Genomic DNA, 57,671 nt, shown 5'->3' with positions numbered 1-57,671 from the left:
GTGCTGAATGCACCCACCATCACCGCAGCGATAATGATCGCGAGGTTGCTGTAGGTCCAGACAAAGGGTGCGCCCCATCCATCGCTAAAAACGGAGATGAGGGCGAATAGGACCAGCACAAAAGCGACGACCAAAAAAGCGCCGCCCACCCGCAGCGCTGCGGGTGGGGTCACTGGGTTTTTAGGAGCGGAACTCGCCATTACTTGGCCTCGTACCAGCCCCAAAGGATTGCCCGGCCCAATGCGTGGAAGTGCAGGTTGAAGCCGAGGACGGTCGGGGAAGAATCCGGATCGATATCAAGGGTTTCTACGTCTACGGCGTGGACCGCGTAGAGGTAGCGGTGCGGCGCGTGGCCGGCCGGTGGGTTGGCACCAAAATGGGTGCGGTTGCCGGAATCATTGCGCAGGCTAACAACACCGTCGATGCCAAGGTCCTCTGCCGCGCCGGCATTGGTGGGCAGCTCGGAGACATCGGTGGGGATATTAAAAGCGGCCCAGTGCCAGAAACCGGAGGCAGTCGGTGCATCTGGGTCAAAGCAGGTCACCGCCAAAGACTTGGTTCCCTCCGGCAGTCCGGACCATGCCAGCTGTGGGGACACGCTTTCCGGCGCGCGGTGCTTTTCTGGGATCTCATCGCCTTCTACCAAGTCGGTAGAAGACAGCCCGAAGCTGGGGAGATCGCGCAGCGGAGCGTAGGGGTCAGGTCCGGGGAATCGAGTGTCATCTGCATAAGAAGTCATGTACCCCTTTGTACCGCAGATCACACGCGCTTGTCGATGCCCCTCCCACTCACCCCACAACCGTGTGGCTGGTGTCAGGCCGTGCTCCTATCTAGGCGCTGCGGCCTACCAAGTTACAAGGATGTATTTCCCCGCCTTGAAATCGTGCGGTTTATGAGGATTTACCTGGCGATTTGTATTCCGGTAGCGGAACACGATAAAGTTTCGGGGTGCCCAACCGAGAGGTTGTAAACACCCTGCCCGGGTGGCGGAATGGCAGACGCGCTAGCTTGAGGTGCTAGTGTCCTATTAACGGACGTGGGGGTTCAAGTCCCCCTCCGGGCACGCTGTGAAGTCTCGAGACATCGTTCCTATGGTGTCTCGAGATTTTTCTTTTTTGCGGTGCCCAAAAATGTTCAAAACTTTAGGATCTTTGTGGCTTAATTTCCCGATTCATGGATCGTCGACGCCCGATGGAATCTGCCCGGGCGAAGTACTGTTCGGTGCGGAATGTAAGCCTTCGATGCAGGTTCTGCGGGCGCCAAAACTTTGCGACGAGGCACTTTTGAGCCTCTCGCGTGCCTGCTATCTTCGGTGGAAGCTGAGCTTAAGGTACGTGTAACTAGCTGCTTGACGTTAACGCACTATGACCTTGTTGGAACGATGTCTCGAGACATTCCTTTTTGCCCAGTTGGGGCATTTTCATCCACGGGTTGTCTGCCGGATCGATGTGGTGAGACATTCTTGCAGGACGAACCGGAACGATCTCATGAGACATGCGGAACGATGTCATGGAACCAGACACCCCTCCGGGCACGCTGTGAAGTCTCGAGACATCGTTCCTATGATGTCTCGAGATTTTTCTATAAGTACAGCTCTTTTCTATCAGCCCGGCCAAGCCGACTACGATACAAACGCATGACCACTTTCCGGGATTGGATACGCAGCTTTGGTAGCTTCTGCGTTCAACTCACCCACTCAGCTTGGGGCTCAATCCGTGCGTGGTCACCGCGACGCTGGATACTCATCATCGCGCTCGCACTTGCTGGAGCAGCGCTTTTTATCTGGCTCGACATTCCCGACCTCTCCCAGATGCGGGCCGCCGCTGCCCGCCTTGGCGCGTGGTTTCCGGTCGCCTTCACGCTAGGTTATGTCATATTTACGCAATTTCCCCTGCCCCGAACCATCTGGACGGTTGCAGCGGGTATCCTTTTCGGTCCTTGGCAGGGCCTTGCTATCTCGCTGCTCGCGCTCACCATCTCGGCCGTATTATCGTTGCTGATTGTGCGCCGCCTGCTCGGAGAATGGATGAGGCCGCATCTTGCCCATCCCGCGGTTTATACCATCAATACCCACCTGGAGCGGCGCGGTTGGCTGGCCATCGCTTCCCTGCGCATGGTGGCGGGAGTGCCCTTCAGCCTTCTCAACTATGTCGCCGCGCTTACCCCCATCAGCGTTTCGCACTTTACGGTCGCTACGTTGGTCGGCTCGATTCCCACCACGGTCATCGGTGTCTTTTTCGGCGATGCGCTTACTGGCACGGCCAGTCCCGGGATCATCGTTGCCTTTATCGTCTTTGCCCTCGCCGGTATCGGCGGGCTTGTGCTCGATTCGCGCCTGCCAACTCCCGTCCAGTCAAGGTTAAGCGGTAGACTGTAACGAACTGCTCGCAATAAAGGAGGATCCTCGTGCTCGCTGTCCATGCCCGCTACCGTGGGCGTTCCGTGCGCCGCGCTGAGCTCGTACAGCGCTCGGCCGCCGCGCTATCCACCCTCGAGGGCGTCGGCGAGTTTCACGTCCTTGGCGTCGAGGATATTTGCGCCGTGGTCGACTCCGCCACCGCAGTGTGTGAGGTCGTCATGGCCTTGCTTGCCGATGGCGACTGGGCCATCGGCATCGGCATCAGCCCTGGCAACCAGGCAGACGAAGAAAGCGCGCGCCACGTGGCTACCGCGGCGCTCAAAAATTCCGCGCGCATGGGGCAGGTCTACACCAAGCTCAATAAGCGCGGCCGTTCTGCGGAGGCGAGTGATATCGCCGCCGCCTTCGCGCTCATTGGATACGTGCTCAATAAGCGCACCATCGAGGGCCGCGAGGCAACCTCCCTTGTAAGGGCGGGGCTCAATCAAAATGAGGCCGCAGAAGAATTGGGAATTTCCAAACAGGCGATGTCCCAAAGGCTGCAAGCCGCGGGCTGGAGCGCCGAGATGGCCGGGTGGCAATTGGCGGTCAACCTCATTGAACGCGCCAATCTAGCCTAGGCCGAGAAAGCGTCGCTTACTGGGGCTTAGACAAGGTCTGATTTGCGCAGTTCAGGCGTGGTCACAAAATCCACCAGGCGCTCGACCGCACCAATCAGGCTCGAGTCTAAGTCCCTGAAGGAATGGACCGCGTTATAAACGTGGCGCCACCCATCGGAGGGATCGGACCACCCCACGCGGCGGCAGATTCCGGTTTTCCAATCTTCACCCCGCGGTACCTCCGGCCATGCTTGCAGGCCTACCCGTTGCGGTTTTACTGCCGCCCAAATATCCACGAAGGGATGGCCGGTGACTAGAACGTGCTCCCCCACAGACTCGGTCATTCGCGTTTCTTTCGACCCTTTGACCAGGTGGTCCGCGAGCACGCCGACCCGGCGGCCGGGGCCAGGCTGAAATTCGGCGAGCCTTTCTTCGAGGTTGTCTAAGCCCTCCAGGTATTCCACGACCACGCCTTCTACGCGTAGATCGTGCCCCCATACCTTTTCCACAATGGCGGCATCGTGGACGCCTTCGACCCAAATGCGTGATGGCGCTGCCACCTTGGCCTCTACGTTTTCTACCCGCCTAGAGCCCGAGTTTGATTTGCGGGGTGCTTGCTTGGGCACGTACCTCGTAAGCGTCACCGGCTGACCTTCTACCAAGAATCCGCCTTTAATGAGGTTAAATACTCGCTCGACGCCGTGGCGGTCTTCTAGCCGTACGACCTCACCAAAGACGGTCTTATCCACGCCTAAAACGGCGCCCACAAAGTCATCACCGCGCACTTCTACCACCATGCCCGGTTCTGCGGGCACTTCTGGGTACTGGGTGGGCTTGCTGCGTCGGTGCCCAGCAAAAATATCTCCGCCATAAGGATCTAAACTCATGGCCCGATAGTCTATCTACTACACTTGCTCGCCATGGATATGCGCGCCGAAGTCTGGTCCCCTCTCCAAAACTCTGCCATCTGGCTAGCTGCGTGGTTGTGGGGACATGAGACAACAGATGAGCTGCTCGATGCCCTGACAGAGCTGGGCGGGCGCCCCGAATGCTTGGATGAATCTCCCTTCATCGATTTGCTCGCCTTGCTGCGCGCCGAAACGAAGGAGCTCACTTCTCAGCCAGGCGCGGGCGGGGAGCCTCTTCTCCGGCTTATTTTATCTGGCCCGGGTGAAGCGCCGGCGCTTCCCGCAGGATCAGAATCTGCCCGTGCGGCCGCGCAAAGTTCAGCGGGCGCCATCGTTGTGCGCACCAACGATCCGGAAGTTTCGCTCGTCCTTGTCCCCCATCCCCATCGAGCTCACACGGCATGGCAGGTGATTCGTGAGGATCAGCCGCCACCTTCACCGGCATGGCTGAGCCCCGGCGAAGCGGATGCCTTGTTAACTAAGGCGACGGATGAATCCGCCGATCTCATTACGGTCACCGGCTACCAGTCCACCGCGCTGACTAATCCCCGGCTCACGGTGGGGACCCTGAGCGATTTTTATGACACGCCCGGCCTGCCACCGGCCACCCCGCCCCGGGCTGCGAAACTCTTTGCTCGCGCGGACCGCGTTGCCGCGATCATCGAAACCGTCACGGATAGGATCAACGATCACAGCCTCGATCCGCAGCTCCCCCGCTTATGGCGCCATATCCGGCAAGCGCGGATGACGGCAGTGGCTTATTCAGCAGCGGAATTCGCTCGCTAGAACAGGCCCGCCCAGAGTACTTTTAGTGGGCGCGAATATCGCAGCAGCCTGCAGCGCAGGGCGCGCCGTTGGTGGTACACCCTTGTACGGTGACATTCCCGCTGGTCTCCCACGGTTTCCCCTGTTCGAGTTCTTCCACCAGATCCACGACCATGTCCGCAAACCGCTGGGAGGGGCCAGCGGTACGGGCGCGCTCGACCTGTACTCCCATCTCATCGGCGGCAGCTTGCAGTTCAGAGTCCAAGTCCCAGATGACCTCCATGTGATCGGAGATAAAACCGATGGGGCACACCACTACGGCGCCTACCCCGTCTTTTTCATGAAGTGCGGTGGTGTGGTCAACGATGTCCGGCTCCAGCCACGGCGTCTTCGGGTTACCGGAGCGCGATTGCCACACCAAGTCGTAATCCGAAATTCCGACGCGCTCGGCCACTAAGCGGGAGGCTTCGGCTACTTGCCGGGAATAAAGGTTCTTGTCCCCGTCTGCACCACCGACATTATCGTGTGCATTCGGCACCGAGTGGGCCGTAAACAGCATGCGCGCGCTGCCCGTTTTCTCGACGGGTATACGCCGCCAGGCCTCGGCGACGGCATCGGCCATCTCCGCGATGAACTTGGGATGATCATAAAATTGTCGAATCTTGGTGAACTCGATTTCTGGCAGACCATTATCCGCAAGGTGTTGCCGCATCGCAGCAATGTCTTCATCGTATTGCCGGCACGCCGAGTAGCCACCCCAAGCGGAGGTGGCGAAGACGGCCACCCTGCGAATCCCTTCTTCCGCCATCTTCTCTGCGGTAGCTGTGGCAAAGGGGTGCCAGTTCCGATTGCCAAAATAAACCGGCAGATTATGTCCGCGTTTTTTCAGCTCGCCTTCGACGTTACTGATAATCTCCCGGTTCAGGCCGTTGATCGGGCTTACCCCGTCAAAGTGGTAATAATGCTCGCCCACTACTTCTAAGCGCTCGCGCGGAATTCCGCGGCCCCGCGTCACGTTCTCTAAAAACGGAACGACCTCCTCATTTCCTTCCGGGCCACCGAAAGAAAGAACGAGGAGGGCGTCGAAATTTTGGGCAGGATGCTGTGCGTCAGTCATGCCCTAAATAGTAGCAACCACAAGGCTGAGAATTAGAGAAGGCGCACGACCTCCGGGGTCGCACCAGCCCAGCGCACAGGGGAGACCTGTACATTCTGGCCAGACTGCGGGGCCTCAATCATTTTGTCATTGCCCAAGTAGATCGCAACGTGCTGGCTGCCGCCGGCGCCGTAGAAGATGAGGTCGCCGCGCTGCAAGTTGTCGCGCGAGACCTTATTGCCCATTTGGTACTGCGCACCGGAGTAGTGCGGAAGGTCCAAACCGGCCGCGGCGAACGCGTACTTAGTCAATCCAGAACAATCAAAACCGCTCCGTCCGTAGTCACCAAAGCTATCGGCGATGCCGCCGTCCCGGAGGCCGCCAGTTGGGCCATTGTTGTCGCCACCGCCCCACACGTATGGGGTTCCGATGACAGATTCTGCGCGAGCGATCACCGCCTCAATCTGGCTGCTATTGCCCGGAGCAGGGTTAGATGGCGCTCCAGGCCCTTGACCGGTGGCGGAAGGATCAGTGCTTGCCGATGGCGCCGTATTCGGGCTGCCAATGCCCAACAGGTCTGCAGATCCGTCCATCAGTGCCCGCATATCGTCTTGATCAACGGCTGCGGCGAGATCGCCTGCGATGTCCATAACATCCGATGCCGAGGAACCGGTACCGTAGTCCACCGTGTTAAAAGACGGCGTTGCTCCTTGATTAAGTGCGGTGCCGAACTCCGCCTTCGGGGTGGCCGCGTCCGCCTGCCCCTCTACGACGGCGTCATCGTGCGTCACCTCAGGAAGCGCAGTTTCATCCGGAACAATCTCGTCGGTAAAGTTTTGAGCCTTGTCCTTATTCAAGCCTTGCGGCTTGACGGTATCGCCGGAAAGCGCATCCGCACCTACCCTAAAGTCAAGGTTTTTATCTTGATTTTGTACCTTTGGAAGGTCGCCCTGCTGGGTCACTTCCACCGCCTGCTGCTGGTGGGCAAAAGAGGCCTCAGCGAAGTTGCGGGTGGCATTCATTTGAGCCTCCCGCTGGGCTAAGTTGCGGCGGTGCTCGACCATTGCCGATTCGGCTGCACGCTTTTCAGCATAAGCTTGGTCAAGCTCTGCCGCGTCGTCCGCAACCGCAGGATCAGCCGAAAGCTGGGCGATGCGCTCCGTCGCGGCCGCCGCTTGCTCCTCCGCCTGGTCGAGCAGCTGGCGCAGCTGATCTACGTCCCGCTGCTGAGCATCAACGTTGGATACGGCGCGGGCAATGGAGTCATCTGCATCGGTGCTTGGAACTTCTTCAACCGCACCGGCCTGGGCGGGATCGAGGAGCTCATCTGCTCCGGCAGGAGCGATGGACGTCAGGGGCGATAGCGCTGCGACACCTATGACTGCAGCGATAGTTGCACGAACATGTCGGATGCGCGGTAGACGAATGGTGGCCACTGGAATTCTCCTTGTTTGGACCACCTCCCTTTTAAAGAATGGGACGCAATGTGCCGCACTTGGGCATAGGAATGCCCGAGACACTGAAGCTTGCGCATTTCGCACAGCAGCAAGCCCAGAGTCTTCTTTGCGATATTCCGAATCCGATAGCTCACACCCAAAGGCTTATGGGCTTATGGGTATGCGTTATCGCCCTGGCAGCCCGCGGCCCCAGGATGTACATGGCACATGAGCCCGAAAATTGTAGAGACTTCACCTAGGGAGTGCGCACGTCAATTAAAGCTCTATGCAACTGATGCTTGAGCTCAGTAGCCTCACGTCACGCTGTCCAACAATCGCTACTATTTCCCCATACCAGCGACAAGGATGGTGCATTTTCTCCACGTGTCCTACGCGGTTCATTGTGAACGTGAGCGCTCTAACGCTACTGGGAGCATTTACAACTCTCCCATCGCAGTGCCAATCTCAGATTGGCGCATCGTCATCGAGCTCCCCTTGTGACGTGCAGTGAATTTAGGTAGCTGGCAGAGTCCAGACCCTTTCGCACGCTGCGCTGCGCACAGTGAGAACTGCCCTATGATCCTTGGCACGACTCGCCGCGGCGCAGTGGAGGTACAGCTTTATGCGTGTACCCATTCGTGCGAGGGCAAGTGGCCACAAACCATGAACAGGCCACACGATGCTGGCCCTAGTGTGATTCCGGTTCCCTCATTCTCTCATTCTGCACGTACCCGACTGCGCTTCTCAGCGAACCTCGTATCTGGATTCCGATTGACCGGGAATCCACTATCGAAGGGCTCGACAAAGAACCACACCCGCATACCCACACGATGGAGCTCTAGCGAACTCGTCTCACCACTTTTAAGGAAGGTGGGTTGATGTTTATTTTTCGAACATTGTCGTCGCTCAAGTGAAAAGTTTTTCTACTCTCCCGTTCGAGAGTTCCCTCGTGGTTCATTGACTTCCAAGAACCGCCAATTCCTCGATTCCCGCGAGGCGTGCTTCCCCACATACCCGTGCGAATCTTCAATTGACCGTCAAGGCTAAGCCCATGAACTCAAGAAGATATTCACGTCTCTTGAGTCGACACTCGAACCATACGTCACGACACGCCCTTTTCGCACACATTCCACTTAATTACGTGGAGTCAAGTTAAACCACATGACGCAACATTCGTACCTAACCTGCAATAATTTTGTTACCACCCCGTTATTGTGATGTTCGCCACTTTGGTTTTTATATTCCGAGGGCCGTGCGTCATGAGTCGCAACCAAATCGGGGTCATTTCACCGCAGTAGAACCACTCCCCCAGTGAAAATCAACCACTAAGCCTTTACTTTTGCCCCTCCCCCGCTCCCCTGACACTTTTAAGCAATGGGAGTTTTCTTCATTCGCAACGATCCGGAGTCGCCCAAGGGCCGCCCATAAAGGACCGATGGATTACGCCAATGCCTGAACATCATTTTCCATAAATCTCAGGGTAGGCACCGCGAGTTCCTTCGGTGCGGTGCGCCACGACGCTCTTGCAGCCGTAAAATTTAGCTCGCTTCGGCGGATGGTTTTGGGGCGCGCCGAGCGCGGAAGACGGAAAATTTTCTTCCACTTTTTCGAACAAACATAGTTAGAAGTTGGATACGCTTGGACGCCTTGATGCGTCCGCTCTCTCCAGATCGCGCCCCCTTAATGGCCGCTACTTATCCCCGAATTTCGCGATGATGGGAGGCACGCCAATAACTTAAGCCGCCGAAAAGGAGGGCGAGTATGGCGACGACGGCGACGACGGCGACCATCGGAAAGCTGCTTTGCTCAAGCCCTGCATAGTACTGCTGCACAAGATCGACTTGGTTCAGTCCTGGCCTTAATTGCGCTTGGGAAGATTCAATATCCGCACGGCTATAGTTCTCGCTAACCGAGGAGACATGGCGCGGGGTCTGCACGATGACGGTGTGCAGATTGGTAGCATCATAAAGCTCTTGTGCAATGTCGCGCGCGTCGGCGGCCTTGAAAACAGAAACATCGACCACGGCAATCCCGTCGCCCTCACGCAGTTGCTCGGCGACGTGTGCATTTAGCTGAGCATCCGATTCCAGCGAGGGTGCAGAATAAGCTACGCCGTCCTGCTTGAGCTGCTGAGCCAACTGCGGGACGTCCACTTCACCCGGAACCATTCAATCCTCTTCCCTCTTCTTAATTATTGCCGGGGCTCGTGCACCCGAGATCGGGGGTTATGCCTTGCGCATATTCCTTGGTCTTTCTTCATTAAAGATAAAGGTTACCGCCGCCGCCTACACAGTAAACGCGCCGAGTACGGCAAAAAGCTTTAAACAGAACGCTTGTCCCGTTACAATTGGAGCAACGGAAGGTTTTTACCTCTACAATAAATAGGTGAACCATCGCGTTCTTTGCCGTCTTTGGCACTGCGGGCCCCATGGCTTCGTCTCGACCACTATGTGGTCGCGCACCTTTTGCTTATCCCGCATCTCCAGCAGGCGGCGAGTACAAAACAGAACAGACTGTTTATTAACAAGGAATGGAGCTCCCTGTGACTGAAAGCTTGAACTCCTTCGATGCCAAGAAGACCCTTGATGTCAACGGCAAGTCTTACGACTACTTTGACATCAACACGGTTCCTGGCATGGAGAAGTTGCCGTACTCCCTCAAGGTGCTGGCAGAAAACCTGCTGCGCAATGAGGACGGCAAGAATGTAAACGAGGACCACATCAAGGCCCTCGCCAATTGGGATCCAAAGTCTGAGCCGGATACTGAAATCCAGTTCACCCCAGCCCGCGTCCTCATGCAGGACTTCACCGGTGTTCCCTGTGTCGTCGACCTCGCAACCATGCGTGAAGCCGTGTCCGCTCTTGGCGGTACGCCAGACCAGGTTAACCCGCTGAACCCGGCCGAGATGGTTATTGACCACTCCGTCATCGTTGAGGCCTTTGGTTCCACCGACGCTCTTGAGAAGAACGTTGAAATCGAGTACCAGCGCAATGAAGAGCGCTACCAGTTCCTGCGTTGGGGTGCTGAGAACTTCTCCAACTTCCGCGTTGTTCCTCCGGGAACCGGTATTGTCCACCAGGTCAACATCGAGTACCTGTCTCGCGTTGTCTTTGACAACGAGGGTCTTGCATACCCGGATACCTGTATCGGTACCGACTCCCACACCACCATGGAAAACGGCCTGGGCATCCTGGGCTGGGGCGTTGGCGGCATCGAGGCAGAGGCTGCCATGCTTGGCCAGCCGGTATCGATGCTCATCCCAAAGGTCGTCGGATTCAAGCTCACCGGCGAAATCCCGACCGGCGTTACCGCAACTGACGTCGTCTTGACCATTACGGAGATGCTGCGTGAACACGGCGTTGTCCAGAAGTTCGTAGAGTTCTACGGCAACGGCGTCAAGTCCGTCCCGCTGGCTAACCGCGCTACCATCGGCAACATGTCGCCAGAGTTCGGTTCCACCGCGGCCATCTTCCCCATCGACGAAGAGACCACCAAGTACCTCGAGCTCACCGGTCGCCCGCAGGAGCAGATCGACCGCGTCGAGCAGTACGCCAAGGCCCAGGGCATGTGGCTGGCAGAGGACACTCCGGAGCCGGAGTACTCCGAGTACATCGAACTCGACCTATCCACCGTTGAGCCATCCATCGCTGGTCCGAAGCGCCCGCAGGACCGTATCCTCCTTTCGGAGGCCAAGGAACAGTTCCGTAAGGCCCTGTCCAACTACACCACCGACGAGGTATGCGTGGATGACTCCTCCGTTGAGGCAAAGCGCATGTCCGCTGAGGGCGGCGCGGCTGGCGAAGAGGACGTCACCGGTGGTTTGAACAAGTCTCGCGAGGGCCACGGCGAATCCGCCGCCGCTGGTGCTAAGGGACGCCACTCCAACCCAATCACCGTTGAACCTGATAACGGCGGTGAGTACACCCTTGACCACGGCATGGTGGCAATTGCCTCCATCACCTCCTGCACCAACACCTCCAACCCATCCGTCATGGTGGGTGCAGGTTTGATTGCACGTAAGGCCGCCGAAAAGGGCCTGCGCTCCAAGCCATGGGTTAAGACCATTTGTGCACCTGGTTCCCAGGTTGTCGATGGCTACTTCCAGCGCGCAGACCTCTGGAAGGACCTCGAGGCTATGGGCTTCTACCTGTCCGGCTTCGGCTGCACCACCTGTATTGGTAACTCCGGCCCACTGCCAGAGGAAGTCTCTGCAGCCATCAATGAGAACGACTTGGCAGCTACCGCAGTTCTGTCCGGTAACCGCAACTTCGAGGGTCGTATCTCCCCGGACGTCAAGATGAACTACTTGGCATCCCCAATCATGGTCATCGCCTACGCTATTGCCGGCACCATGGACTTCGACTTCGACAACCAGCCGCTGGGCCAGGACGAAGACGGCAACGATGTCTTCTTGAAGGACATCTGGCCTACCCCGCAGGAGATTGAGGACACCATCCAGTCCGCTATCTCTCGCGAGATGTACGAGGCTGACTACGCCGACGTCTTCAAGGGCGACGACGCATGGCGCAACCTGGATGTCCCAGAGGGCGAGACCTTCGAGTGGGATGAGGACTCCACCTACATCCGCAAGGCTCCATACTTCGAGGGCATGCCGACCGAGCCGGACCCAGTTGAGGACATCAAGGGCGCTCGCGTTCTTGCGAAGCTTGGCGATTCCGTCACCACCGACCACATCTCCCCTGCTTCTGCCATCAAGCCGGGCACCCCGGCCGCGCAGTACTTGGATGAGAACGGCGTTTCCCGCTCTGACTACAACTCCTTGGGTTCCCGCCGCGGTAACCACGAGGTCATGATGCGCGGTACCTTCGCTAACATCCGCCTGGCCAACCAGCTGGTGGACGAGACCGGTGGATACACCCGCGACTTCACCCAAGAGGGTGCACCGCAGGCATACATCTACGATGCATGCGAGAACTACAAGGAAGCCGGCATCCCACTGGTCGTTATCGCTGGTAAGGAATACGGCACCGGTTCTTCCCGTGACTGGGCTGCAAAGGGCACCAACCTTCTGGGTGTAAAGGCAGTTATCACCGAGTCCTTCGAGCGCATCCACCGCTCGAACCTCATCGGTATGGGCGTTATCCCGCTGCAGTTCCCTGATGGCGAGTCTCACGAGTCCCTGGGTCTGGACGGTACGGAGACCTTCGACATCGAAGGCATCACCGAGTTCAACGACGGTTCCATCCCGAAGACCGTTCACGTCACCGCTACCAAGCAGGACTCTGACGACGCCGTCGAGTTCGACGCTAACGTACGTATCGACACCCCGGGTGAGGCAGAGTACTTCCGCCACGGCGGTATCCTGCAGTACGTGCTGCGCCAGATGGTGAAGAACTAAGCCACTTAATGCGACGGAAAAGTACTAAGCTTTTTGGGCTTAGTGCTCGTCGCTGAGCTTGAAGACGCGGGGTCGCACCGCTCTCTCCCGTAGAGGGCTCTGCGGCCCCGCGTTTCTTTATTGTCGTTCTATGTTCGTTTCAGAACATACTTAACTTGAAGTATTAATCATTCCTAAAAGGAGACGACCTCACTATGCCAATCGTGAGTGAATCTGAGTTAAATCGGCGGCGGCACGAAATTCTCGTTGGGGCTCGCCGGTGCTTTGCCGAACATGGCTATGAGGGCGCGACTGTCCGCCTCTTAGAACAAGCCACCGGGAAATCACGCGGCGCCATTTTTCACCACTTTGGGGACAAGGAATCTCTATTTCTTTCCCTAGCACGCGAAGATGCCGCACGCCAGGCAGAAGTAGTGGCTAATAATGGCCTCGTCGAGGTCATGCGTGAAATGTTGCGTCACCCAGAACGCCACGATTGGCTTGCCACGCGTCTAGAGATCACTTCTCTATTGCGCACTGACCCCTCGTTTGCCGCGCGGTGGAAAGAACACCAGTCCATTCGTGACGAGGCTATCCGCGCCCGACTTGCATCCAACGCAGAGCAAGGCCGGCTGCGAGATGACGTGGATATAGATACCCTGGTGAGCTATTTGGAAACCTTCATGGATGGGTTTATTAATAGGCTCGCCTTAGGGGATACGGATGGCCTGGAGCGTGTCCTCGATCTGGTGGAGCAATCGATCCGGAGTTCTAGCTCGCCACAGCGCTAAATGAGCCCATTACGTTGTTAGCAGTACCGCTTGAGGTCACCCAGGATTCGTAGCTCTGCCCCTGTGCAGGGGCAGGTTATGTTTGTCTGCGTTCTGAAGTGCCCCGAGTTTTGTTCCTAGGCATTTGCCTTGATTTCTATTATTCCCTGTTGCGGGTTCTTTTTCCACAATTCGGTTTCCACCTCGGCTGGGGTTCGGTATCCCAGGCTTTGGTGGAGCCTTACCTCGTTCCACCATGACACCCACTCAAATGTGGCGATTTCTACCTCGATAACGTCATTCCACCTGCGAGTATGGATCAGCTCGCCTCTTGTAGGAGCCGTTAACGTTTTCAGCTAGAGCATTGTCATAGGAGTCGCCAACTGTCCCAGTAGAAGCAGTGATCCCGTGTTGGGAAAGGCGCTCGTTGTAGACAATGCTGACGTACTATAAGCCGTGATCCGAATGGTGAATAAGGCCTGTTGTTTCCCTCGCGCTCACAATCGCTTGGTTGAGTGCTTGCAGCGGTAATGCCTGAAGTGCGCATCGAGTCCGATAATGCCCATCCGACGATCCGCCGGGAGTAAACGTCAGTGACAAATGCGGTGTACACAAAGCCTTTCTTCGTGCGCGCGTAGGTAATGTCGGCCACCCACAGCTTGTTCGGGCCTTGGGCTTTGAATTCACGCTCGACCAAGTCTGGGCGCAGATCCGACACGTTGAGGTGTGCGCGTTGTGATTGGTGATCTGCCTTTGCCTGTGCCAGAAACACCAGCCAGGCGCATCAGCCGGGTGGTTTGCTCACGGCCGATATCTATTCCGTCACGGTCAAGCGCATGCCACATCTTCCGCACACCGTAGACACCGTCATTATCCCGATGAATGGCACCAATGCGTTCAATCAGCACAACCGTCACGAAGGCGACGAGCGCTTAAGCCCTCGGGCTTTGGACTGGCGATAACCACGCGCGGTGATGAACCCACCAGCCCGGTTATTTTTCAACGCCAGTGCAGATGAACTCGACAGAGAAACAATCCCGGTATTTATCGATGAACCGGATCATAACCGGGGCTTGGGGCCTGGTCGTGAGGCGAAAAAAGCTGACGCGGCCTTCAGCAACTCGTTGGTATCTCGAAGCTCTTGATTTTCGCGGCGTAGCCACGCGTTTTCGGCGGCCAAATCTTCAGGCACAGGTTCTGGGGTGTTTCCCACGCGGCGGGCAGGCTTAAGTCCATTGACGAGCCGTGTGCCATGAAACCCCCAACTTTGGAGCTACTGCCTGGCATGCGGCTTGCATCGACATATTTTCCGCCAAGATGCGGTCTTCCACGAGACGGACCACACGGTCCTTTGCATCCTGGTCAAATTTTCTTGGCATGTTCCAGATTTTCCCATCTACTCAAACGGAACAAAACCTGGGACACTTTGAAGCATCCTGGGTTTAGTTCCTACCTCTGCTAAGGAAGGATTGGCACTATGCCCAGAAAGTATTCCGCCGAATTCAAGGAGAAGGCGGTCCATCAAGTCCTAGAGATGGTCCGTCTGGAGTCCTGCTCACGGCAACGCGCGTACGAGGAAGTCGTTGAGCTCCTTGGCGTGTCCCACTACACGTTACGCGCCTGGTACCGCGACAGCCTCGCCCATGAGCAGACGACACCAACAGATGGCGAAACCATGGAAGAAGAGCTCAAGCGTCTGCGCCGGGAAAACCGCGAGTTGAAACGAGCAAACGGGATTCTTAAGACTGCTTCGGCTTTTTCGCAGCGGAACTCGACCGACCCACGACCAGATGATCTCCTACATCGACGAGTACAAGGAGCAATTTGGGGCCCGGGGCCATCTGCCGTGTTCTGAAACAAGCAGATCGTGGATTCATTACCTCCCGCGGCTACCGTAAAGCCACCACCCGCGCCCCAAGCGCCAGGGCCTTAAGCGATAGCCTTATCATCCCAAAGATACAGCGCGTCCATGCGGAAAACTTCTCGGACTACGGTATTCGCAAGATGTGGCACGCCATGAACCGTGAAGGCTTTCATATCGGCCGCGACAAGACCGCACGCCTGATGAAACTTGCAGGTGTGTCCGGTCGACGACGTGGACAAACCCCGGTCACCACGATCAGCCCTAAAGTTCCGGATCATCGTCCGGACCTTGTGCAGCGACACTTCCGGGCAGCAGCACCTGGGCGACTTTGGGTCGCCGACATTACCTATGTTCGCACCCTCTCAGGATTTGCGTACACCGTATTTGTCATTGACGTCTGCAGCAGCAAAATAGTCGGTGTTGCCACCCGCTCTACGATGCGCACCGATGCGCTGCCGATGGGAGGCACTGGAATATGCATTAACGACTGCCGGTCGAATCCATGGAGACCAGCTAGTGCACCACAGTGATCGGGGAAGTCAGTGAGTGTCACTGAAGTACTCCACTGCTTTGGCCGAAGCCGAGATCCGGCCGAGTGTTGGCACAGTCGGAGATTCCTATGACAACGCGCTCGCGGAGACAGTCAACGGTCTCTACAAGGCTGAACTTATCCATTTTCAAGGCCCGTGGACGTCAGTGGGAGAAGTCGAGCTAGCAACCCTGCGGTGGACACACTGGTGGAACACCAAACGTCTTCACGAGGCGTTGGACTACGCCGCCCCACTGGAAGTAGAAACCGAGTACTATCTCACCCAGCCCATCAACACAGGGCCGTAAAAGAAGCGGAACCAAACCCAGGACGCTTCAAATTGAACCAACATCAACCCCGAGCCGGACCCCAACACCGACCCTGACACTGTCCCCGAACCACCGATTCAGAAAGGACAGATACACCACTCCATCGGACTTGACCAGAAAATAAATAGATACAGTTTATTTATTTGTTTTACAATCATTAGTCGGATAGTCTTCAACGCTTTTCTCTAGAAAGGAAATTGGCGTAATAGTAGTATCACCTTTACCATTACCACCTTCAATAAGGGCTACCAATTCCCCCGCAGAATTATAGACAGGAGCACCCGAATCCCCAGGTATTGAAGCTATTTGAGCTTTAAGAGTGCGCGCCTGGAAATTCCTCCCCGCTAGGGAAACACCCTCACAATATAGGTTCTTGTCGTCGATAGTCCCCTGAATTCTCCCTCCAAGAAACGTTTTGGTAAAAATAGTGGAAGGGATTTCGACTTCTTTATCACTGACTTTATCGACTCGGAGAGCGTAATTGGTAGGGGAATCAAGAAGTATTTCTGAAACATCCGATCCTTGGCTACTCAACAAGTAATTTTCGCCAACACTTCCAATGCGCCTACCTTTTGAATATACCTCATCCGCTTTTTCGCCGCAGTGACCTGCAGTTAAGGCCCGTCGTTGGGAAATGATAGTTACAGAACATGTCACCGCCCCTTGAGGAGGGCCCACCTGTATCTCGTCACCACTTTCTATGTATGAAAGAGGATCAGAATTCTGCTGCTGCGCAATAGATGCTGATGAAGCCGGGGCTGCTGTCAATACACTAGCCAAAGAGAAGAGGACTACACGGCTCATTATTGGAGTGATTTCGTTTTTCATAATTAATAATTCATAAAAATAAAGAAGAGGTAGGTGCATCTAAAGTCCTACCTCTTCTCAGGTTTTATTTCTTCCCATAGGGGACAAATATGAGGAGAATGACCAAAATTGCTAGAGCAATCGTCACGACATACGGCCACTTAGCGTAAACGGAAAGCGCCATCAGAAGAACACCCACAGTGGCCTACAGCTTTTTCCACATAATTTCCTCTCCCAACCATCTTGAATCTTCCTAGCCGGAAGATTCTCTTTGAGTATTATCTAAACAATACAGCGACATCCGTATGGCAACATTCCAATCACGCTACCGCCAATCCCTTAGTGCTTAGTTCAGGGATAATTTATTGGAAACCAACCCGTTGTGGAATTGCAGTCTGCATAATAGCGCCAGTCACAATCGAAGCAATACCAAAGTCGGCATAGATACCACCAGGTGCAACGCCACCAAGAACCCCTGCAGTAGCTAGGATTTTGGAAACTACTGGTTCGGGAACCCAAATTCCACCGATTGCAATACCGTTACCCATACGGTTGATCGTCGTTTTGGACATCAGCAGCCTTACAGTAGTGCCATGGAATTCAATTCCATTCCGGCCTTCTTGAAAGTATGGATCAATGTCATCGTTATCAGAGCTCGAGATCTTCGGTCCCTTTTCCCAGAACGTTACCGAGTCTCCCGCTACCTTCATCTCGAGGTTGCTATCAGCCTTGGCCTCATTGATTTTTTCGTTCTGAGCCTTTACCTCATTTTCAATTTCCTGCAGATCTTTTTGGGAGAAAGCGCTTTCCGCCTCGCTATCAACCGAGAATTGATCTCCTCGTAGGGAAACATAGGAATCTGCATTTTCGAGCAATACTGAGGACACAGAAGACGGAGACTCATTATTCTGAGACGATGCATCGGGGCCAGTCACAGTCTCGGCACCAGCATTAGCCGGAACAAAAACTGTTGCTGCGGTAATCAGCATCGCTAAAAGCGCAGATTTCTTGGGACGATACATACTCTTAAACCTTTCGAGAGGAGATGGATGAAAATCCGGACACCTCTAAGATCGCATGCAGTAGACAAATTTGAAAGCGAAAGAGGGAAAACGTAAACGAACGTATATCTTTTCCCAAAATCATTGTCAGAACGCTCAAAAATATATATTATTACGGCTTAATCTCGTAGGCAACAGCTGTCTGAATTCATAACTTATTTGACAGTCTGTTCCTGGGTAAGTGGTCGTGATGGTTGACAGGTCAGTCGCGACATAGTTGACGCTTAGGCTACCTGGCCGTGTTGAGTGATGTTTTACTCATCAGTCGCGACATGTTTGACACTATGAATAGCCCGAACCGCAACATGGCCATCGTCAACGCAGTCCGCAAACAAGGTCGCCGCCCCTCTAGAGTGGCTCAGCGTTTTGGTATCTCACGCCAGCGCGTCTATCAGATCCTCAACGTCTTTGATGCTGGTGGCGCCAACGCCATCGCGCCACGCTCTCGTGCCCCGCATGGGGTTGTCCGCAAATCGTGGACACGTAGTAGAGCTACCTAGTGGTTAGGCAGCGATTTCTTTTCTGCTGGTGGTTAGGCTGGTGTGGTTCTCGAAATCGACAGGGCTTACCATCCCGAGAGCGGAATGCCGACGCCGACGGTTGTAGACCACTACAATCCAGTAAGCCACAACCTGACGCGCAACATCGCGGGTTGGCCAGCGCTTCCGGTCGTAGAACTCGGTCTTAAGTGTCGACCAGAACGACTCAGCCAACGCATTATCGAAACACACCCCGGTACGCCCCACAGACTGAGCAACGCCCAGGTTGCGGCACACCTCCCAGAGCTGCTCACTGGTAAATTGTGTTCCCCGGTCAGCGTGAAACACCAGCCCGTCAGGAACGTCACCACGCAGCGTATGCGCCATCCGCAGTGCTCGTTCGACCAAACGTGTGTCTTGCACGCTATCCATAGCCCAGCCCAGCACCCTGCGGGAATGACCATCGCGGACCACGCACAAATACAACCAGCCCTCGCCGGTGCGCAGGTAGGTAATGTCCGACATCCATACTCGATTGAGCTCACCAGTATCAAACATGCGCTTGACCAGGTCAGAAAGAGCAGATTTACGCTTGGCTTGGATCGTTGTCGCTGGGACGAAGGCACGCGGTGACATCCCTTCAATGCCCATCAGGTGCATCCGCTTGGCCACAGTCTTGCGATTCAAGGTGATCTGGTAGCGCTCGGCGAGTTTGCGGTGATTCGCGGGGTACCATAGACCTCGTTGTGGATTTGGGGTAGTTGGTACCGTGAGTCCGCGTAGTTGGTACCAGGGTTACGCTTACCTGGTACTGCAAGGGTTTTTCTTTCATAGTTGATGTTGGCGACACCACGATTCGTTGGTGTCGCAGCAGCTTCTACTTGGAAGAAGCTCATTGTTGTGGCTAACTTCAAACAGATCCTTGCGATGTGCCTTGGCGGTGCTAGCTATACGCAGATCACACATACATTGGGGTGGGGTCTAACCCCCGACGTGTCCACTTTCCGGGGTCAGACCCTCACTCGTAAACTGCCTTAATAGCGGCCTCCGAATCCGCATAGGAGACTTTGACATGCGCAAAGCCACCTCCCCAATGGAACCGGACGAATAAAGCAATCAGCCGAGCCGACTCCGTCGTCCCGCCCCGGTACCAACTACCCAGAACACGGCAGTACCGAGTCCCCAGAACACCGGTACCAAAAACTCGCATCTGACACTCGTCGGAGTCTTTCCAGATCTGGTGAATCTTGCGATCAACATCATCGTAAAAAGATGTCCGATCATCTTTACCGGATAGGCGTTGCTGCTGCATATGGGCCCATTTGTAGTATCCAGACCGAGACACCTTCAAAAGGCGTGCCATGCGCTTGATGCTGTAGTTAGCCTTGCTCTGGCTGCATTAATTCGAACTTTTCTGTTCGCGTTGCCTTAAAGCGAAGAAAGCTGTCGCTTTAAGGCAAAAACTCGTTATCCATCTTGGCTTCTGCCAGCTCACGACGCAGACGAGCATTCTCAGCACGAAGAGCCGCCTCGCTTAGCCCATCAGAGGATCCTTAGGCGTTGACGCTCATTTTTTACCCACCGGACTAAAAGGCCAGGTGCGACACCAATTTCTTTCGCTACATGAGCAATTGGGCGTTCTGACTCGATTACTAGGTTTGCGGCTTCACGCCGGTACTCCGGCGTGTATTTCTGGCGTTGTTGACTGACAATGAACATCCTCTCTTACGGACACAAAATCCGCACTAATCGGGTGTCCACTAAACGAGTGGTAACCTCAAAATTCTGAATTTAGTTTATTATCACATTATAAGTTTGCTCTCTTCTTATTTTGCCTAACTAGATCTAACATTAAAATTGTTTGTGGACGCCATCTTTAGAAAGGAAAACAATGAGAAAACCCGTGGCGTTTTTGGTTGCCACACTCCTTAGTTTTACTGGCGTAGAGGCTCACGCGGCACCGGCTCCTATGACAGCTCAGTCAAAGCATCAATCTGTGCCCAAAAATTCTGAAGATACTTTATTTTCCGAAGGTACTAAGATTCAAAGGCTTTCCGGAAGTCAATTCCAAATATCGACCCCAGATCATCAATATCAGGTCACGGTTGATAAAGCTACAAGCACAGCGACCGTAATCGATGAAAACAACGATGAACAAACATTTAAGATTCCAAATATGCGAGGAAATTCGGTACAAGGAAAACCGGTTGTTACTCCATATTTTAATTGGTCCTCGGTGCCTTGTGCGATGCTACTTTGGGCAGTAGGAGTAATTCATCATGTCGGTTGGACAGCAGCAGCGGGAATAATCGCAGCCGAGGGGCCTGCAGGGGCAGCACTAGCCGCCGCTATTTGGGCTTATGGAGTCGATGCTTTCTTCGCTCTTGTGAGCAGCCAGTGCTAAAATCAAGTGCTTAATTTTGGAAAAGAGATCATGCACGTCACTCGAATAGAACTCGGCATAATAGTGTCAGCACTAACATGTGTTTTCGCGTTTTTCCACCAACTACCTTTGAGTATTGGATTCGCAGTCATTGGTGCCTTGCTGCTTGGTCTCCTTCCAGAGAGACAAAGATTAGATCGAAAAGCTCAGCAACGGGGAATACGCCGGTTTGGTTTATTCACAATGTGGATTGGACTCTGTTTTAGTATCGCAATCTTTGTACATGATTTTTTACTCACACAGGATGTGTATTTTCCCGCGCTAATAGCTACGCTAGCTGTTGCGGCGGCAGGAGGCTCTCTGGTACGCACGAAGAAGCTTCTGTAATGAAGTAAAGAAAGCCGTTTTTGAGACCATTACCGCGTGGCCCAACGCCGGCATTACAGCCGACACAGGCGGAGTGACCGTCACCAGAACCGCCCCATCAGTTCAGCAGAAACCACCTCACCCCGAGCCCGACTAACCCAATCACAGAGAAGCAGCGCCCTGCGGGCGCTTTCTTTTTATCCGGAAGCACTCTGCGCATATTTATCACACACCAGTTGATTATCCACAGGGTTTTAACTGCGGGTGTATCTATTCTCCCAGGTGGTCTATAGGGCCTGACCCCTGGAAAGTGGACACGTCGGGGGTAAGGACCGCAATTCTATGAACGAAAGCGCAAGGAAGGCAAGCGTCACAACGCCGCGGTCGTAGCACTCGCCCGCAGACGAATCAACGTCCTCTACGCCATGATGCGTAACCACGAGTATTACCGCGACCCCGCTCCAGCAAAGGAAGCCGCAGCAGCCTATCCCCTAACAGCGAAACAAGCCGACTCGGAAAAATCCCAGTCGGCTACCAGTCGCGCGCAAAACAACACACCTAAAAATCCCGAGTTGAGGATCCGCACCAATCAACCTCACCCGCGAGATTGACAAACTATATAGGAACACCCCCGCCTTCGTCACTCCGCTTTTCTCTCTGGGAGGCGAAGGCGCCAGCTGAACGCAGACTGGGTTAGTCGGCGCCCTCTGCCAAGCCGCCGGTATTGGAAAGCTCCACTTCCTGAATACTGACATACTGCGCGATCTCTTCGACGAACCCTGGATCGTGGCATGTAAGCACTATTGCCGCTCCTAATTCCAGCGCGTTGTGAATTAGTTGATGCATCAGTGCTCGGTCCGTTAGCGAAAGCAGGCTATCGGGCTCATCCATGAGCAAGATTCCGTGGCCCATCCCCACCACATGTGCCGTTTGGGCCAGCCTGAGCCGGGAAGCGGATAGATCTAATGGGTGCTCAGCCGCATCAAGCTCTAGTAGCTCCCGTAACGCGCTATCGGAAACAAAGTCACCCAAGGTGGAATATATTACCTGGTCATAAGGAGATTGGAGGACCAATCCCCGGGGCTCAGCTGGGCGCTGTGCACCATCAAGGCCGGCGGCGGCGCGCAGGAGAGACGTTTTTCCAGTACCGTTTGCCCCGCGCAACCAGGTCACGCCTCCGCCGCGAATGGGTATGGTTACCGGTCCGACGCTAAAGGTATTGCCGGAAGGCTTCGCCGATTGCCACCACCGCTTCTTTTCTTGCCCGCGGCGCGCAGTAAGAGGACCAAGAGATCCCCGGAATCCATAAGAAGAAATCACGTCTACGCTTACTGGGGCTGGTTGTGGGATCTCCCCTACGACTTCCCCACCCAATTCGGGCCAGTGCATGGATGACACGGCAAGAACGCAGGTATTGCGCAGCGAATGCAATAGCTGCACCATCATCGCCAACGATGTGGGGTCAAGCCCCGCGCTCGGCTCACAAATAATGAGCACCTCGGGCTCGCGGATCGCTACGCATGCAGCGGCGAGCCTCCGCGTCTGACCACCAGAAAGCTGGGTGGGGTTCTTCTCCGCGTAATCGCTAAGCCCCACCGCCGCGAGCATTTCCTCTCCCCGCACCTGCATGTGGGCTGGGTCCTCACCCTGGTTTTCTAAACCAAGGACCACCTCTTCGATGCAGGTATCGCGCAGGTAGCTCATCTGCGCGGAAGGGTCAGTACCGATGATGGCAGACGTAGAAAATTTTTCGCCCAACTCTTGCGCCACGTTTTCGGCGATGGCATCCGAAGGCACAAATACTTGGATGACGCTGCCTATACCTGGCTGAATATCATCTATATCCATACAAAGACCATGACTCCTATTGTTCCAAGGGGAACGATATACCGCAGCACGCGGGACACTGCTGAATCCGGCACCGGCCGCAAAAGGGTCCTAGTCCCCTCTTCATCAAAGCCCACGGCGGCAAGGGCGTGGCCACGCTCGGTGCCTTGGATCAAAAGGCGCGAAATCACTGGGATGACGATCCGCGAAATAGTATTGCGCCACGTCACTTTGATTCCCGCCAGCTGGTTGGCATCGCGGACGGTCCGCCATGCCTGCGCACCCTGCGGTAAGGACTGCAATGAAGCACCAACGATGTAGGCAATTTTGTGTCCTGCGCGCGAGACCTGGAGCCATTTCGCAATATCGGAAATTCGCAGCACGGACATCGCCACGATAAAGCACACCATTAACGCGAAAAAGCGCAGGGCTAGCGTGGCGGCAACAAGCAGGCCATCGGTTGTGACCAGCGGAATCAGTTGGTTATCGCCATAAGGGGCGTGGATCACCAACATCGATAAGGCCACCGGAACACAGAGCGCACCAGAGGCCAAGACGATCGCGATGGACCTCGTGGCCCACACGCCATAGGCAAGCATTGCGCCTGCGACCAGTGCAGATGTTAGTGGGCTATTGAGAGCGAGGATGAGTAGCCAACCGCACGCAGCAATGGTGAGGACCGTCGACGGGTGAAGGCGATACATTAGCGAGGCTGCAAGGATTCCCGGGTGCGCTTGGGCAAGGATTTCACGGCAGCCCACACGATAAGGAAGACGACGGCCTTATCCAGTGGGTCAGAGATGAGAGACTGCATCGTCACGGATGCAATCAAGGAGTTGCCCAGTTCGCGGAAGAGGGACGTGAGCGCGCCGGTACCGACACCAGCCGTACCACCATAGACGAAGGCGGCAACAGGAGCGGCGAGCATACCGCAGATGATGCCGATAATGGCACCACTGACGATGACCTTCCAGATCTTGGTGAACGCACCCTTTTGAATGGCCCAGCCAGAAAGGAAGCCGGTAGCCGCGGAAACGGCGGCGAAGGGGAGCGCCATCGGGTTAAGCAGGCCCCAGACCACTGATGACAGCGTACCGGTAGCGAGCCCGGCGATGGGGCCTGCGAGGGCGGCTACCAAGATGGTTCCCACGGAGTCGATATACAGCGGAATGCCGCTCGAACCGATGATTTGGCCCACCACGATATTAAGAACCAACGCGATGGGAATAATGGCGATGGTACGGGCTGGGAGGGACGGTACGGTGCCGGCAAGCAGCAGGGCTGCGCCAATGAGGTAGCCGGCCAAGGTGATCAAGGCTTCGGCAGAGCCCGCCACGGACTCCCAATCGGTCGGGCGGAAAAGCACCAAGTAGATCCACGTGGCGACGACGAGCGCAGCACCCGCGATGACCATCCCCCGGCGGGCAGGGGTAAGAGAAAGCTGAGGCATAGAGGTATTCCTAATCCATCAATGTGCAAAAGAGATTGGGGCACACTGCTTTTAGTCCCAGCCTATGTCACCTCAGCGTAGGAAAATGTGGCGTATGCGCTGCGGATTAGGGTAAAAGATTTATTCGCCTAGAGCAACACGCGCGCGCAATGCGCGCAACGCCCTGTCGAACTCGTGGTGGGCAGCTGGAATGTCTGCACTGGTCACCAGAGAGGCATTGGTCGGCCGATCCCAGTGATTGCGGAGGTCCGCGACGCTGGTCCCGCGCATCAGCGCAGAGTCCGCTTCCACGTCAATAGTCGTTTCTACTGCCTCGAACGGTACCTTCTTTAGGGCGATGATGCAGGTCAGAAGGTCATGGATCTGGGCTTGATAGCCTTCTTCTTGCGCTTGATGGAACTCGAAGTAGAACCGCAGTATTTCCGGCAGCTTCTCGGCCATTGGGTGTTCACCAAGGAAACCTTGAATTTCTGCTAACCGATCTGGGGTGATGAGAAATTGCTCGGTGACCTCGAGCGAGCAGAGAGTGCTGGGTGGTGCCGCTGAGGCCGCGAAATGGCTAGCTGCTGCGTGCGGATCTACCCAGAAATTCCATTCCGCGGTCGGCGTCGTATTGCCGCGGTAATTAACGGCACCGCCCATGATGGTAATCGAGCCGCACTGCGCGACGGCATCGCCATGCTCCCGCTCGAAGTCTGCCAAGTTAGTTACCGGGCCGGTGACGATGAGGTGTAGCCCCGAGTTGCGGGCAATGGCGCTCGACCACAACTCCTGCCACTGCATATCGCCGAAATCGTGATCGGGCGCGGAAAGATAACCCAAGCCGGACGCACCGTGGGTTTCAGGTGTCGTGGTCAGCTCTACTTCGAGCGGAGCCGGCCGCCCTGGGGCGACGGGGACCTCCGGTAATCCACAAAGATCCAAAATCCACCGTGCATTGGCGGCTGTCTGCTGGACCGCGACGTTACCAGCAGTGGTACTCACGCCCACCAACTCGATCTCGCCTGCGTGATGCAGCCCCGCTAAGTACATTAGGGCGAGGCAGTCATCAATCCCTGGATCGCAGTCGAGCAATACAGCTGGGCGCGAAACACTCATAGATAGTTTGGCTGACTATTACTTAATGGAGCTTACTGGCTTGTCGCCGTCAACGAATACGACTGGAGACGTTGGAAGCTCTTCGCGGCCCAGTACCTCTACGATGACGTCTGCCACTAGGTCACGAGACGAGGTCTGACCTTCTTGCAGCATCTTGTCCTCGGCGAACTCCAGTCCCTGCGCAGGCTCTTCCGTCAGGCCAGCGGGCTTCAGGATGATGTACGGAATGGAGCTATCTGCCAAGCGGTTGTCTACTTCCTTCTTGGATTCCACGTAGGCGTACCACTTTTCATCGGCTGGATCGGTCGTCGCAACCTGAGAGCCGACATAAGAAATCATGACGAATTGCGGGACATCCTTGCCCAGCTTTTCCAGAGCCTCGATGGCCGCCAAGGCGCCGTCGCGGTCAACCGCCCACGTCAGCTCGGCGCCGCCACGGCCGCCGTTTCCGGCACCCCATACAACTGCGTCATAATCTGCGAATAGCTCCGCCCACTGATCAACGGATTGCCCGGTGATATCTGCAATAACCGGCGTAGCGTTGGCCTGCTCGATATCGGCCTTTTGGTCTGGGTTACGGATAAGCGAGTGAACCTCATGGCCGGCAGCCGCTAATTTTGGAGCCGCCAGCAGTCCTACCTTGCCGTGTCCTCCGATGTACAAAATCTTCTTCTTAGTATCAGTCATAGCGCCCCATCGTAACAGCGCATTTTTTATGCTGCAGCGACACTTCCGCAGCGAAGTCACTTCATGCCGCGACCGCGGTGTAAGCATTGCCCACCGAACCAGATAGAATACTGACTATGTATGCCATTATGACCGTTACAGGTGCCGATAGCACCGGAATCATTGCCGCAGTGACCACGACTCTTGCTGATCTGGACATCAACGTCATTGATGTCTCGCAGACCATTATGGGTGACTATTTCACCATGATCCTCCGCGTTGAATTCGATGCGGATGCCGTATCCATCCAAACCATCAAGGAGCGGATGCGCCCGGTTGCGGAGGAAAAGCAGCAATCCATCCGCATTCAGTCCGAAGACCTCTTTACCGCCATGAACGAGATTTAACATGAGCACGCGTTTTAATACCACCAATATCTTGGACACCATCGAGATGATTGAAAACTATCGTCTCGATATCCGCACCGTGACGATGGGCATTTCCCTGCTGGGATGCACGCGCTCGACCATGGAGGCTACCTGCCAGGCCATCTATGACCGGGTAACGCAGCAAGCGGGCCGCCTGGTTGAGGTATGTGAGGGCATCGAAGGTGAACTCGGCATCCCCATCGTCAACAAGCGCATCTCCGTCACCCCAATCTCCCTCGTTGTCGCAGGCTTAGATGGTAACCCGGTCGATGCCGCACGGGCGCTGGACAAGGCCGCCAAGGAAGTAGGCGTCAACTTCGTCGGCGGCTACTCCGCGCTGGTGGAAAAGGGTGCGACGAGCGCAGAACAAAAACTCATTGCCTCGATCCCAGAAGCTCTGGCTGAAACGGACGTGGTGTGTTCCTCGGTCAATATCGCCAGCTCTCGCGCCGGCATCAATATGGATGCAACGAAGCAGATGGGCGAGGTCATTAAGGAAGCCGCGGAGCTTACCAAGGATAATTCCGCAATCGCCTGCGCCAAGCTCGTCGTCTTTGCCAATTCCGTGGGCGATAATCCGTTTATGGCTGGTGCTTTCCACGGCATCGAGGAGCCCGACTGCGTCGTTTCCGTCGGTGTCTCGGGCCCTGGCGTAGTGGACCGCGCCCTTGGTTCCTTGGAAGGCGCAACCCTGGATCAGGTTGCAGAAGAAGTGAAGAAGGCAGCCTTCAAGATCACCCGTGCCGGCCAGCTCGTGGGCAATATGGCCTCCGAGCGCCTCGGCGTTCCCTTCGGTATCATTGACCTTTCCTTGGCTCCCACGGCGGAACTCGGCGACTCTGTAGCGCACATTCTCGAGCACATGGGCCTCGATCAGGTAGGTACGCATGGCACGACGGCGGCATTGGCGCTGCTTAACGATGCCGTCAAGAAGGGCGGCATGATGGCGTGCTCGCGCGTGGGTGGCTTGTCCGGTTCCTTCATTCCTGTCTCTGAGGACAGGGGCATGATCGATGCCGTGAAGTCCGGCTCCATTTCCATGGACAAGTTGGAGGCCATGACCGCGATCTGCTCGGTGGGCTTTGACATGATTGCACTGCCTGGTGATACCTCCGCGGCCACGATTTCCGGCATGATCGCAGATGAAGCCGCAATCGGCGTGATGAATCATAAGACCACGGCCGTGCGCGTCATTCCGGTACCTGGCGCCAAGGTGGGCGACGAGGTCAGCTTCGGTGGTCTTTTGGGCTATGCCCCTATCATCCCGGTTAATACGGTGGGCAACTCGCAGTTCATTAACCGCGGTGGCTTTATCCCCGCACCGGTGCACGGTTTCCGCAACTAGGTGTGGGGTACTCCACACCTAGGGGGACACGCGCCTAGGACAAGCGCGCAAAGCTCCCCTTAGGACTCGGAGTCTTCATTCTCCTCGCCCGGCTTTTCGGATTCTTCCCACCGGGCGAGGTTTGCTTTGAAGTGCTGAAAAGAATCCTCTAGCTGGCGCAGCTCCACCTCACCGCCGACCTGGCGGCCCGCATCGGAGTAGATAGCCTCCGCCGCCTCATCTAGGACGTCGCGGCGCTCCACGGTGCGCAGCAGTGCCACTACCTTGGCCAGGTTATTGAGCAGGCTGAGATAGATTTCGGCGTTATCGGCTGCATCGCGGCGGATTTGGGTGAACATCGCCTCAATGATCTGTTCATAGCTAAAGGTTTGATAGTCCAGGCGGAACTCGCCATCGATATGCATAATGCCTTGTGGCAGGCGCTTGTCCCCTATGACCACCAAAATTTGCGTGAAGCGATCAATGATATCGATGACCGTATAAGGGTCATTGACGCCGGTACTTAAAGCACGGGCGGCGATTTCCGCAAGGTGCCGGGCCGTAAACCGCGGGTCGTGCGCGGAGGCGTCCTCGCGATGCTGCGTGACCACGATGTGCTTTTCAATGTTTTCCGGCATGTGCGGCACGCCGTGGGCAATGACCTCGCCTTCTAACACGAGATCGCCGGGGGCGACGCCCAGATGAACAGCACAATCTTCTTCGGCCGCGGCTTGGGCAATGGACTTGTAGTCCACGAATTTCAGGTAGCCCGTTTGGGAGCTGCGGGTTGCGTCGGCGGATTCGTAGAAATCCGACCCCGGGGCCTTGGATACCTTCTCTTCCTCACCACGCTCAATAAGGCGCCGCATATGCTCTTCCACATCTTGTGCCACCACGTGCACCACGTGAGACATGCTGATGGACTGCGCGATGTGGACGATGAAGTAAATCAAAAAGACCACGCATATAAGCGCCAAGGCAATGTCGACTGCCACATTGAGCGAGGGAACGTGTTCTTGCTTGCCCTCGCCGCCGGCGCGCACGGCACGTAGAGACAGCAGCGAATAGGTAAAGGTCGCCAGGTAGATCCCCAGCGTGGACTGGATGGAACGGTCCTTTAAAAACTCGTGCAACAGGCGCGGGCCCATCACCGTCACCACGCCGGAAAGCGCGGTCAGGGTGATAAAGAACAGGGTGCCGGCCAGAGACAGCGTGGCGGTGGCAACGGCAGTGAGCAGGCCCTGGGCACTTTCCGCGCTGCCGTCATAAAGTCGAGAGAGCGCCAGATCGAAGTTGCGGTCGATCGCCAACATGCCTTCGGCCGCCACGACGGCTACCGCTACCGCTACGGCGGGAATGACCCAAAACTTATCCCGCCAGGCGGGCATCCTCTCGATCAGCGTCTTCATAAGGCTTAAGCCAGCTCGACGATTTCCATGTACTCATCGGACCACAGATCTTCATCGCCGTCCGGCATGATGATCACGCGCTCGGGGTCGAGTGCCTTGACCGCACCCGGATCGTGGGTTACCAAGACCACCGCGCCCGTGTACGTATTGAGCGCATCGAGCACCTGCTCGCGGGAGATGGGGTCGAGGTTGTTGGTCGGCTCATCGAGGAGCAGCACGTTTGCGCGGCTGGAGACCAAAGTGGCCAGCGACAGGCGGGTTTTCTCACCGCCGGACAGCGTTCCAGCCGGCTGCTGCAGTTTATCGCCGGAAAACATAAACGCGCCCAGCAGTCCGCGCAGCTCTTGCTGGTCCGCATCGGGGCAGGCCTCGATGGTGTTTTCCCACACGCTTTTATCCGGGTGGATATTGTCGTGCTCCTGGGCAAAGTAGCCAATGCGCAAACCGTGGCCACTGACGATTCCGCCTTCGCCGTCGGTGCGCTCCTCCCCCGCCAAAAGCTTCAGCAAGGTGGTCTTACCGGCACCGTTATATCCGAGGACAACGACCCTGGAGCCCTTATCGATGGCCAGGTCCACTCCCGCGAATACCTCCAGCGAGCCATACATCTTGGTCAAGCCCTTAGCGTTCATAGGCGTTTTGCCACACGCGGCCGGCTCGGGGAATTTAATATTGGCTACCTTATCCGCAACGCGCACCTCATCGAGGTCATTCATCATGCGTTCGGCTCGGTTCAGCATCTGCTTAGCCGCTGCGGCCTTGGTGGCCTTGGCACCCAATTTGGCGGCCTGCTTTTGCAACGCGGAGGCCTTCTTTTCCGCATTCGCGCGCTCGCGGCGCCGGCGCGCCTCATCAGTGGCGCGGGCATCGAGGTACTTCTTATACCCCATGTTATAGACATCCGCCTCGCCGCGCACCGCATCGAGGAACCAGACCTTATTACAGACCGCCTCAAGCAACTCGACGTCGTGGGAAATCATGACCAGACCGCCCTCGTGCTTGGACAGGAACTGGCGGAGCCAGACGATGGAGTCCGCATCTAGGTGGTTGGTCGGCTCATCCAGGAGCAACGTGGTCTGGGATTTGCCTGATCCCTCGCTGGCTGCAAAAAGGATCTGCGCCAGCTCTACGCGGCGCCGCTGGCCACCGGATAACGTCTTAAGCTTTTGGTCTAAAACGCGCTGCGGCAGGCCCAAGTTATCGCAGATTTGAGCGCACTCGGAGTCGGCCTCGTAACCGCCCAAGGAATCGAATTGTTCTTCCAGGCGGGAGTATTTACGGATGGCTTTGTCGCGGAATTTCTCATCCGTAGCCGTTTCCATCAGCTCTTGCTGCTTGGCCATGCGCCGCTTAATATCGTCCAGCCCGCGGGCAGAAAGCACGCGCTCGCGCGCGGTTTGTTCGATATTTCCTTCACGCGAATCCTGCGGAAGGTAGCCAATCGGACCCGAGCGAGAAACCGTGCCACCATAAGGCTCGGTCTCGCCGGCCAAAATGCGCATGGTCGTGGTCTTTCCCGCACCATTGCGGCCCACTAGCCCGATGCGGTCGCCGGGTTGGACGCGGAGGTGCTGTCCGGGGGCATCGAGAAGCGTGCGGGCGCCTACGCGTACCTCAAAATCATTGGTCACAATCACGACAAGCCAGTCTAGCAACCAAAGCACAAGGCACTAATTCACGCAGAAAAGCGGCGGTAGTACTACCGCCGCTTTCCCGCTATTCCGTGGTGATTAAACCGCGAAGCCCAGAGCTTGGAGCTGCTCGCGGCCTTCTTCGGAAATCATGTGTGGGCCCCAAGGCGGCATCCACACCCAGTTGATACGCACGCCATCGGCAAGCTTCTTGCCGGTAACGATGTCCTCAACCTGCTCCGCAATGACATCGGTCAAAGGGCAGGCCGGCGAGGTCAGCGTCATGTTAATCATGGCGAGCTCTTTGCCATCTTCTTCTTCCAGCCACAGGTCATAGACCAAGCCCAAGTCAACGACGTTGATGCCGAGCTCGGGGTCGATGACGTCGCGCATGAACTCGGTGATGTCAAAGGCCTTCGACAGCTGTTCTTCCGTCTGCTCCGGCCGCTCACCGCCTGCGCTGAAGGACGAATTCTCGTTCTGGTAAGGATCTACGGGATCGGTCATTTACTTCTCCACTTCATTGAGCGCATCTGCGGTGGCGGCCTGGAAGGCCTTCCACCCTAGCAGCGCGCATTTAACTCGTGCCGGGTATTGGGAAACGCCCGCGAAAGCAACACCATCGCCGATGATGTCCTCATCGCCTTCGTCTTGGCCACGCGAGGTAACCATCTTTTCAAACTCGGCAAGCTTTTTATTGGCTTCCTCCAAGGGCAGGCCGACGATCTCTTCCGCCATGACGGACGTCGATGCTTGGGAGATGGAGCAGCCTTCGGCGTCGTAGGACACATCCTCAACGGTCTTGCCATCTGCGGAAAGGTTGACGCGCAATGTGAGCTCATCACCGCATGAGGGGTTCACGTGGTGGACCTCTGCCTGGAACGGCTCGCGCAAGCCCGCGTGTTGCGGATTTTTATAGTGATCCAAGATCACGTCTTGGTACATAGAATCAAGATTCATTAGGCAACTCCAAAGAAATCGCGGGCGGCCTTAATGGCTTCTACCAGCTTATCTACTTCAGCTTCCGTGTTGTATAGGTAAAAGCTGGCGCGCGCGGTGGACTGTGCACCGCAGGCGCGGTGCAGCGGCCATGCGCAGTGGTGACCTACGCGGATGGATACGCCCTGGTCATCGAGCACCTGCCCCAAATCGTGCGGGTGAACGCCTTCCACGGTAAAGGAGATGGCCGCGCCACGGTTTTCAGCCGTTTCTGGGCCAATTATGCGCAGGCCAGGAATCTCACGAAGCTGCTCCAAGGCATAGGCGGTGAGCTTCTGCTCGTGGGCATGGATATTATCCATCCCCACTTCCTCGAGGAACTTCACCGCTGCACCGAGGCCGACGACCTGGCTGGTCATCTGCGTTCCGGCTTCAAACCGCGTTGGCGGTTCCGCAAAGGTGGTGCCTTCCATCTTCACTACCTCGATCATGGATCCACCCGTGAGGAATGGAGGAAGCTTGCGCAGCAACTCGTCCTTGCCGTAGAGCACGCCCACACCATTGGGGCCACACATCTTGTGGCCTGAGAATGCGGCGAAATCCACATCCAAGGCATGGAAATCTACCGGCATGTGCGGGACGGACTGGCAGGCATCGAGCACCACCATGGCGTTAACCGCGCGGGCGCGGCGCACCATTTCCTCGACATCGGATACAGCGCCAGTCACATTGGACTGATGAGTAAACGCAACAACCTTGACGGACTCGTCGAGCTCGAGCGAATCCAGGTCGATGCGGCCATCGTCAGTCAACGAGTACCACTTCAAGGTGGCACCGGTGCGCTCACAGAGCTCTTGCCAAGGCACGAGGTTAGCGTGATGCTCGAGCTCCGTGATGACGACGGTATCGCCCTCTCCTACGTAGAGCTCGCCCGCGCGCTCATCAGAAAGCGTATAGGCAACCTCATTGAGCGCCTCGGTAGCGTTTTTCGCAAAGGCAATCTCATCGCGATCCGCGCCAACAAAGGCAGCAATGGCCTGCCGGGCCGACTCATAGGCGTTATCCGCCTCCTCAGCCAGCTGGTACGAGCCGCGGTGAACCGGGGCGTTGGTATGGAGAACGAACTCCTCCTCTGCCTTCCATACCGGCAGCGGGCGCTGGGAGGTAGCCCCCGAATCCAGGTACACCAGCGGCTTATCGCCGCGCACGGTGCGCTGCAGGATTGGGAACTGCTCCCTAATTGCGTTTACATCAAATCCAGACATAAAACTTCTTCGATTCATCGAGGATGAACCAGCACTGGGCTGGTCTTTACTGCAGGAACTGGTCGTAGCCGTCAGACTCGAGCTGGTCTGCCAACTCGGCCCCGCCGGTCTTAACAACCTGGCCGTTAGCGAATACGTGCACGAAATCAGGCTGGACGTAGTTCAGGATGCGCTTGTAGTGGGTAATCATCAAGATGCCGCCATTGGTGTCATCCTGGTAGCGGTTGATGCCATCAGAAACAATGCGCAGCGCGTCAACGTCCAAGCCGGAGTCGGTCTCATCCATGACCGCGAACTTGGGCTTTAGGATGTCCAGTTGCATGACCTCGTGGCGCTTCTTCTCGCCACCAGAAAAGCCCTCGTTGACGGAGCGGGAGATGAAGGACTTATCAATCTTCAGGTTCTCGCGAGCCTCAGTAAGTTCCTTATTCCACTCGCGCAGCTTGGGGGCCTCGCCGCGGATGGAGGTCACGGCGGAACGCATGAACTGCGATACCTTCACGCCATGCACCTCGGTTGGGTACTGCATGGCTAGGAACAGGCCGGCGCGAGCGCGCTCGTCGACGGGCATGTCAAGAAGGTTTTCGCCATCGAGAAGCACCTCGCCCTCGGTGACCTCGTACTTCGGGTGACCGGCGATGGTGTAGGACAAGGTGGACTTGCCGGAGCCGTTGGGTCCCATGATGGCGTGGATCTCGCCCGAGTTGATGGTGAGGTTGACGCCCTTGAGGATTTCCTTGGGCTCGCCGTTTTCTTCATTCGGCAGAACCTGGGCGTGGAGATTCTTAATTTCCAGAGTAGACATAGTTTTTGTGGGTTTCCTTCTGTAAGTGCGTTAAGCGGAGATCTTTTCCAGTTCTTCGGAAATGCGGTTTTCCAGTTCCTCGGATAGGGATTGCACCGGAATGCGGTGGATGACCTCATTGAAGAAGCCACGAATGATGAGGCGACGAGCCTCTGCCTCCGGAATGCCGCGGGACATCAAGTAGAACAGCTCGATATCGTCAAAGCGTCCAACCGTGGCGGCGTGGCCGGCGCCGGTGATCTCACCGGTTTCGATTTCCAAGTTCGGGATGGCGTCAGCGCGCGCACCGTCCGTGAGAATAAGGTTATTATTCGTCTCATAGGTATCGGTGCCCTGTGCGTTGGAGCGGATAAGCACGTCTCCCACCCAGCAGGTACGAGCCTCGTTCTTCTTCTCACCCTGCAATGCGCCCTTGTACAGGACATTGGAGCGACAATTCGGAACCGAGTGATCCACGAGCATGCGGTTTTCGAAGTACTGACCAGAATCGGCGAAGTACACGCCCAGCAACTCGGCGTCGCCGCCAGGAGCGGTGAAGTTCACGCGTGGGACGATGCGCACGACCTCGCCGCCGAAGATGGCAGAGTTATGGCGCAGCACTGCATCGCGTCCCACCTGAGCTACCTGGTTGGACAGGTGCACCGCGTCGTTTTCCCAGTCGACATCCACGATGACGGTCAGGTGCGCGCCATCGCCGAGGATGAACTCCACGTTATCCGCATGGGTGCCAGAGCCAGCGTACTTCAGCACAACGGTGGCTTCTGCATGGTGGCCTACCTCAATGGAGGTGGCACCGAAGGAGGTCACGTCCTCGCCCTTACCCGTATAGGTAATGGTGATGGGATCTTCCACCTGCACCTCAGGCTCAACGGTTACCACTTGACCTTCCGGCATGGAGGTCCATGCCTGGGCGGCCACGCGGTCAGAAGGCTTGCCCACGCGGCCAAGACGCTCATCGTCGCGGCTTACAGTCTCCGCAGAAACGCCAGGGTGCTCGCTTACCTTCACGTCCTGGGCAACCGCTTGAGCAAATTCCCCGTTGTGCAGGCCCCGCAGCTTGCGGAGGGAAACAAAGCGCCATACCTCGTCGCGGCCGTGCGGTACCGGGAAATCCTCCACGTTGGTAGAGGTAAAGACGTCACCCTTGGTGATCTTATCCGGATTGAATTCGTTCGAAGCGACCATTTCTTTAGCCGACCGATCCTTCCATTTGCAGTTCGATGAGGCGGTTGAGCTCGAGGGCGTACTCCATCGGCAGCTCCTTAGCAATCGGCTCAACGAAGCCACGCACGATCATTGCCATTGCTTCTTCTTCCGCAATGCCGCGGGACATGAGGTAGAACAGCTGCTCTTCAGAAACCTGCGAAACGGTTGCCTCGTGGCCCAGCGTGACGTACTCGTTGCGGATATCGTTGTACGGGTATGTGTCCGAACGCGAAATATTGTCCACGAGCAAGGCATCGCATTCCACGTTGGACGTGGAGTGGTGCGCATTCTGATTGACCTGCACCAGTCCGCGGTAAGCAGCGCGGCCACCGGCGCGGGCAACGGACTTGGAGACGATATTGGAGGAGGTGTAGGGAGCCATGTGCGTCATCTTCGCACCGGTGTCCTGGAACTGTCCCTCGCCGGCGAAGGCAACGGAGAGCACCTCACCCTTAGCGTGCGGACCGGTCATCCACACGGCCGGGTACTTCATGGTGACCTTGGAGCCGATGTTGCCATCGACCCATTCCATGGTGCCGCCCTCTTCCACCTTGGTGCGCTTGGTCACCAAGTTATAGACGTTGCTGGACCAGTTCTGAATCGTTGTATAGCGGCAGCGGCCGCCCTTCTTCACGATGATCTCAACTACCGCGGAGTGCAGGGAGTCTGACTTGTAGATAGGCGCGGTGCAGCCTTCCACGTAGTGAACGTAGGCATCCTCATCCACGATGATGAGGGTGCGCTCAAACTGGCCCATGTTCTCAGTATTAATACGGAAGTAGGCCTGCAACGGGATGTCAACGTGCACGCCCTTCGGGACATAAATGAAGGAGCCGCCGGACCACACTGCGGAGTTCAACGCGGAGAATTTATTGTCACCGGCAGGGATGACGGTGCCGAAGTATTCTTCAAAAAGCTCCGGGTAATCGCGCAGCGCAGTATCGGTATCAACGAAGATAACGCCCTGGCTTTCCAGGTCCTCGCGAATCTGGTGGTAGACAACCTCAGACTCGTACTGCGCGGCCACACCGGCAACTAAGCGCTGCTTTTCTGCCTCTGGAATGCCCAACTTGTCGTAGGTGGCCTTAATATCATCCGGGAGGTCGTCCCAGGTCTGTGCCTGCTCTTCGGTGGACTTGACGTAGTACTTGATCTGGTCAAAGTCGATGCCGGAGAGATCCGCACCCCAAGAGGGAATAGGCTTCTTGTCAAAGATATTCAGAGCCTTGAGACGCTGGTTCAGCATCCACTCGGGCTCGCCCTTCTTTGCGGAAATATCGCGGACAACGTCCTCGTTCAGGCCACGGGCGGCAGAAGCGCCGGCCGAGTCCGAGTCGTGCCAGCCGTACTCATACGCACCAATAGAATCGATGATCTCATCATCGGTCATCTTATTGTCAGGTGCCGATTGTGCCTGGGTCATGACTCGCTCCTTTCAGTATTAGTTTTGACAGGTGTCAAGGGGATATTCGTGGTACAAATTCCGTGGCCATCTGCGATAGAAGCCAAAGGTTGTACGTGTTTGCCTAAGAGGGCGGAAAAGACTTCCTGCTCTGCCTCGCACAGTTCGGGATGCTCGGCCGCCACATGGGCAACCGGGCAATGGTGCTGACAGATTTGCACTCCCTGTCCAGCACGGTCCACGGTGGCGGCGTACCCGTGCTTATCCAGGGTTTCAGCCAGTTTGCGCGCCACTTCCTCGACCGATTCTTCCGCGTCCACGAAGGGACGCACATCAGCGATGATGCGCTCAAACCGCGCCTTAGCGAAGTTCTTTACAGCCTCTGAACCGCCCGCAGAGCGCAGCGCGGTCAACGCTTCAGAAGCTAATTCATCATAGGCATGGCCAAATTGCGCACGCCCACGATCCGTCAGGCGGAAGTGCTTTGCCGGTCGCCCACGCCCCGTTCCGGAGTGCATCCGCGAACGAGAAACTGGACGGCGCTCGACAACTTCCGTTAGTTCTTCTTCCACCAGAATGTCTAAATGCCGGCGGATCCCGGCGGTCGAAAGACCAAGGCGCTCACCCAGGTAAGAGGCGGTTACAGGGCCATCTTTAAGCAAAAGCAGCAGTACCTGGCGGCGGGTATCACCATCCGTGGATCGTGATTCCTTCACCGCCATATGCGCGGCTGCCGCGCGCTGCGTGTTGCCCATACCCTAAAACCTCCCTTCCTTAGGTCAGCTACCTGCAGTCGCTGTGCTCCGTCGCGCCGAAAATGCCGTCGCCACGGAAGCGCCATAACTGCGCTTTCATCATTAGACAACACTAGTGTTCCTTAATTCATTCCGGAATGCCACCATTGCAGTTACCGGGCGTGGCGGCGGGGGTAAATTTCCCACCCCACGGTCCTCGCGTAAGGTCTAAAGCCATGAAAGGGAAACTACGGGGAGTGCTCGATAGCGTTAAGGCAGAACTGCCGCGCTTGGGTACCGCAGGTTCTCGTTCCGCACAGTTGCACGCTGAAGGCACAGGCGCGCAAGCCGGTGATACTCGCTACGATTTCATCACCCAAGCGCCAGAGGTCCTCCAGCACACCACAGTCTCCCAAAAGCGCACCTTTTTCATCTTGCGGTGGGCGGGAACCGTCGGATCCCTCCTCATTGCCTTTGGTGCTTTGGGCGCGGGTGCCTTGCCGGTAGTGGGCAACCCTTATGACAATGTGCCCTTTGGCTCGCTCATGTCACGCATGCTGCAGACCTCGTCTGCCCTTGTCATGGTGGGCGTGGGACTTTTAGTTACGGCCTGGATTTTCCTCGCCCCATTCGTGGGCACCCCGCTGCGCCAAGCGCGACCTGGCGGACCCGCTAGCGATCGCTCCCGCCGGCTCGTTTCTCCGCGCCAGCTGTGGATCACGTGGGCCGGGTGGATCATTCCCCTCATTTTTACCGCGCCCTTATTTACCCAAGACATTTATTCTTATTTGGCCAATGGGTCCATCGTCGCACAAGGGATGGATCCCTATTCCGCCGGCCCGGTGCAGCTCTTGGGCGCTGGCGACGAGCTCGCGCGCTCCGTACCGTTTATCTGGGCAAATTCACCATCGCCCTATGGGCCAGTTGCCTTGGGATTGGCGGCAGTCGTCAGCATCGTCACCGGAAACTCCATCGTCTTAGGCGTAATCGCCCACCGCCTACTTTCCATCGTGGGCATCATCGTGGCTGGCTGGGCCATCACGCAGCTTGCTCAGCGATGCCGCGTCTCCCCTGCCTCTGCAATATGGCTCGGCATCTTGAACCCACTGACCATTCTTCACCTCGTGGGCGGTATCCATAATGAATCCATCATGCTTGGATTGTCGTTATTGGGCATGGAACTCGGTTTAAGGGGTATCGATAAGCTGGGGCACGATAAAAGAGGAGCCTACTTAGCACTCATAGCCTCGGGAGTTTTCTTATCCTGCGCCGGAATGGTCAAGGTTACTGGCTTTATTGGACTCGGCTTTATCGGCATGGCTTATGCCCGCCACTTGCACATGCAGGCACGCGTGCCACGCTGGCAAGCCTTATTCACGGCCATCGCCGTACAGGCTGCGGTGCTCGTAGTCACCATTGCGCTCATCAGCCTCATCACGGGAATTAACCTCGGATGGATTACCGGGCAAGGCGGCGCCGCCACAATTCGGTCTTGGCTTTCACTGTCCACAACGGTAGGAGTTGGCGCCGGTTTCCTCGGGATGTTTCTAGGGCTTGGGGACCATACAGACGCCATATTGACCATCACCCGCAGTTTCGGTGTCTTGGTCGCAGTCGCCTTTATGGCCCGCATGCTGTACGCCACCCTGCGCGGATATATCCACCCCGTCGGCGGGCTGGGAATCTCTACCCTGGTGCTTGTCATTTTCTTCCCGGTGGTCCACCCCTGGTACATCCTGTGGGCCGTTTTGCCATTGGCAGCGTGGGCGAACCGGCACATCTTCCGGTCTAGCGTCGTTGCCTATACCGGCGCGATGAGCTTTTTCGTCCTACCACGTGGCCTAGGCCTACCTGCGGGAACGGTGCTTTCCATTTATATCGCCGCTGCCTGCGCATTCGCCGTAGTAGCCGGAGTGTGGTGGGGTGCTATGCGCCGAAATGGAATCCGTGTCTTAAACTAGGCACCCGTGAATGTCATTCCAGCCGATAGCCCCGCCTTGTCCTTGGAGGGTGTGGTAAAGAAATTTGGCCCCACGGCAGCCGTCAACGGGCTCAGCCTGAGCGTTGCACACGGCGAAATATTCTGCCTGCTCGGGCCCAATGGTGCTGGCAAGTCCACCACCATCGAAATGTCTGAAGGCTTTATCCACCCCACCGCCGGGTCCATCAAGGTCTTGGGCCTTGACCCGAGCACCGCACCAGATAGGGTGCGCGAAAAAGTGGGGATCATGCTTCAAGGCGGCGGGTCCTACTCAGGTATCCGCGTGCTAGAAATGCTGGAATTGACCGCTCGCTATAACGCCAATCCACTGCCACCGGCATGGTTGCTCGAAACCCTCGGCTTGCAAGGTGTTGCACGCACGTCCTACCGACGGCTATCCGGAGGGCAACAACAGCGGCTATCGCTCGCACTCGCGGTCATCGGCAGGCCCGAGCTGGTTTTCCTCGATGAACCCACCGCGGGCATGGACGCCCAATCCCGCCTCGCCGTGTGGGATCTCATCCGCGCCCTCAAGCGCGACGGGGCCACCGTTATATTGACCACCCACCTGATGGATGAGGCTGAATCGCTGGCAGATCACATCGCCATCATGGATCACGGCGCGCTCGTGGCGCAGGGAACCCCGGCAGAACTGACCTCCCAGGGCGAGGCCGCCGGGTTTAGTTTTAGCGCCAACTCCGCAGTTGACTTGGACGCCTTGCAGCGAATTGGGATCCCCACGACCGCCTCGCGGCCACTGCACTACCGCGTGAGCCAGCCCAGTTCACCGGAATTGATTTCCGCCCTCGCCGCCGAGCTCGCCCGGCAAGGAGTGCTTTTGCGAAGCCTAGAATCCCACCACCGGAACCTCGAGGAGGTATTCCTCGATCTCACAGGCAGGCACTTGCGCAGTTGATGAAGCCCTGTGTCTTGTCTTCATCCTAAAATCACCAGTACCCGCACCCACCACAAGCGAATTTTCAAGGAATAGGCCCCCGTTTATGAGCACAACGTTTCCCCCCGGCACTTTCCGCCCGGCACCCAAGCGGGCGAGCGCAGGCGCCATCATCCTTGCCCAAGGCGGCATGGAAGCCAAGCTCATGCTGCGCCACGGCGAACAACAACTGCTCAGCATCGTTATCCCACTCGCCATCCTGCTTGGGACCGCCCACCTGGAATCAACCACAGGCCATGGTCTGCACGAGGTTTTCCCCATGGTGCTTGCGGTGGCGGCGACATCGGCTGGCTTTACCGGGCAAGCCATCTCCCTGGCCTTTGACCGCCGATACGGGGCTTTAAAGCGCACCGGCGCCTCCGGCGTACCGGCATGGGCGATTATCGGCGGCAAAATCATCGGCGTGTTGACGATGGTGGTATTCCAGATTCTTGTGCTCGGTGCCACTGCCTTTGCCTTGGGCCTGCGCATCAGTGTGCCCGGGATTCTGCTCATGATCGTCTCGCTCATATTTGGCGTCGCTGCCTTTACCGCCATGGGTTTGGTGCTTGGCGGCACCCTCAGCTCTGAGGCCGTACTCGCGCTGGCAAACCTCATTTGGTTCATCCTTCTGGCGATCGTCGGCTGGGCCCTATATTCCCAGGGCTTAGGGGATAATGGCCTGCTCAATATCGTGCCTACGGTGGCGCTTGCGGGCGCGCTTGCCGATGCCTCCAATTCCACCTTTCCCGGCATCGAACTCATTTCCTTGACCGCGTGGCTGGCAGTGGCGTCGTATGCGGCCGTTCGTTGGTTCCGCTTCGACGGCTAAATGTGAGTTATTACCAGATCCCTGCGAAAAAGAGCCAAAGGTTTCGGTTCGCTACACACCCACTAGTAGGATGCACCTTGTGAATTACTGGACCAGAACTAAACGCTTTTTTAAAGAAGCCGTCCCTACCGTGGAGCAACAGCGCCTCATCGCGCTGATCCTGATCTTCTGCCAAGGCGGCATCACCGTATCTGGTTCCATTGTCCGCGTCACCGGCTCCGGCCTTGGTTGCCCCACATGGCCCCAGTGCCAGCCTGGTTCCTTGGTGCCGGTAGAAGGCGCAGCACCGGCAATCCACCAGGTCATCGAGTTTGGCAACCGCCTCCTCACCTTTGTTGATTCCGCCGCAGCCGGCGCGGCAGTAATCGCGATGTACATGGCGTGCCGCCGTCCTGAGCTCAGGGTCTATGCCTGGCTCAACGTGGCCGGCATCGTGCTGCAGGCCGTTATCGGCGGCATCTCCGTGCACCTGGATCTGCGCTGGTGGTCCGTAGCACTTCACTTCCTGCCCTCCATGGTGCTGGTATGGCTTGCCTGCATGTTGTACGCCCGCATTAAGGAACCCGATGATGGCACCGCACAGCCGCGGTTCCCGCAAGCGATTCGTATTCTCGCCGTCATCGCTACCATCGCCCTCTCGATCGTCCTGATTACCGGCACCATGGTGACCGGTTCCGGTGTGCACTCCGGTGACTCCGGAGTGGGAATGGAAGGCCGCTTGGATGTAGATACCGAGTCCATGGCTATCGCCCACGCCATGTGCATGTACGTCTACCTCATCTTTACCGCCATTACCGTCTTTCTGCTGTACAAGCACCGCACGCCGCAGGACACCAAGAAGGCTGGCTGGGTCCTTATCGTCTGCATCCTCATTCAGTGGGCCGTGGGCGTCTTGCAGTTCTATCTGGGCGTGCCGCGGTGGACGGTCCCCTTCCACATTGGTATGTCCGCCGTGGTCACCGGTTTTACCGCCCTGCTCTGGGCACATGGGCGCCACCGCGTCGGTGGCACTCCGAATCTCATCTCAGGCTCGCCCCTCGGGGACGATAAATACGCCGTCCGCCAGCATGCATTAAATGAGGAACGCGCCGCCGTCTAAGATTTAGACAGCACTATTTTTCTGCAGCTTATGGGCTTTGTGGGATAGCATGGCCGTATGTATGCTATCCAGATCACAGAAACGGGCGGGCCGGAAGTCTTGCGCTACGCCGAGGTTCCTGCCCCTACGCCCACTGAGGATGAAGTCTTAGTCGATGTCACCGTAGCGGGCGTGAACTATATCGATACCTACTACCGCGAGGGTATCTATAATGCTCAGACGCCTTTCATCCCTGGCTTTGAGGGAACGGGACGCGTTGTCCACGATCCCAAGGGAGAAATTGCGGAAGGCTCCCTGGTGGCATGGCACCACGCCTTTGGCTCCTATGCCGAGCAGGTTTGCGTCCCTCGAAATGGACTTGTCGCCGTGCCGGATGATTTCCCCACCGAAATCGCGGCCTCGATGCTGCTGCAAGGCATGACCGCACACTTCCTGTCCCACGGCGTCTATGAGCTGGGCGAAGGCGCTACCTGCCTTATTACCGCTGGTGCGGGTGGTGTGGGCCAACTGTTGACCCAAATGGCGTCCTCTTTGGGGGCAACGGTCTATACGGTCGTCTCCACCAATGAGAAGGAAGAGATTTCGTATAAGTGCGGCGCCGACCACGTCTTTCGCTACAGCGATGGCTTGGGCGAGCAGGTTCGCCGGTTTAATGGCGGCTGCGGCGTCGATGTGGTCTATGACGGCGTGGGCCAAGCCACCTTCTTCGAATCGCTCGAAGCCGTTCGCCCGCGCGGCACCGTCGCACTCTTTGGTGCTGCCTCCGGCCCAGTTGAGCCCATCGACCCTCAGCTGCTCAATAAGCATGGCTCGATTTTCTTGACCCGACCTTCACTTGGAGCGTGGACGGCGCAAGAGGGCGAATTCCAGATGCGCGCGCAAGCGGTGGTCCAGGCCGTGATGGATGGAGACCTCAAGTTCAACGTTTCGGCCTCCTACCCCTTAGAAGATGCAGCACAGGCCCACCGCGACCTACAATCGCGCAGCACCACCGGTTCCATTGTCCTGCGGGTAAAACAGGACTAGGGCACACAAATAAGCGCGAGCCCCACGGACTCGCGCTTTAGCGTGCTACTGGGTTCTAGAACAGGGTGGAGGACCAACCGAGCATCCGACCGATCGGTTCCCAGCCTATGACGGCATCGATGGACAGGCCGATAAAGAGTACCGACAGGTAGTTATTTGAATAGATAAACAGGCGCATGGGTTTTACCTTTGCGCCTTTCTTTACGCCTTGGTGCAGGCGAATGGATAGCCACAAAAAGACCGCACCGGAAGTTACGGCGGCAATGAGGTAAATCCACGATGCCGCAGGAACGATAAGCAGCGTGACGATGACCGTGCCAACGGAATACCACACGATTTGGCGGGTTACTTCTTGCTCCGTCGCCACGACCGGCAACATCGGGACGCCGGCCTTGCGGTAATCTTCCTTATACTTCATGGCCAAGGCCCACGTATGTGGCGGAGTCCAGAAAAAGATAATAAGGAATAGGACTATTGCCTGCCACCAGCGGTCGGGCTCGCCTGCTGGCGCGTTATCACGAATCACGGCCCAACCCACCATGGCCGGCATACATCCTGCTAAACCGCCCCACACGATGTTTTGGGCATTGCGCATCTTCAAAAACTTGGTGTAGACGAAGACGTAAAAGAAGTTCGTCAGGATGACGAAGAACGCCGCCAACCAAGAATTTGCGAGGATTCCCAGCCAGAGCACCGAAACCACGAGCATGATCCAAGCAAAGATCGCCGCGTTTCGCTTAGAAATCGTGGCGCGCACTAGTGGCCGCGCTCGGGTGCGTTGCATCTTTTGGTCAATTTCATAATCGACCACATTATTAAAGGTATGGGCAGCAGCAGCGCCCATCCAACCGCCGAAAATGGTGGAAATGATGAGCCAGATATTTTCAGAAACCGCCTCAACGCCCCGTTGTGCTTGGAGCATCGCCGGAATTGCGGCCACGAGGAGGAGTTCAATAATCCTCGGCTTCGTTAGCGCAAAATAGGCCTTGATGGTCTCCAAGGAATTCCTCCACTATCTGAACAGACGTTAATCTACAGCACACACGCTACACAGCGCGGTATGCCCACGGTGTAGTGGTCGCACACCCCGGCACAAAAGTTCCGGAGAATTAATTCACACTATGGCTTACATTTAAAATGCGCTACACATGGATCGTATCAATGCAGCGGAAATGCAGAGAGTAACTAATGCTATGCCGTACACCGCTTAGCCATGCCAGCTTACCGGTTACCCGCAGCTTTCAATAATTCCGCACCACCGTCAAAAAAGTAACTAGACTGTATGGAGTTCAGTAGTTAACGCCTAGAGTTAAGCGAGGCTTTATACCGTGTCGAAAGATAATTTGTCCCCAGACCTGCAAGCTATGGTCGAGCGCCGTTATCCGGACGACTGGACAGAGACCGATACTCGCGCGGTCGACACCGTGCGCGTCCTTGCTGCCGATGCCGTCCAGAATTGCGGCTCCGGGCACCCAGGCACGGCGATGTCCTTGGCTCCCCTCGCCTACACGCTTTACCAGCGCGTTCTCAATCACGACCCCAATGACGTGAATTGGGCGGGCCGCGACCGCTTCGTGCTGTCTGTCGGCCACTCTTCCCTGACCCTGTACATTCAGCTTTTCTTGGGTGGTTTCGGCTTGGAGATGAAAGATCTCCAACAGCTGCGCACCTGGGGCTCCCTTACCCCTGGCCACCCTGAGGTGCACCACACCGATGGCGTGGAGATCACCACCGGCCCCCTCGGCCAGGGCCTGGCATCATCGGTGGGCATGGCCATGGCCGCCCGCAAAGAGCGCGGCCTCTTCGATCCTGAGGCACCAGCTGGTCAATCCCCGTTTGATCACTACGTCTATACCATTGCCTCCGATGGTGACCTGCAGGAAGGCGTTACCGCAGAGGCATCGTCCCTGGCCGGCACCCAGAAGCTGGGCAACCTGATCGTTTTCTGGGACGATAACCGCATTTCCATCGAGGATGACACCAATATCGCCTTCAACGAGGACGTCGCCGCGCGCTATGAGGCATACGGCTGGCACGTCCAGACTGTTGAATCCGGCGAGGACGTCGTCGCCATTGAAGAGGCAGTGCGCAATGCCCAGCAGGAAACGGAGCGCCCCTCCTTCATCCGCGTTAAGACGGTTATTGGTTACCCTGCCCCCACCAAGATGAACACCGGTGGCGTCCACGGCGCCGCGCTTGGCGATGACGAAGTTGCCGCCACCAAGGAAGTGCTCGGCTTCGATCCAGAAAAGACCTTCCACATCGATGATGAGGTCTTGGCTCACACCCGCAAGCTGGGTGAGCGCGGTGCCGAAAAGCACGCGCAGTGGCAAGAAAAGTTCGACGCTTGGGCGGCAGAAAACGCCGAGAATAAGGCGCTCTTTGACCGTGTGACGGCCCGCGAATTGCCAGAAAACTTCGACGCCGAGCTGCCTGTATGGGAGCCAGGTGATGCGATTGCCACCCGTAAAGCCTCCGAAGCGACCATCCAAGCGCTAGCCGCTGCCTTGCCAGAAATGTGGGGCGGCTCGGCCGACTTGGCGGGTTCCAATAACACCGTGATTAAGGGCGCGGATTCCTTCGGTCCTGAAAACATCACCACCAATAAGTGGTCCGCACAGCCATATGGCCGCAACCTCCACTTTGGCATCCGCGAGCACGCGATGTCCGCCATCATGAACGGAATCGCTCTCCACGGAAATACCCGCGTATATGGCGGTACCTTCCTGATCTTCTCCGAGTATCAGTACCCTGCCGTGCGCCTCGGCTCGCTGATGTCTACCGATACCTACTACGTGTGGACGCACGATTCTATTGGCTTGGGCGAGGACGGCCCAACCCACCAGCCAGTAGAAACCCTGTCAGCGTTGCGCGCCATTCCGAACCTGTCTGTAATCCGCCCTGCCGATGCCAATGAAACCGCGCAGGCCTGGGCCGCAGCGATGGAATACAAGGCTGCACCGAAGGGCCTTGCGCTTAGCCGCCAGAATCTTCCCATCTTGGACGGCACCAAGGAAAAGGCTCGCGATGGCGTTCGCCGCGGTGCCTACACCTTGGTCGAAGGCTCCAAGGATGAGCCAGATGTCATCTTGCTGGCCACTGGCTCGGAGGTACAGCTCGCGGTGGAGGCAGCCAACCAGCTCGAAAGCGAAGGCACGTCCGCTCGCGTGGTATCTGCTCCGTGCCTGGAGTGGTTCGACGAGCAGGATGCAGAGTACCGCGAATCGGTCCTGCCCAGCAGCGTGAAGGCTCGCGTTTCCGTTGAGGCTGGCCTCGCCATGTCCTGGCACAAGTACACCGGTACTTTCGGCCGCAACGTCTCCCTAGAGCACTACGGCGCTTCTGCTCCCGGCGATGAGCTCTTCAAAAAGTTTGGCTTCACCTCTGCTGCAGTTGCCGATGCCGCACGCGAGAGCATCGCCGAAACGCAGCGCTAAGCCCACCTCACCGACGCTTAAAGGAATGACTATGAACAACATTTCTGAACTTGCCCAATTGGGTACCTCCACGTGGCTCGATGATCTCTCGCGCCAGCGTTTGGAGTCTGGAAACTTAAAAGAGGTTATTTCCTCCAAGTCCATCGTGGGTGTGACGACCAACCCGGCCATCTTCGCCACCGCTATGACTAGTGGCACAGCCTATGACGCGGACTTGGCTGCATTGAAGGAGAAGGGTGCTTCGGCCGATGAGGCCGTCTATTCCCTGGCCATTACGGACGTGCAAAACGCCTGTGACCTTTTCGCCGATATTTACGCCGAGACCGACGGCCAGGATGGCCGCGTATCCATCGAGGTGGATCCGCGCATCTCTGACGATGCAGCGGCAACCCTCAAGCAGGCCCGCGAACTGTGGGACAAGGTGGACCGCCCCAATGCGATGATCAAGATCCCGGCTACCAAGGGCTCCCTTCCCGCAATCGAGGATGCCCTCGCAGATGGAATCAGCGTCAACGTCACCCTGATCTTCTCGGTCGCCCGCTACCGCGAGGTCATCTCCGCATTCCAGGCCGGGCTCAAGCGCGCGGCCGAGGGTGGCAAGGACGTCACCAAGATTCATTCGGTCGCATCCTTCTTCGTCTCCCGCCTGGATACGGAAGTTGATAAGCGCTTAGAAGCTACCGGTTCCGAAGAAGCCCTGTCCCTGCGCGGCAAGGCCGGTGTCGCTAATGCGCAGCGTGCCTACGCCCTCTTCCAAGAAGAATTGCTCGGTGACAACGGCCTCCCAGAAGGCGCTCCCGTACAGCGACCACTGTGGGCTTCCACCGGCGTGAAAAACCCTGATTACCCAGCAACGCTGTACGTGACCGAGCTGGCTGGGCCGCACACGGTCAATACCATGCCGGAAAAGACCATTGATGCGGTCCTGCAGGAAGGTGGCCTCCACGGCGACACCCTGTCCACGGCCGGCGAAGAAGCCGAGAAGGTCTTCTCCCAGCTCGAATCGGTGGGCATTGACCTAGAAGATGTCTTCGTGGTCCTTGAGCGCGAAGGCGTCGACAAGTTCGTCGCCGCGTGGAATGACCTCCTTGATTCCCTCAAACAGCGACTCGCGTAAACTACGACCGTGGTCTTAGCCCCGCCGGAAAGCCGGCGGGGCATTATGCCGCCACTAGTTGAAAGACTACTCAGCTTTTCCCTCCAGGAAGGATAATCCGTGACGGACTCAGCCGCTTGGGTCAATCCCTTGCGTAATGCCGCCGATAAACGATTGCCACGCATCGCGGGCCCCGCGGGCATGGTCATCTTTGGTGTAACCGGCGATTTAGCTTTCAAAAAGCTCTTGCCGGCCATCTATGACCTTGCCAGCCGCGGTCTCTTGCCCGCGGGTTTCACGCTCGTCGGCTATGGCCGCAGGAACTGGGATAACGCGGACTTCTGCGATTATTTCCGCAGCGCGGTAGAAGCCGGTGCCCGCACTGACTTTAATCACGACGTCTGGGAGCACTTATCCCAAGGAATCGAGTTCGTGCAAGGATCCTTTGATGATGAGGGCTTCGACAGGCTTTCTGCACGGTTGGCCGAGCTGGATAAGGCCAGGGGCACGGGAAGCAACTGGGCATACTACCTTTCGGTGCCGCCAGAGTTCTTCTCCGATATCTGCCACCAATTGGAACGCGTGGGCATGGCCAATTCCATGGAGGATTCGTGGCGCCGCGTGATCATCGAAAAGCCCTTTGGACATGACCAGGAATCCGCGCGCGAACTCAATGAAATCGTCAACGCGGTCTTCCCCGAATCGGCCGTCTTCCGCATCGATCACTACCTGGGCAAAGAGACCGTGCAAAATATTATGGCGCTGCGGTTTGCCAACCAGATCTTTGAGCCGATGTGGAACGCGCACTATATCGATCACGTGCAAATTACCATGGCCGAAGATATCGGCCTCGGCGGCCGCGCTGGCTATTATGACGGAATCGGCGCTGCACGCGACGTTATTCAAAACCACCTCCTGCAGCTGCTCGCCCTCGTCGCAATGGAGGAGCCCTCTTCCTTCGAGCCGGAGGCGCTGCGCGCCGAAAAGGTCAAGGTGCTGCGCGCCACGCAGCCAGTGCATCCGCTGAATAAAACCACCGCTCGTGGCCAGTACACCGCCGGCTGGCAGGGCTCGGAATACGTGAAGGGCTTACGCGAGGAGGAAGGCTTCGATCCCGCCTCCACTACCGAGACGTACGCGGCATGTACGCTGGAGGTCAATTCGCGGCGCTGGGGTGGCGTGCCGTTCTACCTGCGCACGGGAAAGCGGCTGGGGCGCCGCGTTACCGAGATTGCCTTGGTCTTCAAGGCCGCGCCGAACCAGCCCTTTGTCGATGGCGAAACCGATGCCCTTGGCCAAAATGCGGTGGTTATCCGCGTTCAACCAGATGAGGGCGTCACCATGCGCTTTGGCTCAAAGGTGCCAGGCTCCACCATGGAGGTGCGCGATGTGAACATGGACTTTGCCTATGCCGAGGCATTCACCGAGGAATCCCCCGAGGCCTATGAGCGCCTCATCTTGGATGCCCTCCTCGATGAATCATCCCTGTTCCCCACCAATGAAGAAGTCGAACTATCGTGGTCGATTTTGGATCCGATCATCGATTACTGGTCCAAGCATGGTGAGCCCGAAGATTATAAGGCGGGCACATGGGGGCCCACCTCAGCCGATAAGATGCTGCGCCGCCGGGGTCACTCCTGGCGCCGCCCGTAGAAGGGATGTAGTCAATGATTATTCCATTGCCTAATACCACCACTGGTGAAATTGCCAAGAAGCTTGTCGATGCCCAGGAGCACTACACCCGCACCACGGGCCGCGTGCTCACCTTAATCGTGGAGGCACAAGAAGGCGACGATCTGGAACAAATTCTTGCCTCTGTGCGCGATGCCTCTCATGAGCACCCCTCCCGCGTGCTCGTCGTGGTCCCCGGTGACCCGAATTCTGATACCCAGCTCGATGCCCAGCTCCGCGTCGGTGGCGAGGCCGGTGCCTCCGAGACCGTCGTCATGCAATTGCATGGGGCGCTCGCGGATCAAGCCGAGTCCGTGCTCACTCCGCTCTTGCTGCCGGATACCCCACTGGTCGCATGGTGGCCCAACGTATGCCCCCAGGCGCCGTCAAAAAGCCCCGTGGGCAAATTGGCCCAGCGCCGCATCACCAATGTGGCCCATAAAGGCACCGTGGGCGAGCAGGATCTGCGCGCGCTTTCTGATGGCTACTCCCCCGGCGATTCCGATATGTCCTGGGCCTCCATCACGCTGTGGCGCGGGGTCGTCGCATCGGCGCTCGATCACCATCCCCATGAAAAGGTGCTATCGGTAGAGGTCGCCGGCCCTGCCGGGCATCCGGCGCCTAACTTCGCGGCGGGTTGGTTGCTTGACCGCCTCAGCGTCCCAGTACAGCGCACGGCCGAGGAAGCTAATAGTGACTATTTCCCGGTTACCCACCTGCGCTTTAACCGGGAATCGACCCACGTGGATGTGGATGTCGTCGATGAGCGCACTGTGCGAGTGCGCGTACCGGGTACCCCAGACTCGCTAGTCAGTCTGAGCCCGCGCACGCAAACCGAAATCCTCTCTGAGGAATTGCGCCACCTCGATGCCGATAAAACTTACGCCCAGGCGCTACGTGCTCTGGGAGAAGTAGACTACAGTAAGCTTTAACAGCGCACTTGTTTATGCCGATTCTTTGCAAAGGATTCTGATACCGAATGGTAACGCTTCACCGCGTCAGCGATGTAGATGACCTTATTTCCCAAGCCGCACTCAAATTTATTGAGACCATCGCCGGAATTCAGGCCGGTAACGGTGGCATCCATGGTGACGGCGTAGCAAGAATCGTACTAACGGGTGGGGGCGCAGGAATCGGACTGCTGCACGAGCTTGCGCGCCTTGACTTTTCCGCCCAACAGCAAGGTGAAAATTACCCTGCCCTGCGTATCGATTGGTCCCGCGTGCACATCTTCTTTGGCGATGAGCGCAATGTTCCGGTCAGCGACCCAGAATCCAACGAAGGCCAAGCGCGTTCCGCGCTGCTCGATCACGTCGATATTCCAGATCAGAATATCCACGGATTCGACCTCGGCGCGGTCTCCATGGAGGCTGCCGCCAATGCTTACGAGCCGGAGCTGAAAGACTTCGCACCTTTAGGCTTCGATCTACACCTTTTGGGCATGGGCGCAGAAGGCCACATTAACTCCCTGTTCCCCCACTCTCCTGCCATCCGTGAGCAGGAAGAACTCGCGGTACCGGTACACGATTCGCCCAAGCCACCCAGCGAGCGCATTACCCTCACGTTGCCGGCGGTTAATAGGTCCGAGCGCGTCTGGCTCTTGGTTGCCGGGGAGGAAAAGGCCGCTGCTGCGAAGAGCATCGTTGACGGCGTCGACGCTGAGGAGTGCCCAGCGGCCGGTGCGCAAGGGACGAAGGAGACGATCCTCTTCCTTGCTGACGATGCCGCGCAGGAACTTTAAAAACATCGCCGCCCTTCCTGCTTAACGCACAAAGCGCCGGTACCTCAGCCCCACCCTTTCTCTGCGAAAGGACACGGGATGAAGTACCGGCGCTGTTGTTTGGCCGGGTCCTAGGCCGCGAAGGCCTGGATGAGGTTAAGGCCAACGATGCAGGCCAACCAGATAATCACCATGACGATGGTATAGCGGTCCAAATTCTTTTCCACCACGGTCGAACCGGACAGGTTCGATTGCACACCGCCGCCGAAAAGGCTAGACAGGCCGCCGCCTTTGCCCTTGTGTAAAAGCACAAAGATGGACATCAAAATAGCTGAAATTAGCAAAATGATTTCCAGTGCTAAGACCATGAGGTTCTTCCTTTTCTCAACGTGCGCCCAGTGGCACCTTCGATGTACTACCGAAAGTCACGCTTGCCACCGGCGCGAAGTACTTACCTGCTTTGCCTACGCAAAGCAATCACAAGGGCCTACTGTACACCATGCCGCGGGCGGAGCTCACCCCAACCCGCGGCATACCAGTCACCTTGTGATGGTTGTTAACGCATGTTAACTAACGGCATTAGCTGCATTGGCGGCTAGCTTGGCGAAGTCCTCTCCTACCAAGGAAGCACCACCGATGAGGCCGCCGTCTACGTCCGGCTTGCTGACGATATCCGCAACGGAGTCAACCTTTACGGAACCGCCGTACAGGATGCGAATACCTTCGGCAACCTCGTCGCCCGCGAGTTCCTTGACCAAGCCACGGATGGCGGCGCACACTTCCTGCGCGTCATCCGCGGAGGCAACCTTGCCGGTGCCGATGGCCCACACGGGTTCGTAGGCGATAACCGTCTTGGATAGCTGCTCGGCGCTAAGTCCCTGCAGGGAATCGCGGGTTTGGTTCACCACGTAGTCAACGTGGGTGCCGGCCTCGCGCACGTCGAGCGGCTCGCCCACGCAGACGATGGGGCTGATGCCATTTTCCAAGGCCGCTGCGGCCTTTTCAGCGACCAGCTGGTCGGTTTCGCCGTGGTATTCGCGACGCTCGGAGTGGCCAACGACTGCCCAGCTGCATCCCAGTTTGTTCAGCATCTGGCCGGATACCTCGCCGGTGTAGGCACCAGACTCGTGCTTGGAGATGTCCTGCGCACCGTAGGTGATCTTCAGCTTATCGCCCTCAACGAGCGTCTGAATCGTGCGGATATCGGTAAATGGAACCATGTAGGCTACATCTACCTTGTCGTAGTAATCCTCCGGCAGGGAGAATGCGAACTTTTGAACGGAGCCGATGGCCTCAATGTGATCGAGGTTCATCTTCCAGTTGCCAGCAATAAGTGGTGTACGTGCCATAATTAGTCCTTTCTTTATACGCCTGTATTTAGCTGTTTAGGCGGTTTATGCTTCGAGCACGGAAACGCCCGGCAGCTCCTTGCCCTCGAGGTATTCGAGGGACGCGCCGCCGCCGGTGGAGATGTGGCTGAAGCCATCCTCATCGAGGCCCAGGGTGCGCACAGAGGCTGCGGAGTCGCCGCCGCCGACGACGGAGAAGGAACCGTTAGTGGAGGTGGCATCGATAATCGCCTGCGCTACTCCAGCGGTACCCTTGGAGAAGGCTTCCATTTCGAATACGCCCATGGGGCCGTTCCAGAATACGGTCTTGGAGTCTGCCAGTACGTCGGCAAATTTCTCGATGGACTTAGGTCCGATGTCCAGGGACATCCAGCCCTCAGGAATGCCATCGAGCTCAACGACCTTGGTCTCAGCATCGGCGGCGAACTCGCTGGCGGCGGTGAGGTCAACGGGAAGGACGATCTTGTCGCCAAAGCGCTCCAGCAGGCTCTTGCAGTTTTCGATCTGGTCCTCTTGCAGCAAGGACTCCTGAACGTTGTAGCCCTTGGCTGCCAGCAGGGTGTAGCACATGCCGCCGCCGATGATGATCTTATCGGCCTTTCCAGCAAGTGCTTCGATAACGCCAAGCTTGTCAGAGACCTTTGCGCCACCCAGTACAACGACGTATGGGTGCGCCGGATCCTTTGCCACGGTGGACAATACGTCCAATTCCTTTTCCACCAGCTTGCCGGCGTAGGCGGGCAGGCGCTTGGCGACGTCATATACCGAGGTCTGCGCGCGGTGCACAACGCCGAAGCCATCAGAGACGAATGCGCCATTATCAGCAGCCAGGGCGACGAGCTCGTTGGCGAATTCGCCGCGCTCTGCCTCATCCTTAGAGGTCTCGCGAGGATCGAAGCGGACATTTTCTACCAGCATGACATCGCCGCTGTTTAGCCCGTTTGCGCGCTCGTGAGCGTCTTCCCCGGTGACGTCGTTGGCCAAGGCAACGTACTGATCTAGGGCCTCGGACAACGCTTCTGCGACAGGAGCCAGGGAGTACTTGGAATTTACCTCACCCTTGGGGCGGCCGAGGTGGGCGGAAAGGATGACCTTCGCGCCGCCATCAACAAGAGCCTGAATCGTGGGAAGAGATGCGGTGATGCGGCCGGGGTCGGTGATATTTCCGGCATCATCCAGCGGCACGTTGAAGTCAGAACGAACCAGAATGTGGCGGTCCTCTACGCCTTCTTCTAGCAGGTTATCTAGGGTCTTAAAAGCCATGTGTTACTCCTTTTAAAGTGGATTCTGCAGTTAAGGTTGCTACATAAAATGATACCGGCCACAACGTCGTGCCGTCAGGACGTTCGTTGTGGCCGGTATCGCATTAAGGGGTGCTCTGTATTAGAACTTTAGAGCTTTTCTGCAACCAGGTTGGTCATGCGGACGAGCTGGGAGGTGTAGCCCCACTCGTTGTCGTACCAACCCAGAACCTTGACCAAGTTGCCGTTGGAGACCTTGGTCATGCCGGCATCGAAGATGCAGCCGTGCGGGGAGGTTACGATGTCAGTGGAAACTAGGGGATCCTCGGTGTATGCGAGGGTGTCCTTCAGCTCGCCTTCAGCTGCCTCCTTCAGTGCCGCGTTGATTTCCTCAACGGTGACGTCGCGGGAAGCGGTGAAGGTCAGGTCAGTTGCGGAACCGGTAATGACCGGAACGCGCATTGCGTAACCGTCCAGCTTGCCTTCCAGCTCAGGCAGGACCAGGGACACGGCCTTTGCTGCACCGGTGGAGGTAGGCACCAAGTTGACGGCTGCGGCGCGGGCACGACGCAGGTCCTTGTGAGGAGCGTCCTGCAGACGCTGGTCACCGGTATAAGCGTGAACGGTGGTCATCAGGCCCTTTTCCACACCGAACTTTTCATTCAAGACCTTGGCCATAGGGGCCAGGCAGTTGGTGGTGCAGGAAGCTGCGGAAATAACGTTGTGGTTAGCTGGGTCGTAGGTGTCGGAGTTAACACCGTAGACGAAGGTTGCGTCAACTTCCTTACCAGGGGCGGAAATGATGACCTTCTTGGCGCCGGCCTCAATGTGAGCCTTTGCGTCGTTACCGTTGGTGAACAGGCCGGTGGACTCGATAACGAGGTCCACGTCCAGCTCGCCCCACTTCAGGTTCTTCGGGTCCTTCTCGTTGAAGACCTGGATGCGGTTGCCATTGACGGTGATGGAGTCATCGTCGTAGGTAATCTCGCCGTCGAAGCGACCCAGTACGGAGTCGTACTTCAACAGGTTAGAGAGAGTTTGGTTATCGGTCAGGTCGTTGACGGCAACGATCTCAAGGTCGTTGTCGGTCCGGTTAACTGCGTGGAAGAAGTTACGACCAATGCGGCCAAAGCCGTTAATGCCTACGCGGGTAGTCACTGTAAATCTCCTCAAAGAGTCGAGTAATTATTTCTATGGGCCTACCGCGGGTCCTTCGAGTACTTTACTGCTCTGGGTGAGTAAGGTGCCCGAGGCTTTGCCCAACAACCGCAATACTACAGAGCCTTTATAGCGCGTGCAGTGGGCTGCAAGCCTGACAACGCAGGATCTGAAAGTTTTCCGATCTAGGCGTACAATCTTCCCGAGTATTTTTGTTTTTTCCGAATATTCAGGCTGTTCAAGCCCGTTTAAGTTGGTTCTTGTGGACTTTACACCGTTAATGTGTGATATATCACTACACGTGGGCGTTCCCCTACTTCACCGCACACCAGTCCTCCAAAGACACAGTGGTATTAATTAACTTAACCCAAATCACACCTCAGCGTTTATGACGCGATATGCTTGCGCTAACTCACTGTGTTCCAGGTAGCACTCGGGCATTCGCTGGGCGCTAATCTCTCGCCTGAAACGCGTGGGCAATAAATTTACATCCCTCGCAGACCGAATGCGCCTGCGATAGTACCCCCGTTAGAATCGAGGATACTCAATGTTTGAGATAAACACCTCTGTTGTGGGAGACAGTCTTGGGCTCACCGCGCTCGTGGCGATTCTCCCCCTCGTAGCCTTTTTCATTATGTTGATGGGCTTTAAAGCCCGCGCACATACTTCGGGAGCCGTCGCCCTTGCGACCTCCATCATCCTAGCCATAGTTGCCTTTGCGATGCCCGTGGATATGGCACTGTCTTCCGCGGTCCGCGGTGGGCTCTTCGGCCTACTGCCCATCGTCTGGGTCATTATTACAGCGATTTGGTTCTACGAAATTACGGTCGCCTCAGGCCGCTTCGAAGATCTACGTAAGACCTTCGACCTCTTAGGCGATGGCGATATCCGCATTCAGTCGATGCTCATCGCGTTCTGCTTCGGTGGCCTCCTTGAAGCCCTTGCGGGTTTCGGTGCCCCCGTTGCCATTACCGCCACGATGATTATGGCGCTCGGCGTCAAGCCGCTGCGCGCTGCAACGGTGGTCCTTATTGCGAATACCGCTCCAGTCGCATTCGGTGCGGTTGGTATTCCGGTCACCACCGCCGGTGAGGTCGGCGGGCGTACCGCTGAGCAAACCCAAGATATCGCCGGCCTTATTGCCCTGCAGGTCTTGGTCATTGCCGCGATTGTTCCGTTCCTCATCGCATTCATCCTGGACGGCATGCGCGGTGTGAAAGAAACAGCGCCCGCCGCCGCGGTCATCGGTATTTCCTTTGCCGGCGCGCAGTGGCTTACCGCCACCTTCTTCGCCTACCAGCTCACCAATGTTATTGCCTGCATCGTGTCCCTGGGTGCCGCCTTCATCTTCCTCCGCGTATGGAAGCCACGCGGTGTTACCGAGCTGCGCGAGCGCATGGAGCTGCCCGCCGCAGAAACGTCGACCGATCTCAATGGCCGCCGCATCTGGATGGCCCTGCTGCCCTACGCCGTCGTTACCGCAGTATTTGCCATCGCGACCGCAGCACCAGCAATCTTCGGCTTCTGGAAGCTGAAGTTCGCGTGGCCGCTGCTGGATGGCACCGTCATCGGTACTAACGGTGAGGCCATGGACACCAGCTTTAGCTTCAATGTCTTTGGCAACCCCGGTACCTTGCTCTTGCTCTCCGGCATCATTGTGGCCATCGTTTACCACTTCTGGAACGAAAACGGCCGCTACAAGCTCAGCTTCTCCCAACCCGTGCAGGCCTTCGGTGAAGTTGCCAACCGCATGAAATTCTCTGGGCTGACCATCGTTCTGGTCCTCGCTTTGGCCTACACGATGAACTACTCGGGTCAGACCATCGCCATCGGTGAATTCGTCTCCTCCGCAGGCTCCATCTTCGCGCTCTTCGCACCCGTGCTGGGCTGGATTGGTACCGCGGTGACCGGCTCCGATACCTCCGCAAACGCGCTCTTTGGCAACCTGCAGGTTGCGGCCGCCGACCGCATTGGTGTGAACCCTGACCTCATGCTGGCTGCCAATACCGCCGGTGGTGTTGTGGGTAAGATGATTTCGCCACAATCACTGGCCATCGCGGCAACCGCCGTATCCATGGAAGGCAAGGAATCTGTCATCCTGAAAAACGTCGTGGGCTACTCCATCGCGTTCTTGGCCGTTGTCTGTGTCATCGTCTTCTTGATGACCAACGTCCTGGGCTTCTTGGTCCCATAAAACGCAAGCCACCACTGGCTATAAGCGCCTCAGCCGAGGCACAACACAAGGCGGGAAGGAAAGCATTGAGGTGCTTTCCTTCCCGCCTTTCGTGGTTCAAGGATCCAGAGCCAATCGTGCCCCGCGACTAAGAGTCACCAAAAAGATCGTCTGAGATGGACTCATTAGTATCGGGGATGTCCAGTTCTTCGGCCCGCTTATCCGCCATGGATAATAAGCGCCGAATGCGCCCTGCCACCGCATCTTTGGTCATAGGCGGATCCGCCAGCCTGCCGAGCTCCTCCAACGAGGCCTCGCGGTGCTGCACGCGCAAGCGGCCGGCATCGGCTAGGTGCTCAGGAACGTCATCCCCCAAAATTTCCATCGCCCTATCTACGCGCGCGGCGGCGGTGACGGCGGCCCGTGCCGAGCGGCGCAGGTTGGCATCGTCAAAATTATCCAACCGGCGCGATGTATCGTGCGCTTCGCGCTTTACCCGCTTCTTTTCCCAAGACAGGCGGGTCACTTGCGCGCCCATGCGGGTAAGCAACGCGCCAATGGCATCGCCGTCGCGGACGACCACGCGATCTTCGCCGCGGGTCTCTTTAGTCTTTGCGGAAATTCCCAGGCGCCGTGCGCATCCCACGAGTGCCAACGCGGCCTCCTGGCAGGGGCAGCTGA

General features: G+C 57.0%; 51 protein-coding genes, 1 tRNA gene and 5 pseudogenes (2 of these 57 only partly in view). 23 read left to right on the top strand and 34 right to left on the bottom strand.

Features of this window, described 5'->3' with window-relative positions; translation table 11 throughout:
- Together QP891_RS01890 and QP891_RS01885 are read right to left on the bottom strand one after the other, a co-directional pair.
- Positions 1–200, bottom strand: the 5' portion of a protein-coding gene (locus QP891_RS01890) for a hypothetical protein (RefSeq protein ID WP_284770651.1). Its footprint begins 193 nt before the window's first position; 200 of the gene's 393 nt are visible here — the first part of the coding sequence; its start codon is at positions 198–200; its stop codon lies beyond the left edge, outside the window.
- On the bottom strand, positions 200–739 hold the full coding sequence (locus QP891_RS01885; protein WP_284770650.1) for a YbhB/YbcL family Raf kinase inhibitor-like protein: 540 nt from the start codon (positions 737–739) through the stop codon (positions 200–202). The genes QP891_RS01890 and QP891_RS01885 overlap by 1 nt, the downstream gene beginning before the upstream one ends.
- Positions 740–977: 238 nt before the next feature.
- Between QP891_RS01885 and QP891_RS01880 the strand changes: the two genes are divergently transcribed.
- From QP891_RS01880 to QP891_RS01870, 3 genes are all read left to right on the top strand, one after another.
- Positions 978–1,063 (top strand) — tRNA-Leu (locus QP891_RS01880).
- Positions 1,064–1,636: 573 nt separating this feature from the next.
- Complete coding sequence (locus tag QP891_RS01875) at positions 1,637–2,377, top strand: TVP38/TMEM64 family protein (RefSeq protein WP_284770649.1); 741 nt, start codon at positions 1,637–1,639, stop codon at positions 2,375–2,377.
- Positions 2,378–2,406: 29 nt separating this feature from the next.
- Positions 2,407–2,979, top strand: a complete 573-nt coding sequence (locus tag QP891_RS01870) for a hypothetical protein (protein ID WP_023022380.1) — start codon at positions 2,407–2,409, stop codon at positions 2,977–2,979.
- 26 nt (positions 2,980–3,005) lie between these two features.
- On the opposite strand, the gene QP891_RS01865 is transcribed toward QP891_RS01870, so the two are convergent.
- Entirely contained in the window at positions 3,006–3,845 is an 840-nt protein-coding gene (locus tag QP891_RS01865) for a DUF3097 domain-containing protein (RefSeq protein WP_284770648.1), read from the bottom strand.
- 33 nt (positions 3,846–3,878) lie between these two features.
- Between QP891_RS01865 and QP891_RS01860 the strand changes: the two genes are divergently transcribed.
- Positions 3,879–4,652, top strand: a complete 774-nt coding sequence (locus QP891_RS01860) for an Rv1486c family protein (RefSeq protein ID WP_284816856.1) — start codon at positions 3,879–3,881, stop codon at positions 4,650–4,652.
- A gap of 22 nt (positions 4,653–4,674) precedes the next feature.
- Here the strand turns inward: QP891_RS01860 and QP891_RS01855 are convergent, their stop codons facing one another.
- The 3 genes from QP891_RS01855 to QP891_RS01845 form a co-directional block, all read right to left on the bottom strand.
- Complete coding sequence (locus QP891_RS01855) at positions 4,675–5,748, bottom strand: ferrochelatase (RefSeq protein WP_284770646.1); 1,074 nt, start codon at positions 5,746–5,748, stop codon at positions 4,675–4,677.
- A 32-nt stretch (positions 5,749–5,780) separates the two neighbouring features.
- The gene (locus QP891_RS01850) at positions 5,781–7,163 is read right to left on the bottom strand and encodes an NlpC/P60 family protein (RefSeq protein WP_284770645.1); all 1,383 of its coding nucleotides are present in this window, start codon (positions 7,161–7,163) and stop codon (positions 5,781–5,783) included.
- 1,694 nt (positions 7,164–8,857) lie between these two features.
- The gene (locus QP891_RS01845) at positions 8,858–9,331 is read right to left on the bottom strand and encodes an Rv1476 family membrane protein (RefSeq protein ID WP_284770644.1); all 474 of its coding nucleotides are present in this window, start codon (positions 9,329–9,331) and stop codon (positions 8,858–8,860) included.
- 374 nt (positions 9,332–9,705) lie between these two features.
- On the opposite strand from QP891_RS01845, the gene can reads away from it, so the two are divergent.
- Positions 9,706–12,522, top strand: coding sequence for an aconitate hydratase (gene can / locus QP891_RS01840; RefSeq protein ID WP_284805818.1), 2,817 nt, complete (start codon positions 9,706–9,708; stop codon positions 12,520–12,522).
- A gap of 194 nt (positions 12,523–12,716) precedes the next feature.
- Entirely contained in the window at positions 12,717–13,292 is a 576-nt protein-coding gene (locus QP891_RS01835) for a TetR/AcrR family transcriptional regulator (protein WP_284770642.1), read from the top strand.
- Between the two features lie 116 nt (positions 13,293–13,408).
- Here QP891_RS01835 and QP891_RS11835 read toward each other — a convergent pair whose 3' ends face one another.
- From QP891_RS11835 to QP891_RS11820, 4 genes and pseudogenes are all read right to left on the bottom strand, one after another.
- On the bottom strand, positions 13,409–13,591 hold the full coding sequence (locus QP891_RS11835; protein WP_349838796.1) for an integrase core domain-containing protein: 183 nt from the start codon (positions 13,589–13,591) through the stop codon (positions 13,409–13,411).
- 47 nt (positions 13,592–13,638) lie between these two features.
- Positions 13,639–13,884 carry a hypothetical protein gene (locus QP891_RS11830; protein WP_349838795.1) on the bottom strand — a complete coding sequence of 82 codons (246 nt, stop codon included), beginning with the start codon at positions 13,882–13,884 and terminating at the stop codon, positions 13,639–13,641.
- A gap of 70 nt (positions 13,885–13,954) precedes the next feature.
- Positions 13,955–14,116 carry a hypothetical protein gene (locus QP891_RS11825; protein ID WP_284796170.1) on the bottom strand — a complete coding sequence of 54 codons (162 nt, stop codon included), beginning with the start codon at positions 14,114–14,116 and terminating at the stop codon, positions 13,955–13,957.
- Between the two features lie 381 nt (positions 14,117–14,497).
- Positions 14,498–14,696: pseudogene (locus QP891_RS11820) on the bottom strand (hypothetical protein).
- A gap of 52 nt (positions 14,697–14,748) precedes the next feature.
- On the opposite strand from QP891_RS11820, the pseudogene QP891_RS01830 reads away from it, so the two are divergent.
- A pseudogene (locus QP891_RS01830) lies at positions 14,749–15,972 on the top strand (IS3 family transposase).
- A 156-nt stretch (positions 15,973–16,128) separates the two neighbouring features.
- On the opposite strand, the gene QP891_RS01825 reads toward QP891_RS01830, so the two are convergent.
- Together QP891_RS01825 and QP891_RS01820 are read right to left on the bottom strand one after the other, a co-directional pair.
- Positions 16,129–16,860, bottom strand: coding sequence for a trypsin-like serine protease (locus tag QP891_RS01825; RefSeq protein WP_284769792.1), 732 nt, complete (start codon positions 16,858–16,860; stop codon positions 16,129–16,131).
- 302 nt (positions 16,861–17,162) lie between these two features.
- Positions 17,163–17,822 (bottom strand): hypothetical protein, encoded by a 660-nt coding sequence (locus tag QP891_RS01820; protein ID WP_284769791.1) that lies wholly within the window; start codon positions 17,820–17,822, stop codon positions 17,163–17,165.
- 323 nt (positions 17,823–18,145) lie between these two features.
- On the opposite strand from QP891_RS01820, the pseudogene QP891_RS01815 reads away from it, so the two are divergent.
- Positions 18,146–18,319 (top strand): annotated as a pseudogene (locus QP891_RS01815) (helix-turn-helix domain-containing protein); the annotation flags it as partial.
- 90 nt (positions 18,320–18,409) lie between these two features.
- Here the strand turns inward: QP891_RS01815 and QP891_RS01810 are convergent.
- Together QP891_RS01810 and QP891_RS11815 are read right to left on the bottom strand one after the other, a co-directional pair.
- Positions 18,410–19,086 (bottom strand): annotated as a pseudogene (locus tag QP891_RS01810) (IS3 family transposase); the annotation flags it as partial.
- A 796-nt stretch (positions 19,087–19,882) separates the two neighbouring features.
- Positions 19,883–20,059: a transposase gene (locus QP891_RS11815; protein WP_349838703.1), complete on the bottom strand. Its 177-nt coding sequence runs from the start codon at positions 20,057–20,059 to the stop codon at positions 19,883–19,885.
- Positions 20,060–20,231: 172 nt separating this feature from the next.
- On the opposite strand from QP891_RS11815, the gene QP891_RS01805 reads away from it, so the two are divergent.
- Positions 20,232–20,744: a hypothetical protein gene (locus QP891_RS01805; RefSeq protein WP_284769789.1), complete on the top strand. Its 513-nt coding sequence runs from the start codon at positions 20,232–20,234 to the stop codon at positions 20,742–20,744.
- A 680-nt stretch (positions 20,745–21,424) separates the two neighbouring features.
- Positions 21,425–21,574, top strand: a pseudogene (locus QP891_RS01800) (IS110 family transposase); the annotation flags it as partial.
- Positions 21,575–21,782: 208 nt separating this feature from the next.
- Here QP891_RS01800 and QP891_RS01795 read toward each other — a convergent pair.
- From QP891_RS01795 to QP891_RS01775, 5 genes are all read right to left on the bottom strand, one after another.
- Positions 21,783–22,937: an ATP-binding cassette domain-containing protein gene (locus QP891_RS01795; RefSeq protein WP_284769788.1), complete on the bottom strand. Its 1,155-nt coding sequence runs from the start codon at positions 22,935–22,937 to the stop codon at positions 21,783–21,785.
- Entirely contained in the window at positions 22,928–23,620 is a 693-nt protein-coding gene (locus QP891_RS01790) for an energy-coupling factor transporter transmembrane component T family protein (RefSeq protein WP_284769787.1), read from the bottom strand. Before QP891_RS01790 ends, QP891_RS01795 begins: the two co-directional genes overlap by 10 nt.
- The gene (locus tag QP891_RS01785) at positions 23,620–24,366 is read right to left on the bottom strand and encodes an ECF transporter S component (protein ID WP_005283022.1); all 747 of its coding nucleotides are present in this window, start codon (positions 24,364–24,366) and stop codon (positions 23,620–23,622) included. Before QP891_RS01785 ends, QP891_RS01790 begins: the two co-directional genes overlap by 1 nt.
- 120 nt (positions 24,367–24,486) lie before the next feature.
- Positions 24,487–25,464, bottom strand: coding sequence for a nucleoside hydrolase (locus QP891_RS01780; RefSeq protein ID WP_284769786.1), 978 nt, complete (start codon positions 25,462–25,464; stop codon positions 24,487–24,489).
- An 18-nt stretch (positions 25,465–25,482) separates the two neighbouring features.
- Positions 25,483–26,151 carry an NAD(P)H-binding protein gene (locus QP891_RS01775; protein WP_284769785.1) on the bottom strand — a complete coding sequence of 223 codons (669 nt, stop codon included), beginning with the start codon at positions 26,149–26,151 and terminating at the stop codon, positions 25,483–25,485.
- A 116-nt stretch (positions 26,152–26,267) separates the two neighbouring features.
- Here QP891_RS01775 and QP891_RS01770 point away from each other — a divergent pair, with 116 nt between their 5' ends.
- Together QP891_RS01770 and QP891_RS01765 are read left to right on the top strand one after the other, a co-directional pair.
- Positions 26,268–26,537 (top strand): ACT domain-containing protein, encoded by a 270-nt coding sequence (locus QP891_RS01770; protein WP_034654051.1) that lies wholly within the window; start codon positions 26,268–26,270, stop codon positions 26,535–26,537.
- Between the two features lies 1 nt (position 26,538).
- Positions 26,539–27,903, top strand: a complete 1,365-nt coding sequence (locus QP891_RS01765; RefSeq protein ID WP_284769784.1) for a PFL family protein — start codon at positions 26,539–26,541, stop codon at positions 27,901–27,903.
- A 59-nt stretch (positions 27,904–27,962) separates the two neighbouring features.
- Here QP891_RS01765 and QP891_RS01760 read toward each other — a convergent pair whose 3' ends face one another.
- The 9 genes from QP891_RS01760 to QP891_RS01720 form a co-directional block, all read right to left on the bottom strand.
- Positions 27,963–29,291, bottom strand: coding sequence for a DUF2254 domain-containing protein (locus QP891_RS01760; protein ID WP_284769783.1), 1,329 nt, complete (start codon positions 29,289–29,291; stop codon positions 27,963–27,965).
- Positions 29,292–29,296: 5 nt separating this feature from the next.
- Positions 29,297–30,928 carry an ABC-F family ATP-binding cassette domain-containing protein gene (locus QP891_RS01755; RefSeq protein WP_284769782.1) on the bottom strand — a complete coding sequence of 544 codons (1,632 nt, stop codon included), beginning with the start codon at positions 30,926–30,928 and terminating at the stop codon, positions 29,297–29,299.
- Positions 30,929–31,021: 93 nt separating this feature from the next.
- Complete coding sequence (locus tag QP891_RS01750; protein WP_005279145.1) at positions 31,022–31,429, bottom strand: metal-sulfur cluster assembly factor; 408 nt, start codon at positions 31,427–31,429, stop codon at positions 31,022–31,024.
- Positions 31,430–31,882, bottom strand: coding sequence for a Fe-S cluster assembly sulfur transfer protein SufU (gene sufU, locus QP891_RS01745; protein ID WP_005279143.1), 453 nt, complete (start codon positions 31,880–31,882; stop codon positions 31,430–31,432).
- Complete coding sequence (locus QP891_RS01740; protein WP_023022417.1) at positions 31,882–33,126, bottom strand: cysteine desulfurase; 1,245 nt, start codon at positions 33,124–33,126, stop codon at positions 31,882–31,884. Before QP891_RS01740 ends, sufU begins: the two co-directional genes overlap by 1 nt.
- 46 nt (positions 33,127–33,172) lie before the next feature.
- Positions 33,173–33,931: a Fe-S cluster assembly ATPase SufC gene (sufC, locus tag QP891_RS01735; RefSeq protein ID WP_284816854.1), complete on the bottom strand. Its 759-nt coding sequence runs from the start codon at positions 33,929–33,931 to the stop codon at positions 33,173–33,175.
- A 30-nt stretch (positions 33,932–33,961) separates the two neighbouring features.
- Positions 33,962–35,116: a Fe-S cluster assembly protein SufD gene (sufD, locus tag QP891_RS01730; protein ID WP_284769781.1), complete on the bottom strand. Its 1,155-nt coding sequence runs from the start codon at positions 35,114–35,116 to the stop codon at positions 33,962–33,964.
- Positions 35,117–35,120: 4 nt separating this feature from the next.
- Positions 35,121–36,560 carry a Fe-S cluster assembly protein SufB gene (gene sufB, locus QP891_RS01725; protein ID WP_284769780.1) on the bottom strand — a complete coding sequence of 480 codons (1,440 nt, stop codon included), beginning with the start codon at positions 36,558–36,560 and terminating at the stop codon, positions 35,121–35,123.
- On the bottom strand, positions 36,557–37,294 hold the full coding sequence (locus QP891_RS01720) for a helix-turn-helix transcriptional regulator (protein WP_284769779.1): 738 nt from the start codon (positions 37,292–37,294) through the stop codon (positions 36,557–36,559). Before QP891_RS01720 ends, sufB begins: the two co-directional genes overlap by 4 nt.
- Positions 37,295–37,509: 215 nt before the next feature.
- Here QP891_RS01720 and mptB point away from each other — a divergent pair, with 215 nt between their 5' ends.
- From mptB to QP891_RS01695, 5 genes are all read left to right on the top strand, one after another.
- Entirely contained in the window at positions 37,510–39,234 is a 1,725-nt protein-coding gene (gene mptB, locus QP891_RS01715) for a polyprenol phosphomannose-dependent alpha 1,6 mannosyltransferase MptB (protein WP_284769778.1), read from the top strand.
- A 6-nt stretch (positions 39,235–39,240) separates the two neighbouring features.
- A complete protein-coding gene (locus QP891_RS01710) occupies positions 39,241–40,170 on the top strand; it encodes an ABC transporter ATP-binding protein (protein ID WP_284769777.1) in 930 nt (309 codons plus the stop codon).
- Between the two features lie 85 nt (positions 40,171–40,255).
- Entirely contained in the window at positions 40,256–41,020 is a 765-nt protein-coding gene (locus QP891_RS01705) for an ABC transporter permease (RefSeq protein WP_284769776.1), read from the top strand.
- Between the two features lie 70 nt (positions 41,021–41,090).
- Positions 41,091–42,119, top strand: coding sequence for a COX15/CtaA family protein (locus tag QP891_RS01700; protein WP_284769775.1), 1,029 nt, complete (start codon positions 41,091–41,093; stop codon positions 42,117–42,119).
- 57 nt (positions 42,120–42,176) lie between these two features.
- Positions 42,177–43,145, top strand: a complete 969-nt coding sequence (locus tag QP891_RS01695; protein ID WP_284769774.1) for a quinone oxidoreductase family protein — start codon at positions 42,177–42,179, stop codon at positions 43,143–43,145.
- A 55-nt stretch (positions 43,146–43,200) separates the two neighbouring features.
- Here the strand turns inward: QP891_RS01695 and QP891_RS01690 are convergent, their stop codons facing one another.
- Positions 43,201–44,145 carry a heme o synthase gene (locus QP891_RS01690; RefSeq protein ID WP_284769773.1) on the bottom strand — a complete coding sequence of 315 codons (945 nt, stop codon included), beginning with the start codon at positions 44,143–44,145 and terminating at the stop codon, positions 43,201–43,203.
- A gap of 364 nt (positions 44,146–44,509) precedes the next feature.
- Here QP891_RS01690 and tkt point away from each other — a divergent pair, with 364 nt between their 5' ends.
- The 5 genes from tkt to pgl all read left to right on the top strand — a co-directional run bounded on the left by tkt (position 44,510) and on the right by pgl (position 51,090).
- Positions 44,510–46,582: a transketolase gene (tkt, locus tag QP891_RS01685; RefSeq protein ID WP_284769808.1), complete on the top strand. Its 2,073-nt coding sequence runs from the start codon at positions 44,510–44,512 to the stop codon at positions 46,580–46,582.
- Between the two features lie 31 nt (positions 46,583–46,613).
- A complete protein-coding gene (gene tal / locus QP891_RS01680; protein ID WP_284769772.1) occupies positions 46,614–47,699 on the top strand; it encodes a transaldolase in 1,086 nt (361 codons plus the stop codon).
- A 99-nt stretch (positions 47,700–47,798) separates the two neighbouring features.
- The gene (gene zwf / locus QP891_RS01675; protein ID WP_284769771.1) at positions 47,799–49,331 is read left to right on the top strand and encodes a glucose-6-phosphate dehydrogenase; all 1,533 of its coding nucleotides are present in this window, start codon (positions 47,799–47,801) and stop codon (positions 49,329–49,331) included.
- Between the two features lie 14 nt (positions 49,332–49,345).
- Positions 49,346–50,281 carry a glucose-6-phosphate dehydrogenase assembly protein OpcA gene (locus QP891_RS01670; RefSeq protein WP_284769770.1) on the top strand — a complete coding sequence of 312 codons (936 nt, stop codon included), beginning with the start codon at positions 49,346–49,348 and terminating at the stop codon, positions 50,279–50,281.
- A 47-nt stretch (positions 50,282–50,328) separates the two neighbouring features.
- Entirely contained in the window at positions 50,329–51,090 is a 762-nt protein-coding gene (gene pgl / locus QP891_RS01665; protein ID WP_284769769.1) for a 6-phosphogluconolactonase, read from the top strand.
- A gap of 110 nt (positions 51,091–51,200) precedes the next feature.
- On the opposite strand, the gene secG is transcribed toward pgl, so the two are convergent.
- The 4 genes from secG to gap form a co-directional block, all read right to left on the bottom strand.
- Positions 51,201–51,437 carry a preprotein translocase subunit SecG gene (secG, locus tag QP891_RS01660; protein ID WP_284769768.1) on the bottom strand — a complete coding sequence of 79 codons (237 nt, stop codon included), beginning with the start codon at positions 51,435–51,437 and terminating at the stop codon, positions 51,201–51,203.
- A gap of 198 nt (positions 51,438–51,635) precedes the next feature.
- Positions 51,636–52,418, bottom strand: coding sequence for a triose-phosphate isomerase (tpiA, locus tag QP891_RS01655; RefSeq protein WP_284769767.1), 783 nt, complete (start codon positions 52,416–52,418; stop codon positions 51,636–51,638).
- Between the two features lie 45 nt (positions 52,419–52,463).
- Complete coding sequence (locus tag QP891_RS01650; RefSeq protein ID WP_284769766.1) at positions 52,464–53,681, bottom strand: phosphoglycerate kinase; 1,218 nt, start codon at positions 53,679–53,681, stop codon at positions 52,464–52,466.
- A gap of 128 nt (positions 53,682–53,809) precedes the next feature.
- Entirely contained in the window at positions 53,810–54,817 is a 1,008-nt protein-coding gene (gene gap / locus QP891_RS01645; RefSeq protein ID WP_284769765.1) for a type I glyceraldehyde-3-phosphate dehydrogenase, read from the bottom strand.
- Positions 54,818–55,364: 547 nt separating this feature from the next.
- Here gap and QP891_RS01640 point away from each other — a divergent pair.
- Positions 55,365–57,011: an L-lactate permease gene (locus QP891_RS01640; protein ID WP_284816852.1), complete on the top strand. Its 1,647-nt coding sequence runs from the start codon at positions 55,365–55,367 to the stop codon at positions 57,009–57,011.
- A 127-nt stretch (positions 57,012–57,138) separates the two neighbouring features.
- Here the strand turns inward: QP891_RS01640 and whiA are convergent, their stop codons facing one another.
- Positions 57,139–57,671, bottom strand: partial view of a DNA-binding protein WhiA gene (whiA, locus tag QP891_RS01635; RefSeq protein ID WP_284769763.1) — the 3' portion only. It continues 457 nt past the right edge of the window; 533 of the gene's 990 nt are visible here — the last part of the coding sequence; the start codon falls outside the window, past its right edge; the stop codon is at positions 57,139–57,141.

Source organism: Corynebacterium sp. MSK310 (assembly GCF_030227355.1).
In the GTDB taxonomy this organism is placed as follows: Bacteria; Actinomycetota; Actinomycetes; order Mycobacteriales; family Mycobacteriaceae; genus Corynebacterium; species Corynebacterium rhinophilum.
Note: the sequence above shows the minus strand (reverse complement) of the source record. Positions and strands in the feature narration are given on the sequence as shown.

Coding starts and splice junctions, on each gene's coding strand:
- QP891_RS01885 (WP_284770650.1), bottom strand. CDS start 739: ATGACTTCTTATGCAGATGACACTCGATTCCCCGGACCTGACCCCTAC.
- QP891_RS01875 (WP_284770649.1), top strand. CDS start 1,637: ATGACCACTTTCCGGGATTGGATACGCAGCTTTGGTAGCTTCTGCGTT.
- QP891_RS01865 (WP_284770648.1), bottom strand. CDS start 3,845: ATGAGTTTAGATCCTTATGGCGGAGATATTTTTGCTGGGCACCGACGC.
- QP891_RS01860 (WP_284816856.1), top strand. CDS start 3,879: ATGGATATGCGCGCCGAAGTCTGGTCCCCTCTCCAAAACTCTGCCATC.
- QP891_RS01855 (WP_284770646.1), bottom strand. CDS start 5,748: ATGACTGACGCACAGCATCCTGCCCAAAATTTCGACGCCCTCCTCGTT.
- QP891_RS01845 (WP_284770644.1), bottom strand. CDS start 9,331: ATGGTTCCGGGTGAAGTGGACGTCCCGCAGTTGGCTCAGCAGCTCAAG.
- QP891_RS01835 (WP_284770642.1), top strand. CDS start 12,717: ATGCCAATCGTGAGTGAATCTGAGTTAAATCGGCGGCGGCACGAAATT.
- QP891_RS11825 (WP_284796170.1), bottom strand. CDS start 14,116: ATGTGGCATGCGCTTGACCGTGACGGAATAGATATCGGCCGTGAGCAA.
- QP891_RS01825 (WP_284769792.1), bottom strand. CDS start 16,860: ATGCACCTACCTCTTCTTTATTTTTATGAATTATTAATTATGAAAAAC.
- QP891_RS01820 (WP_284769791.1), bottom strand. CDS start 17,822: ATGTATCGTCCCAAGAAATCTGCGCTTTTAGCGATGCTGATTACCGCA.
- QP891_RS11815 (WP_349838703.1), bottom strand. CDS start 20,059: ATGTTCATTGTCAGTCAACAACGCCAGAAATACACGCCGGAGTACCGG.
- QP891_RS01805 (WP_284769789.1), top strand. CDS start 20,232: ATGAGAAAACCCGTGGCGTTTTTGGTTGCCACACTCCTTAGTTTTACT.
- QP891_RS01795 (WP_284769788.1), bottom strand. CDS start 22,937: ATGGATATAGATGATATTCAGCCAGGTATAGGCAGCGTCATCCAAGTA.
- QP891_RS01790 (WP_284769787.1), bottom strand. CDS start 23,620: ATGTATCGCCTTCACCCGTCGACGGTCCTCACCATTGCTGCGTGCGGT.
- QP891_RS01785 (WP_005283022.1), bottom strand. CDS start 24,366: ATGCCTCAGCTTTCTCTTACCCCTGCCCGCCGGGGGATGGTCATCGCG.
- QP891_RS01780 (WP_284769786.1), bottom strand. CDS start 25,464: ATGAGTGTTTCGCGCCCAGCTGTATTGCTCGACTGCGATCCAGGGATT.
- QP891_RS01775 (WP_284769785.1), bottom strand. CDS start 26,151: ATGACTGATACTAAGAAGAAGATTTTGTACATCGGAGGACACGGCAAG.
- QP891_RS01770 (WP_034654051.1), top strand. CDS start 26,268: ATGTATGCCATTATGACCGTTACAGGTGCCGATAGCACCGGAATCATT.
- QP891_RS01765 (WP_284769784.1), top strand. CDS start 26,539: ATGAGCACGCGTTTTAATACCACCAATATCTTGGACACCATCGAGATG.
- QP891_RS01760 (WP_284769783.1), bottom strand. CDS start 29,291: ATGAAGACGCTGATCGAGAGGATGCCCGCCTGGCGGGATAAGTTTTGG.
- QP891_RS01750 (WP_005279145.1), bottom strand. CDS start 31,429: ATGACCGATCCCGTAGATCCTTACCAGAACGAGAATTCGTCCTTCAGC.
- sufU (WP_005279143.1), bottom strand. CDS start 31,882: ATGAATCTTGATTCTATGTACCAAGACGTGATCTTGGATCACTATAAA.
- QP891_RS01740 (WP_023022417.1), bottom strand. CDS start 33,126: ATGTCTGGATTTGATGTAAACGCAATTAGGGAGCAGTTCCCAATCCTG.
- sufC (WP_284816854.1), bottom strand. CDS start 33,931: ATGTCTACTCTGGAAATTAAGAATCTCCACGCCCAGGTTCTGCCGAAT.
- sufD (WP_284769781.1), bottom strand. CDS start 35,116: ATGGTCGCTTCGAACGAATTCAATCCGGATAAGATCACCAAGGGTGAC.
- sufB (WP_284769780.1), bottom strand. CDS start 36,560: ATGACCCAGGCACAATCGGCACCTGACAATAAGATGACCGATGATGAG.
- QP891_RS01720 (WP_284769779.1), bottom strand. CDS start 37,294: ATGGGCAACACGCAGCGCGCGGCAGCCGCGCATATGGCGGTGAAGGAA.
- mptB (WP_284769778.1), top strand. CDS start 37,510: ATGAAAGGGAAACTACGGGGAGTGCTCGATAGCGTTAAGGCAGAACTG.
- QP891_RS01705 (WP_284769776.1), top strand. CDS start 40,256: ATGAGCACAACGTTTCCCCCCGGCACTTTCCGCCCGGCACCCAAGCGG.
- QP891_RS01700 (WP_284769775.1), top strand. CDS start 41,091: ATGCACCTTGTGAATTACTGGACCAGAACTAAACGCTTTTTTAAAGAA.
- QP891_RS01695 (WP_284769774.1), top strand. CDS start 42,177: ATGTATGCTATCCAGATCACAGAAACGGGCGGGCCGGAAGTCTTGCGC.
- tkt (WP_284769808.1), top strand. CDS start 44,510: ATGGTCGAGCGCCGTTATCCGGACGACTGGACAGAGACCGATACTCGC.
- tal (WP_284769772.1), top strand. CDS start 46,614: ATGAACAACATTTCTGAACTTGCCCAATTGGGTACCTCCACGTGGCTC.
- QP891_RS01670 (WP_284769770.1), top strand. CDS start 49,346: ATGATTATTCCATTGCCTAATACCACCACTGGTGAAATTGCCAAGAAG.
- pgl (WP_284769769.1), top strand. CDS start 50,329: ATGGTAACGCTTCACCGCGTCAGCGATGTAGATGACCTTATTTCCCAA.
- secG (WP_284769768.1), bottom strand. CDS start 51,437: ATGGTCTTAGCACTGGAAATCATTTTGCTAATTTCAGCTATTTTGATG.
- tpiA (WP_284769767.1), bottom strand. CDS start 52,418: ATGGCACGTACACCACTTATTGCTGGCAACTGGAAGATGAACCTCGAT.
- QP891_RS01650 (WP_284769766.1), bottom strand. CDS start 53,681: ATGGCTTTTAAGACCCTAGATAACCTGCTAGAAGAAGGCGTAGAGGAC.
- QP891_RS01640 (WP_284816852.1), top strand. CDS start 55,365: ATGTTTGAGATAAACACCTCTGTTGTGGGAGACAGTCTTGGGCTCACC.